43 protein-coding genes and 1 tRNA gene are annotated in these 54,604 nt (G+C 61.3%); 31 read left to right on the forward strand and 13 right to left on the reverse strand.

Features of this window, described 5'->3' with window-relative positions; translation table 11 throughout:
• Positions 1-384: 384 nt before the first annotated feature.
• Positions 385-954 carry a fasciclin domain-containing protein gene (locus I7X13_RS20490; RefSeq protein ID WP_198076918.1) on the forward strand — a complete coding sequence of 190 codons (570 nt, stop codon included), beginning with the start codon at positions 385-387 and terminating at the stop codon, positions 952-954.
• A gap of 84 nt (positions 955-1,038) precedes the next feature.
• Here the strand turns inward: I7X13_RS20490 and I7X13_RS20495 are convergent, their stop codons facing one another.
• Positions 1,039-2,178, reverse strand: coding sequence for a DnaJ domain-containing protein (locus I7X13_RS20495; RefSeq protein WP_198076919.1), 1,140 nt, complete (start codon positions 2,176-2,178; stop codon positions 1,039-1,041).
• Between the two features lie 144 nt (positions 2,179-2,322).
• Here I7X13_RS20495 and I7X13_RS20500 point away from each other — a divergent pair, with 144 nt between their 5' ends.
• Genes I7X13_RS20500 through I7X13_RS20510 form a run of 3 tightly spaced genes read left to right on the forward strand, consistent with a single transcriptional unit; the run spans position 2,323 to position 4,318 of the window.
• Positions 2,323-2,700: a phage holin family protein gene (locus I7X13_RS20500; protein WP_198070586.1), complete on the forward strand. Its 378-nt coding sequence runs from the start codon at positions 2,323-2,325 to the stop codon at positions 2,698-2,700.
• Positions 2,701-2,712: 12 nt separating this feature from the next.
• On the forward strand, positions 2,713-3,561 hold the full coding sequence (locus I7X13_RS20505) for a hypothetical protein (RefSeq protein WP_198076920.1): 849 nt from the start codon (positions 2,713-2,715) through the stop codon (positions 3,559-3,561).
• Complete coding sequence (locus I7X13_RS20510) at positions 3,533-4,318, forward strand: geranylgeranylglyceryl/heptaprenylglyceryl phosphate synthase (protein WP_198076921.1); 786 nt, start codon at positions 3,533-3,535, stop codon at positions 4,316-4,318. The genes I7X13_RS20505 and I7X13_RS20510 overlap by 29 nt, the downstream gene beginning before the upstream one ends.
• Before the next feature lie 70 nt (positions 4,319-4,388).
• Here the strand turns inward: I7X13_RS20510 and I7X13_RS20515 are convergent.
• Positions 4,389-4,464: transfer RNA gene (locus I7X13_RS20515), tRNA-Thr, on the reverse strand.
• A gap of 136 nt (positions 4,465-4,600) precedes the next feature.
• Between I7X13_RS20515 and I7X13_RS20520 the strand changes: the two genes are divergently transcribed.
• From I7X13_RS20520 to I7X13_RS20535, 4 genes are all read left to right on the forward strand, one after another.
• Positions 4,601-5,038 (forward strand): hypothetical protein, encoded by a 438-nt coding sequence (locus tag I7X13_RS20520; RefSeq protein WP_198076922.1) that lies wholly within the window; start codon positions 4,601-4,603, stop codon positions 5,036-5,038.
• Between the two features lie 93 nt (positions 5,039-5,131).
• Positions 5,132-5,398 carry a DUF4834 family protein gene (locus I7X13_RS20525; protein WP_198070590.1) on the forward strand — a complete coding sequence of 89 codons (267 nt, stop codon included), beginning with the start codon at positions 5,132-5,134 and terminating at the stop codon, positions 5,396-5,398.
• A gap of 159 nt (positions 5,399-5,557) precedes the next feature.
• The gene (locus I7X13_RS20530; RefSeq protein WP_198076923.1) at positions 5,558-8,095 is read left to right on the forward strand and encodes a YfhO family protein; all 2,538 of its coding nucleotides are present in this window, start codon (positions 5,558-5,560) and stop codon (positions 8,093-8,095) included.
• An 83-nt stretch (positions 8,096-8,178) separates the two neighbouring features.
• Positions 8,179-9,099: a 1-aminocyclopropane-1-carboxylate deaminase/D-cysteine desulfhydrase gene (locus tag I7X13_RS20535; protein WP_198076924.1), complete on the forward strand. Its 921-nt coding sequence runs from the start codon at positions 8,179-8,181 to the stop codon at positions 9,097-9,099.
• Here I7X13_RS20535 and I7X13_RS20540 read toward each other — a convergent pair.
• Entirely contained in the window at positions 9,096-10,265 is a 1,170-nt protein-coding gene (locus I7X13_RS20540; RefSeq protein ID WP_198076925.1) for a glycosyltransferase family 39 protein, read from the reverse strand. The two genes, I7X13_RS20535 and I7X13_RS20540, sit on opposite strands and share 4 nt — an antisense overlap.
• Before the next feature lie 65 nt (positions 10,266-10,330).
• Between I7X13_RS20540 and I7X13_RS20545 the strand changes: the two genes are divergently transcribed.
• Complete coding sequence (locus I7X13_RS20545) at positions 10,331-10,966, forward strand: DUF4230 domain-containing protein (RefSeq protein WP_198076926.1); 636 nt, start codon at positions 10,331-10,333, stop codon at positions 10,964-10,966.
• Positions 10,967-11,055: 89 nt separating this feature from the next.
• On the opposite strand, the gene I7X13_RS20550 is transcribed toward I7X13_RS20545, so the two are convergent.
• Entirely contained in the window at positions 11,056-11,562 is a 507-nt protein-coding gene (locus tag I7X13_RS20550) for a regulatory protein RecX (RefSeq protein ID WP_198070595.1), read from the reverse strand.
• 370 nt (positions 11,563-11,932) lie between these two features.
• Between I7X13_RS20550 and I7X13_RS20555 the strand changes: the two genes are divergently transcribed.
• From I7X13_RS20555 to I7X13_RS20565, 3 genes are all read left to right on the forward strand, one after another.
• Positions 11,933-12,718, forward strand: coding sequence for a ferritin-like domain-containing protein (locus tag I7X13_RS20555; RefSeq protein ID WP_198076927.1), 786 nt, complete (start codon positions 11,933-11,935; stop codon positions 12,716-12,718).
• Between the two features lie 41 nt (positions 12,719-12,759).
• Positions 12,760-13,719: a ferritin-like domain-containing protein gene (locus tag I7X13_RS20560; protein ID WP_198076928.1), complete on the forward strand. Its 960-nt coding sequence runs from the start codon at positions 12,760-12,762 to the stop codon at positions 13,717-13,719.
• A 163-nt stretch (positions 13,720-13,882) separates the two neighbouring features.
• Positions 13,883-16,528 carry a DUF5686 and carboxypeptidase regulatory-like domain-containing protein gene (locus I7X13_RS20565; protein ID WP_198076929.1) on the forward strand — a complete coding sequence of 882 codons (2,646 nt, stop codon included), beginning with the start codon at positions 13,883-13,885 and terminating at the stop codon, positions 16,526-16,528.
• A 75-nt stretch (positions 16,529-16,603) separates the two neighbouring features.
• Here I7X13_RS20565 and I7X13_RS20570 read toward each other — a convergent pair whose 3' ends face one another.
• The 4 genes from I7X13_RS20570 to I7X13_RS20585 all read right to left on the reverse strand — a co-directional run bounded on the left by I7X13_RS20570 (position 16,604) and on the right by I7X13_RS20585 (position 23,372).
• Positions 16,604-18,043, reverse strand: a complete 1,440-nt coding sequence (locus tag I7X13_RS20570) for an amidohydrolase family protein (RefSeq protein WP_198076930.1) — start codon at positions 18,041-18,043, stop codon at positions 16,604-16,606.
• Positions 18,044-18,072: 29 nt separating this feature from the next.
• Positions 18,073-20,070, reverse strand: a complete 1,998-nt coding sequence (locus I7X13_RS20575; protein ID WP_198076931.1) for a tetratricopeptide repeat-containing sensor histidine kinase — start codon at positions 20,068-20,070, stop codon at positions 18,073-18,075.
• A gap of 336 nt (positions 20,071-20,406) precedes the next feature.
• Positions 20,407-21,903: a M16 family metallopeptidase gene (locus I7X13_RS20580; RefSeq protein ID WP_198070601.1), complete on the reverse strand. Its 1,497-nt coding sequence runs from the start codon at positions 21,901-21,903 to the stop codon at positions 20,407-20,409.
• A gap of 17 nt (positions 21,904-21,920) precedes the next feature.
• Positions 21,921-23,372 (reverse strand): M16 family metallopeptidase, encoded by a 1,452-nt coding sequence (locus tag I7X13_RS20585; protein WP_233454876.1) that lies wholly within the window; start codon positions 23,370-23,372, stop codon positions 21,921-21,923.
• A 190-nt stretch (positions 23,373-23,562) separates the two neighbouring features.
• On the opposite strand from I7X13_RS20585, the gene alr reads away from it, so the two are divergent.
• From alr to I7X13_RS20600, 3 genes are all read left to right on the forward strand, one after another.
• A complete protein-coding gene (alr, locus tag I7X13_RS20590; protein WP_198076932.1) occupies positions 23,563-26,178 on the forward strand; it encodes an alanine racemase in 2,616 nt (871 codons plus the stop codon).
• Positions 26,179-26,401: 223 nt separating this feature from the next.
• A complete protein-coding gene (locus I7X13_RS20595) occupies positions 26,402-29,218 on the forward strand; it encodes a TonB-dependent receptor (protein ID WP_198076933.1) in 2,817 nt (938 codons plus the stop codon).
• Positions 29,219-29,393: 175 nt separating this feature from the next.
• Positions 29,394-30,824 (forward strand): alpha/beta hydrolase family protein, encoded by a 1,431-nt coding sequence (locus I7X13_RS20600; RefSeq protein ID WP_198076934.1) that lies wholly within the window; start codon positions 29,394-29,396, stop codon positions 30,822-30,824.
• 210 nt (positions 30,825-31,034) lie between these two features.
• Here I7X13_RS20600 and I7X13_RS20605 read toward each other — a convergent pair whose 3' ends face one another.
• Positions 31,035-31,931 carry a carboxypeptidase-like regulatory domain-containing protein gene (locus I7X13_RS20605; protein ID WP_198070605.1) on the reverse strand — a complete coding sequence of 299 codons (897 nt, stop codon included), beginning with the start codon at positions 31,929-31,931 and terminating at the stop codon, positions 31,035-31,037.
• A gap of 302 nt (positions 31,932-32,233) precedes the next feature.
• Here I7X13_RS20605 and I7X13_RS20610 point away from each other — a divergent pair, with 302 nt between their 5' ends.
• Together I7X13_RS20610 and I7X13_RS20615 are read left to right on the forward strand one after the other, a co-directional pair.
• Complete coding sequence (locus I7X13_RS20610; RefSeq protein ID WP_198076935.1) at positions 32,234-32,851, forward strand: OmpA family protein; 618 nt, start codon at positions 32,234-32,236, stop codon at positions 32,849-32,851.
• 474 nt (positions 32,852-33,325) lie between these two features.
• Entirely contained in the window at positions 33,326-34,576 is a 1,251-nt protein-coding gene (locus I7X13_RS20615; protein ID WP_198076936.1) for an alpha/beta hydrolase family protein, read from the forward strand.
• A gap of 202 nt (positions 34,577-34,778) precedes the next feature.
• Here the strand turns inward: I7X13_RS20615 and I7X13_RS20620 are convergent, their stop codons facing one another.
• The gene (locus tag I7X13_RS20620) at positions 34,779-35,678 is read right to left on the reverse strand and encodes a carboxypeptidase-like regulatory domain-containing protein (RefSeq protein ID WP_198070608.1); all 900 of its coding nucleotides are present in this window, start codon (positions 35,676-35,678) and stop codon (positions 34,779-34,781) included.
• A 223-nt stretch (positions 35,679-35,901) separates the two neighbouring features.
• Between I7X13_RS20620 and I7X13_RS20625 the strand changes: the two genes are divergently transcribed.
• The 11 genes from I7X13_RS20625 to I7X13_RS20675 all read left to right on the forward strand — a co-directional run bounded on the left by I7X13_RS20625 (position 35,902) and on the right by I7X13_RS20675 (position 50,050).
• Positions 35,902-36,180, forward strand: coding sequence for a FeoA family protein (locus I7X13_RS20625; protein WP_211532150.1), 279 nt, complete (start codon positions 35,902-35,904; stop codon positions 36,178-36,180).
• A gap of 10 nt (positions 36,181-36,190) precedes the next feature.
• Positions 36,191-38,359: a ferrous iron transport protein B gene (feoB, locus tag I7X13_RS20630; protein ID WP_198076937.1), complete on the forward strand. Its 2,169-nt coding sequence runs from the start codon at positions 36,191-36,193 to the stop codon at positions 38,357-38,359.
• A gap of 268 nt (positions 38,360-38,627) precedes the next feature.
• Complete coding sequence (locus I7X13_RS20635; protein WP_198076938.1) at positions 38,628-39,878, forward strand: efflux RND transporter periplasmic adaptor subunit; 1,251 nt, start codon at positions 38,628-38,630, stop codon at positions 39,876-39,878.
• Between the two features lie 12 nt (positions 39,879-39,890).
• Positions 39,891-41,378 carry a TolC family protein gene (locus I7X13_RS20640; protein ID WP_198076939.1) on the forward strand — a complete coding sequence of 496 codons (1,488 nt, stop codon included), beginning with the start codon at positions 39,891-39,893 and terminating at the stop codon, positions 41,376-41,378.
• Positions 41,375-42,103 (forward strand): ABC transporter ATP-binding protein, encoded by a 729-nt coding sequence (locus I7X13_RS20645; RefSeq protein WP_198076940.1) that lies wholly within the window; start codon positions 41,375-41,377, stop codon positions 42,101-42,103. The genes I7X13_RS20640 and I7X13_RS20645 overlap by 4 nt, the downstream gene beginning before the upstream one ends.
• A gap of 90 nt (positions 42,104-42,193) precedes the next feature.
• A complete protein-coding gene (locus tag I7X13_RS20650; protein ID WP_198076941.1) occupies positions 42,194-43,453 on the forward strand; it encodes an ABC transporter permease in 1,260 nt (419 codons plus the stop codon).
• Positions 43,454-43,542: 89 nt separating this feature from the next.
• Complete coding sequence (locus I7X13_RS20655) at positions 43,543-44,742, forward strand: ABC transporter permease (protein ID WP_198076942.1); 1,200 nt, start codon at positions 43,543-43,545, stop codon at positions 44,740-44,742.
• A gap of 119 nt (positions 44,743-44,861) precedes the next feature.
• Positions 44,862-45,560 carry a head GIN domain-containing protein gene (locus I7X13_RS20660; RefSeq protein WP_198070615.1) on the forward strand — a complete coding sequence of 233 codons (699 nt, stop codon included), beginning with the start codon at positions 44,862-44,864 and terminating at the stop codon, positions 45,558-45,560.
• A gap of 125 nt (positions 45,561-45,685) precedes the next feature.
• Positions 45,686-47,080, forward strand: coding sequence for a sigma-54-dependent transcriptional regulator (locus tag I7X13_RS20665; RefSeq protein WP_198076943.1), 1,395 nt, complete (start codon positions 45,686-45,688; stop codon positions 47,078-47,080).
• Between the two features lie 174 nt (positions 47,081-47,254).
• Positions 47,255-48,553: a sensor histidine kinase gene (locus I7X13_RS20670; RefSeq protein ID WP_198076944.1), complete on the forward strand. Its 1,299-nt coding sequence runs from the start codon at positions 47,255-47,257 to the stop codon at positions 48,551-48,553.
• A 129-nt stretch (positions 48,554-48,682) separates the two neighbouring features.
• On the forward strand, positions 48,683-50,050 hold the full coding sequence (locus tag I7X13_RS20675; protein WP_198076945.1) for an ammonium transporter: 1,368 nt from the start codon (positions 48,683-48,685) through the stop codon (positions 50,048-50,050).
• Positions 50,051-50,167: 117 nt separating this feature from the next.
• Here I7X13_RS20675 and I7X13_RS20680 read toward each other — a convergent pair whose 3' ends face one another.
• From I7X13_RS20680 to I7X13_RS20690, 3 genes are all read right to left on the reverse strand, one after another.
• Positions 50,168-50,878, reverse strand: coding sequence for an SAM-dependent methyltransferase (locus I7X13_RS20680; RefSeq protein ID WP_198076946.1), 711 nt, complete (start codon positions 50,876-50,878; stop codon positions 50,168-50,170).
• Positions 50,879-51,060: 182 nt separating this feature from the next.
• On the reverse strand, positions 51,061-52,581 hold the full coding sequence (locus I7X13_RS20685) for a T9SS type A sorting domain-containing protein (protein WP_198076947.1): 1,521 nt from the start codon (positions 52,579-52,581) through the stop codon (positions 51,061-51,063).
• A gap of 13 nt (positions 52,582-52,594) precedes the next feature.
• The gene (locus tag I7X13_RS20690; protein WP_198076949.1) at positions 52,595-52,882 is read right to left on the reverse strand and encodes a hypothetical protein; all 288 of its coding nucleotides are present in this window, start codon (positions 52,880-52,882) and stop codon (positions 52,595-52,597) included.
• A gap of 408 nt (positions 52,883-53,290) precedes the next feature.
• Here I7X13_RS20690 and I7X13_RS21640 point away from each other — a divergent pair, with 408 nt between their 5' ends.
• The 3 genes from I7X13_RS21640 to I7X13_RS21645 form a co-directional block, all read left to right on the forward strand.
• Complete coding sequence (locus I7X13_RS21640; RefSeq protein ID WP_233454877.1) at positions 53,291-53,839, forward strand: hypothetical protein; 549 nt, start codon at positions 53,291-53,293, stop codon at positions 53,837-53,839.
• Between the two features lie 3 nt (positions 53,840-53,842).
• On the forward strand, positions 53,843-54,019 hold the full coding sequence (locus tag I7X13_RS20700; RefSeq protein WP_198076950.1) for a hypothetical protein: 177 nt from the start codon (positions 53,843-53,845) through the stop codon (positions 54,017-54,019).
• 48 nt (positions 54,020-54,067) lie between these two features.
• Positions 54,068-54,604: hypothetical protein (locus I7X13_RS21645; RefSeq protein ID WP_233454878.1), on the forward strand; the 537-nt coding region annotated here is incomplete at its 3' end.

The following is a 54,604-nucleotide window of genomic DNA, read 5'->3' on the forward strand; positions in this document are numbered from 1 at the left end:
GGTCGCCGCCAACCTTATCAAGGAAATCCCCTCTTGGATGCTTTCGCCAGCAACCAAGCGGGGATTTTGCTGTTAAAGCCTTTTCATTCAGGCAAGGGTTCTAATCCTCTCTGACGTGAGTAGGCAATGCACCTTTAATAAGGTTTGGGCTGCAGTAAAACTAGGCTTAACTGTAATGCTGTAAGAATTTATTGATTTCAGGATTATGGCAAGTTATATCGTGGTGTTATTGTGTAAATTGTTTGATTATAAGTGTTTTGTATTTGGTGAATGCTCTGGCAATTTTCGTTTTGGAATAAAACTTTACTGTTGAGGCAATCCGCTATGTGAAGGCGTGGCGTAGGTGGGACATCATCCAAAACATCCAAGCATTCCTTCATAACCATGAAAAAGACATTGTTTTCACTCGCTGTCGTTGCTTTGTTCAGCGTTGCTACCACTACTACTGTTTCGGCTCAATCAAAGACTAAGACCGTGATGGTAGGTGGTGCGGCCATGTACCCCACGAAAAACATTATTGAAAACGCGGTTAATTCGAAAGACCATACTACGCTGGTAGCAGCGGTGAAAGCTGCTGGTCTGGTTGAGACGCTGCAAGGTGCTGGTCCTTTCACGGTATTTGCGCCGACTAATGAGGCTTTTAATAAGCTTCCCGCTGGCACGGTAGAAACGCTGGTGAAGCCAGAAAACAAGGCTACTCTTACCAAAATATTGACTTACCACGTGGTGGCCGGCCGTATGACTTCGGCTGACTTGATGAAAGCAATCAAGGCTGGTGGTGGTAAGGCTACCCTTAAGACGGTGAGTGGCGGCACTCTGACGGCCATGATGAAGGGGCCCAAGACTCTTGAGCTGAAAGACGAAAAAGGCGGCGTGTCTACCGTCACCATCGCCGATGTGCTGCAGAGTAATGGTGTTATTCACGTAGTGAACACCGTGCTGATGCCTATGTAAGGCTTTGCAAGCTTCTGAATGCAACTTCGGCAACCGCTGCTGGCTTTGGCCAGCGGCGGTTGTTTGCGTTATGAGAGATGCTATTTAATGGCAGGCGGCTTGGGCCGTGCGGGCGTATTCATATCCTAGGCTTAGGGCGCGGCGGTAGAACTCGCAGGCAGCGGTGGAATCGCCGGCGTGAGACGCCAGCTTTCCGAGCAGGAAGTAGCTGCGGCCATCGTTGGGGTTGGCTTGGATTACGCGTAAATAATCGGCGCGGGCTTCGGAGTAGCGAGAGAGGGCCGCGAAGGCCACACCGCGCAGTTGCACGTAGTGCCAAGGAGCCTTGCGGCCGGCACGCTGGTATTGGCTTAGACCAGTGGTAAAATCGGCCACGGCCAGAGCGGGCTGGTGCAGGTCAAGCAAGCGGGTTTCGCCTCGAGCTAAGTAAGCTATGCTGCGGGTGCTGTCTAATGCTAAGGAACGAGTGTAGTTGAATTCGGCAGTGCTAGCGCGGCCGAGGGCGGCCTCGCAGCGGCCTAATTGGTACAGTAGGTCGGCGGTGAGGCGGCGGGATTGGGGCTGTTGGAGTGCGTCCTGAAAATCGAGGCGGGCCGCATGGGCATCTTGAAGGCTAAAACGCGCCAATTCGCCGCGACGGCGTAGGGCTGGAGCGTAGCCGGGGCGGAAGTGAAGGGTTTCATCCATGAAGCTGTACGCAGCCGACCAATCGCCGCGTGCGTAAGCCCGCAGGCCATCGGCGTAGTTGCTATTGGCTGAGACGCGGTCCATGGTTGCCTTTACTGCCATGGCAAAGAGTACGATGCCTGCAATGAAGAGGAGGGTGAATAGCCAGTCGCGCCGGTTGAAGGTGGGGCGCTGGCGGGGAATGCGCTGGTAGTGGCGCTCGCGGCTGCCGGCGGGTGGGCGGGTACGGAGTGGGGCCGGCGGTGGCATGGGCACGCCGTAGACATGCTGTGAGACGGGGCGCTGCTGCTGTTGGCGCTGGGCTTCGGCGGCGCGGCGCGCGGCCTGGGCTAGCTGGAAGTCATAGGTGGCGCGCCGACCAGGGTCGCCGAGGATGCCGTAGGCGACAGCGACGGCTTTAAACTGCTCCTCGTAGCGTATGTCGCCGCCGTGCTTGTCGGGGTGGTAGCGCACGACCAACTGCCGGTAGGCACGCTTGATATCGGCGGCCGGGGCGGTGGGGGCAACTCCAAGAACTTGGTAATGATTCTGACTCACGCTAGCGACAAACACAAAGGTGAGTGCAAAAGTCAGCCACGCGCCGAAATTTTCCGTAGAACCGGCGCGGTCCATTGCTTTTTTCTGCGAAATCAAAGAAACTGCCGGGCTTTTTTTTCTTGTCTCACTCCATTTTCGCGCCGCATGTTCAACGACGACGATACCTCCAAAACTCCCCGCAATGACAGCCTGATTGGAAACCTCACCGGGTACCTTGATACCCGCATCGACTTGGTTCGGCTGGAAATTCAGCAAAAAGTGTCCACCATTTTCGTGGGTACCATTCACGGCGCAACCTTGGCTATTCTGGGGCTGCTGTTCGTCATCTTCGTGAGCATCTTTGCCGGGCTGGCACTGAATGCTGCTTTGGATAGCCCATATTGGGGCTTTGGCATTGTGGCCGGCTTCTACCTGGTGCTGCTGGTGCTGGTGCTGGTAGGAGTTGATAAAACCGCCTTCCAGGGCCTTGCCAATAAGGTGCTCAAGGATACTATTTACAAATCTGACAAACGCCAAGCTTAAGCCAACCCTAGCATGAGTGAGTTGCAAAACCCCCTGTTCGAAGAGGAAAAGGAATTTCTCGAGCGCAAAAAACTGGAATACGAGCGCGCCCTGCGGGGTGACGTAGACCACATCAAGGACCAGTCGGTAGTAGTAGGTAAGGTGGCGCTGGTGGGCGCAGGCCTGGCTGGTGGCGTGTGGCTTATCACCAAGCTGATTGGCGGCAAAAAGCGCAAGCGCAAGACGCACGCAGCTGAATACGCTGAGGCCGACCACGACTACGAGTTTGGAGCCGACTACTATTCCAGTAACAAAGGAAAAAAGGATAAAAAAGCCAAAAAAGGCGACGACTTGGCGCACAAATCGGCCGAGGAGTCGGCCCGCGCTTTTGTGGAGCACCACGAGCACGCGCACGAAGCCGATGATTTGGGTTTTGGCTCCACGGGTTCGCACTCACAGGATTATTCTTCGGAAAAGGCTTCTACGGTTCCTTTTGCAGCCGGCGCAGCCTTTGCCGATGAGGAATTTGAGGAAGACCCTTTTCAGGATTTGCCTTACGACGACAGCCGTCGTCTGCCCGCCTCGCACGCTTTCGATGAGCCCGCGCCGGCTGCCAGCGCCGCCAATTCGCGCTCGCGCATGGTAGGTTCGGTGTTGCAGGCTTTTCTGCAGTCCGATACGGGCAAGGTGCTGGTAGCTCAGGCAGCTGCCGTGGCGCTGGCCATGGTGACGAAAAAAGTAGGCGAGTTTTTCCCGGCGGACAAAAATGCCGACCTTGCGACTTCTCCCGGCTACGCCAAGGCCGAAACCGGAGCTTCTCCCGTCGCCTCGTCTGCTCCTTCTGACTCCTCGGATGCGTCCAACCCCCCTAAGTCTTTATGATGCGCTGCGCGCCCGGCAGCAGCACGGCCGCAAAGCGCTGGCCGTATTGCTCGACCCGGACAACCTAGATGAAACCAGCCTGCTGCACCTGCTCAGCCTGAGCGAGGCGCATCCGGTCGATTACTTTTTTGTGGGAGGCAGTCTGGTGCTTAGTGAGCATCAGGCTGCCCTCATCACGTTAATTAAGGCCCATTCGAATGTACCAGTGCTGTTGTTTCCAAGCCACAGCATGCACCTCGATGGGCCTGCTGACGGCTTGCTATTGCTCTCACTCATCTCGGGGCGCAACCCGGATTTTCTGATTGGGCAGCACGTGGTGGCCGCGCCGCGCCTCAAGGCCAGCGGGCTGCAGCTGCTATCGACGGGCTACATGCTGGTCGATTCGGGCCGGCAAACGACGGCATCCTACATGAGCGGCACCACGCCCATGCCGCACAATAAGCCGGGCATTGCGGCCTGTACCGCGCTGGCTGGCGAGCAGCTAGGATTGAAGCTGATGTACCTCGACGGCGGTAGCGGAGCCCAAAATCCGGTTTCGGGCGCCATGATTGCCGCCGTACGCGAAGCCGTGAGTGCGCCGCTTATCGTGGGCGGCGGGCTGAATTCGGGCGAGAAAGTATATGCCGCTCTTGCCGCTGGAGCAGACGTGGTGGTGGTGGGCAACCACATTGAGGCCAAGCCAGCGTTTCTGGCCGAAGTGTCAGACGTAGTTGCCTCATTTAATCAAGTGGCAGCTTCGCGGCGGGTTTTTCAATAGCCATGGGGCTGGCAGCTTAGCCAAATAAAAAGGCCCTGAAACCGCAAGGTGGTTTCAGGGCCTTTTTATTTGGAGCCGATTATTGGACTCGAACCAACGACCTGCTCATTACGAATGAGCTGCTCTACCAACTGAGCTAAATCGGCTTGTGCCCGACCAACGGTTTTGGAAGGGGCTGCAAAGATAGGCAATAGGCCGGAAGCTACGCAACCACTGGCAGAGAAAAATTTAGCAACCGAACGCCGCGCCGTGCGTTTGCAATGAGAACAAAACGGTCGACCTATGAAATTACTACCCTCCCTGACTGCTGGCCTGGCCGGTGCTGTGGCCCTGACGCTGTTGCACGAAACGGTCCGCCGACTTCGCCCCGAAGATGCGCCCCGCATGGATGTGCTGGGCATGCGCGGCCTGCGCAAGCTGCTCGGCAAAGCGGATGCTCCGCAGCCCGATAACGACACGTTATTTAATGTGACGATGGCCGGCGATATGCTGAGCAATGGACTGTATTACAGCATGGTGGGAAGTAGCCGCCATGCCCTGGAGCGTGGCCTGGCCCTGGGGGCGCTGGCTGGGGTGGGCGGCGTGCTGCTGCCCGGGCCAATGGGCCTGGGCACGGCCCCAACCAACCGCACGCCGCAAACCCAGGCCATGACGGTGGCGTGGTATACCATGGGCGGCTTGGTGGCTGGAGCCGTGGCGCGGGCCTTGCGGAACCGATAAGAACAAGCGGGGCGTTGGCACAAAGCAAAAGCGCCGTTCGCACGTCAGCAGGCGCTGACCGTACTTTGCGGTGGCGTTTACGTTTTTGACTACATGAAATTCTGGCTCATTTTCATTCTGATTTTTTTCGCCGTTCGCTACCTGCTGCCCATTGTGCTGCGGCTGGCGCTGAGCGGCTTTGTGCGCAAGCAGATGCGCAATGGGGGCTTTGTGGTGCCGCCCCAGGCGCGGCCTGCGAGCGGGCCCACTTCCCGCCCCGGCGAAGTACGAGTGGACTACGTGCCGCCTACGGCCAGTCACGCCAACCATTCACATGGCTTCAAAGGCGGGGAGTACGTTGATTTTGAGGAGGTAAAATAGCGGCGCAAAGCTTTTTGAAGCAATACGGAGGTTTCGTCGGGTTGACATTCGTGTCGCTTGGCGGAACCTCTTTTTGCGTTGTAAAACCTCGCGTTGGAAGCTATAGCGTGGTTCTACTGTACCTTCGGGCACGTTTTCATTTTCCCCAAAATTGCCCTGATGGCTGCTGTTGTTTCTGCTCCTTCTGTTTCGTCCGCGCCGTGGTGGCAGCGGGCTTTGCCGCACGTGCTGGCGGTGCTATTTTTCGTGGTGCTGGCCTGCGCGTATTTCGCGCCCATCATGTTTGATGGCAAGACGCTGGCCCAGCACGACATAACCCAGTTCCAAGGCGGGGCGCACGAGGCGCAGGAATACGCCAAGGTGATGGGCAAGGAGGCGCTGTGGACAAATTCCATGTTCTCGGGCATGCCGACCTACCTCATCAGCCTGCACTTCCCAGGCGACTGGTCGGGCTACTTGCAGAAGGCCATGACGCTGGGCCTGCCCGCCGTGGTAGCCAATCTGTTTCTGGCACTGCTGTGTGGCTACATTCTGCTGGTGGCGCTGGGCGTGCGGCCGCTCATTGCGGTGGCGGGCGCGGTGGCGCTGGGCTTTTCGAGCTACAATCTCGCCATTCTGGCCGCCGGTCACAACACCAAGAGCCTGGCCCTGGCCTATGCGCCGCTGGTGCTGGGCGGATTGCTCGTGACGTACCGCCGCGATAAGTGGCTGGGAGCGGCCCTGTTCGCGGTGGGCCTTACGCTGAACGTGCACGTCAACCACCTGCAGATTACCTATTATCTGCTGCTGTTGGTGGCTATTTTCGGGATTATCGAGCTGGTGGCAGCGGCACGGGCGAGCCGCCTGCCCGAGTTTGCCAAGCGCACGGCGCTGCTGGCACTGGGCGCGGCGCTGGCCGTGGGCGTGAGCTTTGGCCGCCTTTATACCACCGCCGAATACAGCAAGTACAGCAACCGCGGCCCGAGCGAACTGAAAACGCCGGCCCCGACCCCGCCCGGCGAGGCACCGGCCCCCAAAACGGAGGACGAAGGCACGGGCGTGGACCGCGACTACGCTTTCCAATACAGCTACGGCGTGGGCGAAACCATCACGCTGCTGATTCCCAACTTCTACGGCGGGGCCAGCTCCATGCCGCTCAGCACCGACTCTAACCTTGCCAAAGCCGGTTTGCCCCAGGAATATCTGGGCTCGATGCCGACTTATTGGGGCCAGCAGAGCTACACGGCCGGGCCGGTGTACATGGGCGCGGTGGTGTGCTTCCTGTTTATTCTGGGGCTGTTTGTGGTGGAGAAGCGCACGCGCTACTGGCTGCTGGCGGGCACTATTCTTTCCATTCTGCTGGCTTGGGGCAAGAATTTTGAGACGTTCAATTACCTGATTTTCGACCTGCTGCCGGGCTACAACAAATTCCGCGCCGTGAGCATGGCGCTGGTGATTGCACAGCTGGCCATGCCCATTCTAGGCGCGTTAGCCCTGAGCCGCATCCTGCGGCCTCGCCCGGCTACGGCCCCTGCATTGCCAGGTACCAAGGCCCCGATTTCGGCTGATGCGGCGGCTTTACTGCCCAAGGTTCTGTATGCCGGTGCTATTGCGGCCGGGCTGTGCGTGCTAGCGTATCTGGCCAGCTTCAGCTTTGATTTTGCGGCCCCTGTGGATGGCGAGCTGACCAAGCAGGGCTTCACTCCGCAACTGCTGGGCGCATTGCGGGCTGACCGGGCCGACTTGCTCCGCAACGACGTGTGGCGTGGGCTGCTGTTCATCGGCGCGGCGTTGGGCGTGCTGTACTTCCACTTGAAGGGGCAATTGAAACTGGTGCCGGCGGCGGCCATTATGGTGGTGCTGATGCTGGTGGACCTGTGGGGCGTGGACAAGCGCTACCTCGGCGACAATAAATTCCAGCGCGAAACCATTGCCGAGGAATTCCAACCTACTGCGGCCGACCAGATGATTTTGCAGGATAAGGACCTGAGCTACCGCGTGCTCAACGTGCAAAATCCCTTCAACGAAGCCCAGACCTCGTATTTCCACAAGAGCATCGGCGGCTACCACGGCGCCAAGCTGCGCCGCTATCAGGACCTGATTGAGCGCCAGATTGCGAACAACAACCAGCAGGTGCTGAACATGCTGAACATGCGCTACCTCATAACTGGCGATGCCAAGCAGCCGGTGCAACGCAACCCCGGCGCGCTGGGCAACGCCTGGTTTGTGAGCACGGTGAAGCCCGTGGCCAACCCCGACGCCGAAATGGCCGCCCTCAGCACCCTGAGCCCTGCCACGGAGGCCGTGGTGGACGCCAGCAAATTCCCGCAGCAAAAGGCCGCGACCTACGACATCGCCGGCTCCAGCATCGCCCTCACCAACTACAGTCCCGACGAGCTGAAATACCGCTACAACGCCACGCACGACGGCCTGGTGGTGTTCTCGGAAATCTATTACGCCGACGGCTGGCAGGCTTTTATCGATGGCAAACCGGTGCCGCACATTCGGGCCGACTACGTACTGCGGGCGCTGCAGGTGCCAGCCGGCGCGCACACCATCGAATTCAAGTTTGAGCCGAAGGCCTACGCCGTGGGCAATGGCGTGTCGTTGGCGGCCAGCATCGCGCTGCTGCTGGTGCTGGTGGGCGCGGGTGTGTACGTGGCCCGTCGCCGCGAGCGCAGCGGCGACGAGCTGGCCGATACGCCGGTGCTGGCGTAGCGCTTCGCTTTTCAGGAACAAGGGAAAGGGGATAGGGGAAACGGTGGTTTCTTCGGTCCCCTTTCTCATTTACCGCCGCTCCGATGCCTGTTTTATCCCTGCTCCAGCTTCTTGATGAGCCTGTAGCCGCTGCCCATGGCGTGCGCCTGCTGCTGTGGCGCGATGACTTGGTGAACCTGGACCTGCCCGGCAACAAGGCCCGTAAGCTCAAGTACAACCTGCTGGCGGCACGGCAGCAAGGGCACCAAACGCTGCTCACGTTTGGTGGGGCGTATTCCAACCATATTGCAGCCGTGGCGGCGGCCGGCCGGCTACAGGGCTTCCGCACCATTGGTTTGATTCGGGGCGATGAACCGGCGGCTTGGGCCTCACTGAATCCCACCCTCGCTCAAGCTGCCACCGATGGCATGGCCCTGCACTACCTCGACCGCACCGCCTACCGCCGCCGGGCCGAGCCGGAATTTATTGCGGAACAGCTGGCCCGTTTTGGCCCGGCCTACGTGCTGCCCGAGGGTGGTACGAATGAGCTGGCCCTGCCCGGCTGCGCCGAACTTGTGGCTGAGATTCGGCAGCAGGTTGACTTTGATGCGCTGGCCGTGGCTGTGGGCACGGGCGGCACACTGGCTGGCCTACTCAGCGGCTTGGCCGGCCAGCAGCACGCCGTGGGCGTGGTGGCGCTGAAAAACGGCGGCTTCCTGCGCGCTGAAGTCGACGCGCTGACGCAGTCAACGACGGGGCTAACCTTCGATAATTATTCGCTCCAGACCGATTATCACTTCGGTGGGTACGCTAAATACTCGGTCGAATTATTGACGTTTATCCAGCAGTTTCAGGCGCGGCATGGGGTGTTGCTCGACCCGATTTATACCGGTAAGCTGCTGTTCGGCGTGCTGAACTCGATTGGGAAAGGCTATTTCCGGCGGGGCAGCACGGTGGTAGCTATCCACACCGGCGGGCAGCAGGCGTGGGCCGGATGGCAGGAGCGGTTCGGAAGCAGGCGCTAAACCGTAGCCGGCTTCGGGTCAGCCCACCAGCCGGTTATTTCCAGCGAAGCCAGCACGAATATCACCGTCAGTACCGGAGCCAGAAACCGCACGTCCCAGTCATCCACAGTCAGCATGATGATGGCCGTTTGCAGCAGGAAAATGGCTGCCAGAAATACCCGCGCCGGCCGCCAAACTTCCGTCCGCCCGGCGCCGCGCGCAGCCAGCCAGTAGGCCGGCCACAATACCACCACGCCAATAATCCGGTGCGCCAGCGAGTAGTGCGGCTTGAGGTAGCTGACGAATACAAACAACTTGCCCAGCATCAATCGGCCCAGATACAGCGGATTATGCGCCCCAAAATACACAACCCGCGCCACCGGGCCGGTGCCGGGCGGCGGCATATTGAGCGGTGCAGCTTGGTGCACAGCCCAGAGCTGGTAGCGGAAAATCAGCTCGCCGCGCTGGTAGGTATCCATCAGGTAGTAAGTGGCGAGCTGATGGTTGAGGGCCACCCACAGCAGGGGAGAGAGCAGCACCAGGGCAAGCAGCGCCGCCCGCCACGGCCGGCGGTCGGGCCGGCGGCGCAGGGCATCGAGCCCGGCTAGGGCGGCAGCCAGCGCTACCAGGAAGCCGTTGGGGCGGGCCAGAGCGGTGAGGATTAACACGGCAATGAGCCCCAGCCAGTCTTTTCGCCGGCCGCTTTGCAACTGCGTGAAGGCTCCGAACGACAGCGCGACTAAGCTGATAAACAGCGACTCAGTAAGCAGGAAAACATTCAAGGGCTGAATATCAGGCCAGGCGATGAAGAGGAGCGTGGCCAGCGCCGCCGCGCCGCGTTGGCCGTGGCTTAGCCGGCGCGTGCCCTGGTAAACGGCCCGCGTGGCCAGCGCCGAAATAGCCATCTGGCCCGCCACGATTCCCCACCACCCCAAGCCCAGCCGCAGCCACAGGCTCTGGAACAGCGGGTAGAGCACGTAGCGCAGGTTGTGGCCGGGCTCGAAATAGCCGCGCTCAGCAATGTTGGCGGCGTAGGCCAGGTAGCGGGCGCTGTCGTTGGCGAAGTACGGCCCGTGAAATTTGCGGAGGTACAGCAGCTGCACCAGCACCCACAGCCCCACCAGCAGCGCCGGGTGGTGCCGCCACAAGCGTTGGGCCAGCAAGCAGAAAGAAGTGGGAGCGCGCATCAGGCCGCAAAGCTAGGCTACTGCCCGGCCCAACGCCGCGCCGCGCCCTGCGTACTTTACGCTATATGAATCTAGTCCGCCTCGTTCGCCGCCTCTTGCCACTGTTATTTTTAGTTGGGCTGGGGTGGTTTCTCTGGAAGAAAATCGGCCCTACGCTCGCCGACCTCAACCCGCTGAATACGGAGCCCAAAGTCACCGTCACGCACAACACCGTGCTCACCCAGGTTGAAGCCCTGGGCAAGTTGGAGCTGGTGCGCTACAAGTTCAAGGACATCGTGGAGTACCGCCGGGCCAGCCGCTACCCGCTGCTGCCCGATGCCAAAGTGGCCCTCGTGGTGGGCGGCGAAGCCGTGGGCTGCCTCGACCTGCGCAAAATCCGCCCACAGGATGTCGTGTTTGAGGGCGACTCCATTGTGCGCGTAGTGCTGCCCGCGCCGGAGCTGTGCTCCTTCCAGGTAAACCACAACCAAAGCCGCGTCTTCAGCACCGAAAACGGCTTTTTTCAGGATGCCGACCTCGTAGACCAGGGCTATAAATACGCCGAAAAGCAGGTGCGCAATGCCGCCCTGCAATCCGGCATCCTGGCCCAGACGCAGCGTAACGCCGAGCAGATTCTCGTGCCCATGCTGCGCACCCTCACCGGGCGCCGCGTGATAGTGGGCCAGCAATTGGTGATGCCGGCGGCGGGGCCGAAACAGTAGTATTTGTCATGAGGAGCGCCGTGAGGCATCTGGGAAAAGCCGCTGGGTCATTTTCCTCAAATGCTTTACTGCATCAGCATGGCAAACAATTATTCGTCATCTTCCGGTGCTTTACCCAACTCATCAAGTGCCATTTTGATTAAATCCTGCTCGTAGCCTTTTCCCGTTAGGTACTGCGAGATTTTCATGCGGCGTATACGCGGGTTTTTCTCCTTTTCCTGGCGGTCCTTCTTCTCCATCACCTCAACCAGGTTCTGGTAATACTCCTCGCCGTCAATTTCTTTCATGCCCACTTTGATGCAGTATTCGCTGATGCCTTTCTGCTTCAATTCCTGCATGATGCGGCGGCGCCCCCACTTTTTCTGGCGGTAGTGGCCGCGCACAAAAGCCTTGGCAAACCGTTCCTCATCCAGTAGCTTTTCGCGGCTTAGGCGGATGATGATTTCACCGGCTTCGTCCTCGTCGAGGCCGTAGGATTTTAGCTTTTGCTCCACTTCCTTCTGGGTGCGCTCTTGGTAGGCGCAGAAGGCGGCAATTTTTTGTAGGGCCTCGCCGGGCGTGTACTGCTTGGGGGCTTTGTCGGGGTTTTTGAACATGGAGACGGGGTGAGGGGCGGGTAAACCGCAAAGTAGCGCTACCCTTCGATGGTGGCAGCGCCTGAGGGGACGCTGCTGATAGGGTGCGCCAGTTTCCGGGAATGCCTGGGCCATAGCGCACTGCCGGACTGCCAGCGGCACTGTCTGCTGTGCTAACCATTATGGCTGTCAGTTCGTTGCCAACGGGAGTGGGAATGTGCTGTAACCTGAACAGTAATCGGCTTAAGTACAGTTTGTTAAGCCTGCCTTTCTTCTACGACTTATTACTGATATTCAGTGAATTTATACGGGTTTTGAGGGGCATGATGGGGCATGAAAAAAGCAGGGGCGTACAACAGACAGTCCCTCATTCACTCAACATTTTCCTTTTATGCATAACTCAACCAATTCCTCGGTGGACCTGGCCGCTGGTCTGGGCACGCCGGTAGCGCGGCGCTCTTTTTTGCGCTACTCGGGCGCGGGCCTGGCCGTGGGCGGCCTCTGGCTGGCCGGCTGCTCTAAAGACGATGACAACAATCCCACGGCCGGCTTCATCGACGTGGGCACGGGCGATACGGGCATCCTGAACTATGCCTACGCGCTGGAGCAGCTCGAAGCCGCTTTCTATGCCCAGGTGGTGGCCGGCGACTACTTCAAAAACGCCAACACGTCGGCGGCCGAAAAAGCCCTGTTCACGGACCTGAAGGACCACGAGGCCATTCACGCGGCTTTCTTCAAGGGAGCCATCACCAGCGGCCGCATCACCGACAGCCTGCAGCCTGATTTCAGCGGCATCGATTTCTCGCAGCGGACCACCGCCGCCGGCTCCGCCAAGATGGGGGTGCTCAACGCCGCCATGGCATTCGAAGACCTGGGCGTGGCCGCCTACAATGGGGCGGCCCGCTTCATCAGCAGCGTGGATTACCTCACGCTGGCCGGCAAAATCGTGTCGGTCGAAGCCCGGCACGCCGCCGCTATCCGGGAGCTGCTGACGCAGAACACCTTCGTGGCGAATGACGTGGTGGACCTGACCACCAGCACGCCGAACAACTCCGGCGGCACCGGCAACCTCACCGGCACCGGCATGGAACGCTCGAAGCGCCCGCCGGTGGTGCTGGAAACGGCCAACAAGTTCCTGGCGGCCAACTCCAAGCTCAGCGCCAACAGTTTTGCTTAAGCGCCTCCGGTGCCTCCCCCATCCCCTAATCAAGCCTTCTCATGGACTTATTTCAAATCATCAACGACATAGCCAAAGTTGACCCCGAGGTGTACGACCGGTTCGATTCGCGCCGCGCCGTGTTCCGCAATTTTCTGGGGTACGGCAAAAAGGCCTCGGCCGCTGCGCTGCCCCTGGCCGTGAGCACTCTGTTCAGCAAAGCCTACGGCCAAACCACCGGCACGGGCAGCGGCCTCGACCCACTCATCGTTGGGACACTCAACCTGGCGCTGCAGCTGGAGTACCTCGAAAAATACTTTTACCAGACGGCCCTGGCCTCCAACATTCTGAACCCGGAGCAGACAGGCGCTGTGACCATCATCCTCAACGATGAGAACCTGCACATCAACACCCTGCGCGGGGTGTTGAAGGGCGACGCCGTAGCCGACCCCACCCGGGCGGCTTTCGACTACACGGGCTCGCAGGGCGGCAAGCGGCCGGCGCTGTTTGCCACGCTGGGCACCACGTTCACCAGCGCCGCCGATTTCCTGATGGTGGGCCAGCAGTTTGTGGACACCGGCGTGCGCGCCTACAAAGGCGGCGCGGCCAACCTCATCACCCAGAAGGATATTCTGGAGGCGGCCATCAACATTCACTCGGTGGAGGCCCGGCATTCCTCGCGCATTCGCTCGCTGCGGCGCGGCGGCATTCAGAGTGCCACCGCTCCCAAAAGCTGGATTACGCCCGACGAGACACCCACCACCCCGCCGCTGCCCAATAACTACAACGTGGCCGGTGCCCCCGCGCTGGTCGGCCCTTACAAACGCGGTGCCGATGCCGCCAAGTTCCCGGACGAAAGCAATGTGAGCCAAGGCACTAATCCTGTTCTCAACGCGCAAACGTTGGTGGCCGGGGTAGGCGCCGGAGCCGGGGCCGAAGCTTTCGACGAGCCCCTCGACGCGGCCACTGTAAAGGCCATTGCCAAGAACTTCGCCACCGACCCCACGGCGCTGTTCAAATAAGGTTCTTTCGCTTTAATCAAGGTAAAAAGGCGGCCCGGCGGGCTGCCTTTTTTATTGGGTGGCCCCGGCGGGCAGGACGAGCCGCAGGCAACCTATTCCGGCCGGCAGGAATCAGTGGAATTGGGGCCGTACCTTGACGGGGCCTTTTCTGCCGCTGTATTCTATGCTGCCACTTTCGCTGCGCTGGTTTTTTCTGATTTTGCTGCTGAGCAGCACGCCAATCCTTAGCCGTGCCGGCGTAATTCGGGGCACGGTGAGCGGGGCTGATAAGGCCGGCCTGGCCTTCGCCAACGTGGCCGTGCGCGGCGCGGCCACCAGCACGGGTGCCAACGAGCAGGGGCAGTTTCAGCTGCGGCTGCCGGCCGGGCAGTATGATTTGGTCTTTCAATACGTGGGCTACAAGCAGCACATCGAGCCGGTGCGCGTGCCGGGCGGCGACTCCACGCTCACCGTCAACGTTATGCTCCAGCCCGAGGCGTACAACCTAGGCGAGGTGCTGGTGAAATCATCCGACCGCGACCCAGCCTATGCCATCATCCAGGAAGCGCAGCAGTGGCGGGCCTACCACAAGCGCGAGGTGGCGGCCTACCGCGCCCGCATCTACATCAAGGCCCTGGGCCGCATCACCGACACGCCTGCCAAAATCATGGGCCTGTTCAAGCTGGGGCCAGACATCAAAAAGGGAATTTTTTACCTCTCCGAAACCGTGTCGGATTTCAGCTTCACACAGCCTAATATTGTGAAGGAAAAGATGTTGTCGAGTCGCATCAGCGGCGACTCGCGGGGCATCAGCTTCAACCGGGCCAGCGCGGGGCGCAACCTGAGCTTCTACGAGAACCTGATAAACCCGGGATTCTCGGAGCGTGGCTTTGTGTCGCCCATCGCGGGCAATGCCATGCTGTTCTACAAGTACGAGCTGGTGGGCAGCACCCCGCAGGGGGGCGTGCTGGTGCACAAAATTAGGGTGGTGCCGCGCCGCCGGACGGACCCCGTTTTCGCGGGCTTCATCTACATCGTGGACGGCTCGTGGCGCATCCATTCCGTCGATTTGCACCTGGATAAAGATGCTCAGCTCGACTACGTGGACGAGCTGCACCTGGCCCAACAGTACGCGCCCGCGCCGGGTAATCCCAATGTCTGGCTCATTCAGTCGCAGCAGGTGACGGCAAATCTTTCGGGGTTGGGCTTCAAAGGGTCAGGCTACATCACGGCCGTGCTTTCCAACTATGCCAACGTGGTACCTACCTACCCCACACCGCCCGAACCCAAGGCCGCGCCGCCCGTGGTGGCCGAGGGCAAAAATGCCCCTGTGGGCCAGGAAACCGCCGCCCAAATCCGCAAGCGCAAGCCCGACCTGCGCGGCCTCAACGCCCAGGTGCGCAAAAAAGTGAAGCAAGCCCAGCGCGACTCGCTCAAAAACGACATCTTCGCCCAGATGCCGCGCGGCGAGGTGCAGCTGGTGGAAAAAGGCGTGAATGAGCGCGACTCGGCTTACTGGGACGCTGTGCGCCCAGTGCCCCTCACGGCCGAGGAACAGAAGGATTACCGCGTGAAGGACAGCACTGAGGTCATCCGCCGCTCGCGTCCTTACCAGGATTCGATGGACCGCAAGCGCAACGAGTTCGAGCCCATCAGCCTGCTGCTGGGCGGCTACACGCACGTTAATAGCTTCAAAAAGACGTCGTTCTACGTGCTGCCGGTGTCGCAGATTTTCCAGTACAACACCGTGGAAGGGGCTGTGCTCAACGCCCAGGCCACCTTCCGCAAGCGCACCGATGACCGGCGGAATTTTAGCATCACGCCGGTGCTGCGCTACGGGTTCAGCAGCAAGGAGCTGAACCCCAGCCTGGAAGCGAGCTGGCAACTGCACCCGGCCCGCCGCCAGCAAATCGGCCTGAAAGCCGGCCGCACCATCGAGAACTTCGACAAGAACTCGCAGGTGACGCCGCTCATCAACACGCTCTACACGCTGTTTGACAACCGCAACTACGCCAAGCTTTACCGTCGCGACGGGGCCGAGCTCAGCTACCTCACCGAGCCGCTGACGGGCCTCACGCTCCTGACCACTGCCGCTTATTTCGACCGCCACGAACTTTACAACACCACCGACTGCTTGCTACACGACGTGCCAGGCCGCGCCTTCACCCCAAACCGGCCCGTGAGCGACGAGCTGCCCGATACCGGCTTCGGCCGCAGCCGCATTCTCACCCTGGCGCTGTCGGCCGATTTCAAGCCCGGCCAGCGCTACATCAGCCGGCCCGATGGCCGATTTAACCTCGGCTCGAAATGGCCCACCTTCAACGTGCAGGGCCGGCTGGCCGTGCCGCACGCGCTGGGGGCCGATGTGCGCTACCTGCTGCTGCAAGCCGGCGTGCGCGATGCCGTGCCGCTGGGACTATTGGGCACCAGTAACTTCCGGGTGAACGTGGGCGGCTTCGTGGGTAAACAGGAAGGGATGACCTTCATCGATTACCGCCACTTCTCCGGCAACCAAACCATCCTGGCCGGCAATTTCAGCAACTACCAGCTGCTGGACTACTACCGCTTCAGCACCAACAATACCTACCTCGAAGCGCACTACGACCACCACTTCAACGGCTTCATCTTCAACAAAGTCCCGCTATTTCGCAAGCTGAAGTGGCAGGAAGTTGTGTCTCTCAATTACCTCACCACCGCTCAGGCCGGCCACTACGTGGAGCTGGGCGCGGGCGTGGAGCACATCCTGAAAGTGCTGCGGGTGGATTTCTACACCGCCCTGCAAAGCGGCCAGCGGTTGGGCACGGGCCTGCGGATAGGCGTGGGATTTTAGGGTAGGAGGGCAAGAGGGTGTGAGGGTATGAATTAACAGAAGTAATAACTCCTACCCTCATGCCCTCACACCCTTCTATTTATTACGGATGGCGCGCATCATGTTGGCCAGCGCGGCGGCCGGGTAGGCTTTGCCGCGCGAAATCACGGCGTCGATTTTTTTGATGTTGGCGATGTCTTCCAGCGGGTTGGCGGTCAGCAGCACCAGGTCGGCGTCTTTTCCGGGGGCGATGGCTACGGTTTGCTCGGCCACGCCCATGAAGCGGGCGCCATTGAGCGTGGCGGCTTGCAGCGCCTGCAGTGGCGTGAGGCCGGCTTTCACCAGCAAAATCACCTCTTCCTGGAGCGAGGCCCCGGGGTAGACGAATGAGTTGAACGGGCCGCTATCCGAGCCGGCCAGCAGCGTGACGCTGGCCGCCTGCATGGTGGGAATCATGCTCATGAATTTGGCTTCCAGTTTCTTGCTGAAATTCTGGCTGGCCAGTGGCTGCACGCGGGCGCTGGTGAGCCGGCGCTGGTAAGTGGCCTGAATCCTGGGGTCGATATAGGCCAGAAGGGTGTCGCGGGCGTGGTCGTTTTCGGGCAGCTCCGTCAGCGTTTTGCCGATGTAGAGCGTGGGCACGGCGGCCGTGTGGCGCTTGGCCATGAGGGCAAAGATGCGGCTGGCGGCGGCCGGGCTGTAAGTATCATATACCGCCGGTAGCGTGGCAAACAGGCCCATCGGCTTGCTTGTGCCCAGGCTGTTGCGCACCAGCGAGGTGAGGCTGTCTTCCTTGCCGGAGCAGGCTTTAAACACGTAGTAGAGGTGCTCGGTAGCGTCGAGCCCGCGCTTCACGGCGTCGCTCAGCTTCACGGAGTAAGGCATATGGCCGGTGGTTTTCAGGCCGCGTCGCTGGGCCTGCCGGATGGTTTCGAGGTAGGCCGCGCCCGAAATCTTGCTGTCGTAAATCTTCACGTAGTCCACCTTAAGCCGCTGCAACGAGTCGAGCGCCTTATTGATTTGGGCCTTGGTTTCGACTTCCAGCGAGCCTGGCCAGTAGGCGCCCGGCCCATCAATCTTGGGGCCGGAGGTGAAGATGCGCGGCCCGGCCAGCCGGCCCGCGTCCATGTCGCGCCGCCACTGGAAAATGCTGGGCGTGAGGTCGCCACCCGCGTCGCGCACCGTGGTGACGCCGTGGGCCAGGAACAGGGTCAGGCTTTTTTTATTGGCCGCGGCCAGGCTGTCGCCGCCCCGGAAGTGCACGTGCATGTCCCACAGGCCGGGGATGAGGTAACGGCCGTTGCCGTTCACGTACTGCCGGGCGGCGTAGCTGTCCTTGTCGGCCAGCTGCACGCTCACGATTTTGCCCTTCGCAATGGCCACCACCTGGTTGGGCGTGAGCTGGCCCGTGCGCACGTCCACGATGGTGACGTGGTTGATAACCACGTCGTAAATCTCCAGCTTGGTGGGGCGGCGGGCGCACGCGGTGAGCAGCGCGGCGGCCAGCAAACCAAAAACAACTCGGGACAATCTCATGCGGGCGGTGACAAGCAGGTCCGGCAAAGTTAGCCCGGCAAGCGCACCGTGAACCGGGTGAACTTTCCTTCCTGCGTTTCGACGGTCAGCGTGCCCGCGTGGCCCTTCGTAATAATGTCATACGCCAGCGACAGCCCCAGGCCGGTGCCATCACTGGCCGGCTTGGTGGTGAAGAAGGGCTGGAACACCCGCTCTACCATGCTGGCCGGAATGCCAAAGCCGTTGTCATGCACCTCAACCTCAATCCATTCGCTGGCGCGGCGTGTTCGCACACATACTTGCGGTTGAAAACCGGGGCCGTTGGCCTGCTGATGCTGCCGCACCGCATAAAAGGCGTTTGTGAACAGGTTCAGCAGCGCCCGGCCCAGTTCCTGCGGCACAGTTGCTACGGTACCCACGGCCGCATCGAAATGGGTTTCCAGCTCCACGGCGGGCGTGAGGTGCTGGTCTGGTGCGCTCTGATAAGCCAAGCGCAGGTTTTGAGCCACTAGGGCGTTGAGGTCGGTGGGCACGGGCAGCCGGGGGCCGGGGCGGGCGTGCGCCAGCATATCGGCGATGATGGCCGAAGCGCGCTGCCCGTGCGCACTGATTTCGTGCAGGTTCTGTTTTAAGCCATCCAGTATTTGCTGCTCCAGGCCGTCCGGCGGGGTGGTACCGTCGTGGTCGAGCAGGCCCACGCTCACGTCGGCAAACTTGCGCATGAAAGCCAACGGATTCTGCAGTTCATTGGCAATGCCAGCCGAAAGCTCGCCCACGAAGGCCCATTTTTCGGCCGCCACCAGCTGGGCCTGAATAGCCCGTACCTCTGTCAGAGCCTCGTCCAAGGCATTGCGCTGGGCTTCAATCTGGGCGTTGCGCTCGTTAAGAAGGCGGTTGGCGCGGCGCTGACGGCGGTTGGCCCAGCCGAGTAGCAGCGCCACCGTGAGCAAAACGCCCAACAGGGCCAGCAGGCCGGCCCGTTGGTAATCAGCCGTTTGCTGCTCTTGCGCCGCCCGCTGCCGGAGCTGTTGCTGCTGCTCAGTAAAGGCCAGCAATTCCAGCTGCCGGAATTTCTCGGGGCCAAAAAGGCTGTCGCGGGCCACTCCGGCCAGACTCTGGTAATGAAAGGCACTGTCGGGGCGGTGGCGGGCCTGGTACAGCCGCGCCAGCAGCGTCCCGGCGTCCATCACCGTGAGGCGATACGACACGGCCTGGGCCTGGCGTAAGGCGTTGCGGGCGTGCTGCAGGCTCGAATCGGGCTGGTGCAGTTGCTCAAATAGCAGGGCCATGTGGTAGTGCGCCATGGCGCGGTTGCGCAAGTCGTTGGTCGCCTGCGTTTCGTGCAGAGCCCGGCGGTAATAGGCGAATGCTTCCGGATAATGACCCAGACGGGCCTGCACTACGCCCATGTTGCGCAGCGCCAGCGCCACGGCCAGCCGGGGCCGCCGGTTTTGGGCAATAAGCGCTTCGGCCCGCTGCTGCAGGGCCAGCGCCGAATCGAGCTGGTTGAGCTTCTCGTAGCAGCTGCCCAGGTTAGTGAGGGCACCTGCCACCCACGGCAGCCGGTGCAGGCGGCGGTATAGCCCCTCCGAAGCCCGATAGTAGCCGATGGCTTGCGGGTACTGGCGCAGGTCGAGGCTAATATTGCCCAGGCAGTTCAGGTTGTAGGCTTCGCCTTCGGGGTCGTGGGTTTGGCGGCTGAGCTGAATGGCAATTAACTGGTTGGCGTAAGCCTTGGGCAGGTCGCCGCGCTCGCGCAGCACCATGCCAATCATGCCCTGGGCCCGGCCGCGGCCTTTGTCGAAATTTAGCCGTCGCGCCAGCTGCCACGCTTCCTGGGCCAGGTACATCGTCGAATCGGGCCGCGAGGCCCGGTAGGTGCGGCCCAGTTCCAGCAGCAGCAGCACCCGGGTCGAGTCGGCCGGAGTATGCGCCAGCATGCGCCGCAGGCTGGCGGTGGCCGGGGTTTGGGCACGGGCACACGGCCCCCAGCCAGTGAAGGATAGCCACAGGAATAGCAGCAGCAGGCGCGCGGCTGGGGCAGGCATTACAGGAATTGCGGAAAGGAATGGAAAGGAAGGACGGCTTGCAAGAACCGGGCTAGGACGGGCTAGGAGAGGAACGTCACCACGGGCTTACGAATTGCAAGCAGTTACGTAAAACAGACTTATTCGGCTTGCCGACTAAATTGATAACAAACAATTTCCAGCAGTAGTTGATAAAAACATATTGATAATCAGGCCGCCAATAGCGCGCATTCTATTCCCAAGAATAAGAAAGGCCGCTTCGAACAATCGAAGCGGCCTTTCTTATATCCTCTTATTAATGCCTGCGTGCGGATAACCACCTGATTGTGAGGCGTTATTCGACTTGTGTTCACCGCTCTACAGCGGCTTTTTACGCTCGGCCTGAAATTTCTTTAACTGCGGGTCAACCTGCTTTTTATCGCCCACTACCACTACGGTCATGGCTTCGGGGCGGATGTATTTGCGAGCGGTGGCACTCACCTGCTGGGGCGTCACGGCGTTGATGTTCTGTACCTGCTCGGTCAGGAAGCTGTCGGGCAGGCCCTGCAGGTCGAGGTTGTTGAGCTGGCCGATGATGCCGCCGGGGCTGGAATTGCGGAGTACGAACATGCCACTCTCATAATTCTGAATGCCCTTGAGCTCGGCTTCGGTGGGCGGCGTTTTCTGCAGGCGCTCCACTTCGTTCATGATTTCACGCAGCGAATTGTAGGTGTCGGCGGTGGTCACGTCGGCATTTTCGCTCCAGTTGCCGGTGTGGTAGTGGGTTTCGAGGTAGCTGTAGGGCGAGTAGGTGTAGCCCTTGTCCTCCCGGATGTTGCGCGTGATGCGCGAGCCAAATGAGCCGCCTAGCAGTGAGTTCGTCACCCGCAGGCGGATGTAGTCGGGGCTAGTGGGGTCGGCGGCGGGCAGGCCCACCACAATGGTTGACTGCGGTGCGCTGGGCCGGTCCTGGGTGAGAATATCGCCTCTGGTCAGCGGCTTGGCCACTTCGATGAGCGGGGCCGGCCCCTTCGTAAAATCCTTCCAGGCGCTGCTGATGGCTTGGCGCAGCGCCGGCGCATCAAACAGCCCGGCCGCGTACACGCTGGTGCGCTGGGCGCCGTACTGGCTCCGATAAAAATTTTGCACCTGTTCCAGGGTCAGGGCATCGAGCTGAGCATCAGTAGGCAGGGGCCGGCCGTAGGGGTGGCTGCCGTAGATGGCGGCCGAATATTTCTGGCGGGCCTGGGTGCCGGGCTGGGCGCGGGCCAGGTTCATCTGCCGCTTCAGGTCGGTTTTGAGGCGGGACAGCTCCGAGGCCGGCAACGCGGGGTTCATTACCACCTCGGCCAGGAGCGTGGCCAGCTGCGGGGCGTATTCGCTCAGGCAGGAAGCCTGCAGCGTGGTTTGGTCGGCGCCCGCCGAGATGTAGAGCGAGCCGCCCATGCGGGCCATTTTCTCGGCCAACTGGGTAGCTGTCATGGTGGGCGTGCCTTCCTGCAACAGCTTGGCCAGCAGGTCGGCCACAGCCACTTCGTTGGCCCCCTCGTGCACATTGCCTGCCTGAATGGCCACCATCATGGTCACTTTGGGTACCTGGCCGTAGGGCACCAGCCGGCCTTTCAGGCCGTTATCCAGAGTGAAGTCTTCCTTGGCGGGCAGGGCAAAATCGCGGGGGGCGCTGCCTTCGGGCGGGGTTTCTTTGGGGGCGGCCGGGGCGTTGGCCGCGGCTACGGCCTTGTTCACGCTAGCAGCGCGTGAGGTGGTGGGCTTAGCCGCGGCTTTGGGTTTGGCGGGGGCTTGCTGGGCCTGCGCTCCTGGCGCACCGCTGGCAACGAGGGCCGCACCGAGCAGCCCGATAAATAGCTTGTTCATGGCGATGAGAGGGACGGCTAGCTCTTGGCCAGCGGGTTGACGGTGAGAATGGTGCGGTTGCCGGGGCGCAGGTATTCGCGGATGGTTTTCTGCATCAGCTCGGGCGTTACCTTGCGGAATTCGGCTTCAAGGCGGTTGATGCGTGCCGGGTCGTTGTCGAACAGTGCAAACACCGCCAGCAAGTCGGCCCGCCCGAAGTTGGTCGAGCCGCTCATCTGGTCATAGAACGCGGAGCGGATTTTCACCATTGCAAGGTCCAGCGTAGGCTGGTCGATGCCATTCTTCGCCAGCTTGCCGACTTCCTGGTCGAGCACGCGCACCACCGAGTCGGCTTGCACGGTGGGGTCGTAAATGAGGCTGCCCATCCACAGCATCGGGCCGTTGTAGTTGAACTGGTTGCCGAGGTCGGAATTGATGCCGCCGCTCACGGCATCGGAGTAGCCGCGCTTCTGCACCAGCGCCTGGTAAAGGCGGCTGTCGTTGCCCTGTAGCAGAATCTGGTCCAGCATTATCATGGCGTAATACTCGGGCGTGTTGCGGTCAGGCATGTGGTAGGCGAAGGCCAGGGCGGGCTTGGTGGCCAGCTTATCATCTTGCGCGAAGCGCTGCTCCTGCTCTTGGCGCGGCTCCGTGAGGTCGGGCTTGGGCGGCTGCGGGGCGCTGGGAATGTTGCCATAGTATTTCGCCACCCAGGCCTTGGCTTCGGCGGGCTCAAAGTCGCCCACCACGGCCAGCACGGCGTTGTTGGGGGCGTAGTAAGTCTTGAAGAATGTCTTGGTATCGGCCAGGTTAGCGGCGTCCAGGTCCTTCAGGTCGCCGTAGAAATTGTGGGCGTTGTTCCAGTTTTTGTTGGCCTTCATGGGCATGTCAATCCACGGGAAGCTGCCGTAGGGCTGGTTGAGCACGTTCACGCGCACCTCGCTTTTCACCACGCCCTGTTGGTTGGTGAGGTTGCTTTGGTTGATGGCCAGGCCGCGCATCCGGTCAGCCTCGGCCCACAGAATGGTTTCGAGCTTGTTGCTGGGCACCACCTCATAATAGTTGGTAAAATCGAACCGCGTCGAGCCGTTCAGCGCCCCGCCGTTCTTCTGAATGAGCTGAATAAACTCGGCCTTGCCCAGGTTCTGTGAACCCTGAAACATCAGGTGCTCAAACAAATGCGCAAAGCCCGTGCGGTTGCGTGGCTCGGTGCGGAAGCCCACCGCGTAGTAGTCCGCCACGGTGGCCGTGGGCGCGGTATGGTCGGGCGAGAGCACCACCCGCAGCCCGTTCGGCAAGGTGTAGTATTCCACCGGAATCTGGAAGGCCGGGCTGGCCGCGGCCGCGGGCGGTGGGGTAGCCACGCTGGTGGCGGGGCCGGCCGCCGGGGCCGTGACCACCGACGTAGCCTGGTGGCTGCACGCGCTCAGGGCCAGCGCCATGGCCGGAACCCATTGCCAGCCAAAGCGGCGGTTATTTAACTGTCTCATAGGTGAAAAGGTATGAATGTGAAGAAAGTGTGTTCGATTTACACATTATTGCCGAAACCTCGCCAATCCTGGCTGTAGAATGTTGCTCAGGCAGCAGATGCAGTGCCCACTTGCGGGGTTGCTCCACGGCCGGCCAAAACTCCCGGGCGTTGAAACGCAACGCCGTTTTTTGCCGGACCTTTGCGCCATCATGCTCTTCCCTCGCTTCCTCGACCTGCCCGCCCTCGTACCCGGCCGCCTGCTGCAAGCCCCTGCCGATGCCACGGCCGAAGTGCGCCACCTGCTGCTCGATAGCCGCCGCGTGGGCTTGCCCGCCGGGGCCGTGTTCTTCGCCCTGCGCGGCCCCAGCCACGACGGCCACCGCTACCTACCCGACCTCTACACCCAAGGCGTGCGCCTGTTTGTGGTGGAAGAAAGCGCAGCGCTGCCCGGCGGACTGGCCACGTATGCCGGGGCTGGCATTCTGGCCGTAGGCAGCCCGCTGGCGGCCCTGCAGTCGCTGGCCGCCGCGCACCGTGCCGGGTTTGCCGGTCCGGTCATCGGCATCACAGGTTCCAATGGAAAAACCATTGTGAAAGAGTGGTTGGCCCAATTGCTGAGCCCCGACGAAGATATCTGCCGCTCGCCTCGCTCCTACAACTCGCAGGTGGGTGTGCCGCTCAGCGTGTGGGAGTTGAACCCCGAACGCCACACCCTGGGAATTTTTGAAGCCGGCATTTCGGAAGTAGGGGAGATGGCGCATCTGGCGAAAATCATCCAGCCCACCGAAGGCATTTTCACCAACCTCGGCACGGCCCACGATGCCGGTTTTGCCTCCGAGGAACAGAAGCTGCACGAGAAGCTGCAATTGTTTCAAGGCCAGAGATTTCAGTGCCTGTTCTACTGCGCCGACCAGCCCCAGGTACGCGCCGCCGTAGCAGCTCTGCACCTGCCCGGTTTCTGCTGGACTCGCCTGCCCCAGCAGCCCGCCGACCTGCGCTTCACCACCGAAGCCAGCCCCGCCCACGCCACCCGCCTGCACGCCGACTACCTCGCCACCGGCCTCAGTGCCGCGTTCACGCTGCCCTTCGCCGACGAGCCCTCCATCGAAAATGCGCTGCACTGCCTGGCCGTGCTGCTGCACCGGCAGGTCGAGCCAGCTGAGATTCAGCGCCGCTTGCTGCGCCTGCACCCGGTAGCCATGCGCTTGGAAATGAAGCTGGGCCGCCACGATTCCTACCTGCTCGACGACACCTACAACAACGACCTAGCCGGCCTGGCCTTGGCCCTCAACGCCCTGGCCCGCCAGAGCCGCCCCGGCCGCCGTACCCTCATTCTCAGCGATGTGCTAGAATCCGGCCTGAGCAGCCCGGAGCTATATGCCCGCGTGGCCGCCCTGCTGCCTGCGGCAGGCGTGAGCCGACTGGTGGGCATCGGGGAGGAAATATCATCTCAGTTAAGAGTTAAGAGTTATGAGTTAGGAGTTGAGAGCGAAAAGTTGGGCGTTGGAGCGGCAGAAGCCGAGCCCAACGCCTCCCCTAATCAATTCTTAACTCTTAACTCTCAACTCTTAACTCAATTCTACCCCACCACCGAAGCCTTCCTGGCCCAGCTAAACCCCACGGATTTCGCCCACGAAACCATCCTCATCAAAGGGGCGCGGCGCTTTGGATTCGAGCGCATTGTGGCTGCCTTGCAGGCCCAGCAGCACGGTACGTTGCTCGAAGTTAACCTCGACGCCCTCAGCCACAACCTGCAGCATTACCGCCGTCAGCTCCGGCCGGGCACCAAGCTCATGGTGATGGTGAAGGCCTTCGCCTACGGCGCGGGCTCCTACGAAGTAGCCAGCCTGCTCGAATTCCAGCGCGCCGACTACCTCGCCGTGGCCTATGCCGACGAAGGCGTGGCCCTGCGCGAAGCCGGAATCAGCCTGCCCATCATGGTAATGAACGCCGCGCCCGATGCCTTCGAAGCCCTGCGCCGCTACCGCCTAGAGCCCGAAATCTATTCCTTTGAGATGCTGGATGAGTACCTGGCTACGTTCTCCGAACCCGCCGATAACAGCCTGCCCGCTCCCAAAATCCACCTCAAGCTCGATACTGGCATGCGCCGCCTCGGTTTCGACGAAGCCGACCTGCCGGCCCTGGCCGCCCGCCTGCGCCAGCACGCCGCCCGCCTGCCCGTGGCCAGCATGATGACCCACCTCGCCGCCGCCGACGACCCCGGCCACGACGACTTCACCCACGAGCAACTGGCCGCCTTCCGCCGCATGACGGCCACGCTCGAAGCGGCCCTGGGACATTCCGTGCTCAAGCACGCGCTGAACTCGGCCGGCATTCTGCGCTTCCCGGAAGCACAGTTCGACATGGTGCGTCTCGGCATCGGCCTCTACGGCGTGGACGCCAGCAACACCGCCGACCCCACCGCTCTGCGCCCCGTGAGCCAGTTACGCACCACCATTTCCCAAATCAAAACCCTGCCCGCCGGTTTCACTGTGGGCTACGGCCGTCGGGGCACCGCCGCCGCCACCGAGCGCCGCATTGCCACTCTGGCCATTGGCTACGCCGATGGGTATGACCGCCGCTTTGGCAACGGCACGGGCACGGTGCTCATCCACGGCCAACCGGCCCCGCTGATAGGCTCGGTGTGCATGGATATGTGCATGGTCGACGTAACCGCCATCCCGGCCGCCCGGGCCGGCGATGTCGCCCTGATTTTCGGCGAGGGGCTACCGCTGCCGGAGCTGGCCAGTCGCATCGGCACCATTGCCTACGAATTGCTCACCAACGTGAGTGAGCGCGTGAAACGGGTATTCGTGAGCGAATAGGTAGTACTGTGGGTGTTAATTTTCAAAGACCTGGTTGGCTGCCAACTGTGGCAGCAACATTTACTGATGAATAACATCTTATTCGTTTAGACAGGTCAGGAATGTCTTACGTGGGGAGAAAATGGCTATTCGGCGAAAAAAATTGAAGAATAAGTAGGGGGGAATGAGTTTTGTAGCTGGTGCCTTCCGGTATCGTTATATACTCCACCTTTTTCCGCTCTAAGTGAAATCAACTTTACTCACAGCTTCTCTTGCTTTTTTTCTTTGCTGCACGGCCCTGCCACAGGCCTGGGCCCAATCCGATGCGACAGCCGAAATTGTCGGTACCATCCGCACCGACAAGGGCACTTTGCTTACGGGAGCTACTCTCTCGGCCCTGCACCTGCCCACGGGAATTCGCCGGGTCACTACCACCGATTTGCAAGGGCATTTCGACCTGAATACCCTGCTGTCCGGCGGCCCCTACGCCTTGCAGATTATCCAGCCGGGTTTCCGCTCGCAGGTTATCAACAATGTGTTTTTGAAAAGCGGACAGCCCGCCGAATTTCAGTTCAACCTCGTGCCCGACCTGGTGGGCGTGGGCACGCGCCGCGCCGACCGCAGCGAGCAGGACGCCGTGGCACCCGTGGATGTGATTGACATGCACGACCTGGCCACTACTGGCGCCTATGTCGACAATACCCGGCTGCTGAATTACGTGGTGCCCTCGTTCAATTCCAACCGCGAAACGTCGGCCGATGGGGCCGACCACGTCGACGGCTTCAACCTGCGCGGCCTCGGGGTCGACCAGGTGCTGGTGCTGGTGAACGGCCACCGCCGCCACTCGTCGGCCCTGATTAATCTGTTGGGAAGCCGCGGCCTGGGCAGCTCGCCCACCGACCTCAACACCATCTCATCCAACGCCCTCGACCGGGTCGAGATTCTGCGCGACGGCGCCGCGGCCCAGTACGGGTCCGATGCCATTGCCGGGGTAATGAACCTGACCCTGAAAAGCGACAACCACGGCGGTAATGTATTGGTCAACAACGGAATTCATAGCTCCGGCTTTGGCTATAATACCACGCTTAGTGTAAACAAAGGGCTGAAACTAGGCCGGCAAGGTTTCCTGAACGTGACCGGCGAAGCCGACTACCGCAACTACACCACCAGCCCCGGCTACAGCCGCGACCTGAATTCATGGCCCATCTTTTCGCCCGTGGCGGCCCGCGAAGATTCCTTCCTGCTGGCCAACGGCAAGACCAGCCGCGACTACCGCCAGCGCAACGGCGATGCCCGGATGATGAACTACCGCGCCGTGTACAACGCCGCTATTCGCCTCTCCGAAAGAGCCCGGCTCTATTCCTTTGGCACGTATAACTACCGGCGCGGCCAGGCGGTGGCGCCGTGGGTGCTGCCCAGTGCCAACCCGCTCGACCTGGTGGACCGCGACGGTTTCCGCCTGGGCTACCAGCCCGACATCAATACCCGCATCAACGACGGAGCCGCCGTGCTGGGCCTCGACCTGCAGCTCGGCCGCTGGGCGCTTGACCTGAGCCAGAGCGCCGCCGCCAACCGCATGCTGTACGACCTGAGCAACACGCTGAACCCTTCGCTGGGCGTGGCTTCGCCCACCACCTTCGAGGCCGGCGGCCTGCAGCTCAACCAGTACGTGACCAACGCCACCATGAGCCGCCTGTTTGGCAACGTGCTGGCCGGCACCAACGTCGCCTTCGGTACCGAATTCCGGACCGATGCCTACAAAATCATCGAGGGCGATGAAAACTCCTGGAAAGACTACGGCCAGGGCGCGGCCGGCGCCTCGGGTGGCTCGCAGGGCTTCATCGGCTTCAACCCCACTTCGGCCGCCTCGGGCAAAGGCAGCCGTCAGAACGTGGCGGGTTTCCTCGACGTGGAGGCCGACGTAGTGAAGCGCTGGACCGTGGGCGGGGCCGTGCGCTTCGAAAATTACTCGGACTTTGGCTCGAAGCTGATTTACAAAGCCAACACCCGCGTGCAGCTCACCAACTGGCTGGCCCTGCGGGCGGGCTACAACACCGGGTTCCGGGCCCCGTCGCAGGCCCAGCAGGTGTATAGCCAGCTCACGCTGCTGCCCACGGCCACTGGCACCACGTATTCCGGCATTTTCAACAACCAGAGCGCCATTGCCCAGGTGGCGGGCATTGGCCGCCTGGCCCCCGAAACCTCGCGCAACCTCAGCGCCGGCCTGGTGCTGAAGCCTGCCAAGAACCTGTCGCTTTCCGTCGATTTGTACAACATCGACATCGACAACCGCATCAGCCTCACCAACGTGTTCAGCGACACCACGGCCAGCTCATTGGGCAAGGCCCTGAAAGCGGCTAATACCGAGAGCGTGCAGTTTTTTGCCAATGCCGTCAATACCCGCACCCAGGGCCTCGACGTGGTGGCGCGCTACAATGCGGCGGTAAGCCGCGGGACCCTGTACGCGTCGCTGGCTGCCAACTTCAACGCCACCAGCCTGCGCAGCCTCCAGGTGCCCGAATCCTTTCAGGGCATTCAGAATGACAACATCGCCGGCAATAACTTCATTGGCCAGCGTGAACTGTCGCTTCTTACCACCGGCAGCCCCAAGAGCAAGCTCATTGGCACGCTGGGCTACGATGGCAACAAGCTTGGCGGCCAGGTACGCGTCACCCGTTTCGGGCAGGTGTCGTTTTATGATTTCAACTTCGACGGCTTTGAGGAAGGCGCTTTCTTCCTGGTCTTCAAGCCCAAAACGACTACCGACCTGCTGCTCACCTACCACGCCTCGAAGGGCCTGCTGCTGGCGGCCGGTGCGCGCAACGTATTCAGCGTGCGCCCCGATAATATCGAAACTGCCGCCGACAACGGCCACGTACCCGACGGCGTGCCCGCGCCCTACAACCACGACCGGGCCTCGGCCAACGCCTACCTCACCGCCAAGCATCAGCAAAACGTGAGCCTGCCCTACGACCACGACATCCTGCCCTACCAGATGGTGCAGATGGGGGCCAACGGAGCCTTCTTCTACCTCAAGGCCTCTTACAGCTTCGGCTTGTAGCCAGCCGGTTTCACCTCGTAAAGCCTTCGTTTCGACGCCGAAACGAAGGCTTTTTTTGTGTCCGGGCCCGTGCGCGTAATGTTGGCAAGGTATTTATTTTGCTACTTTACATCTGGTGTAATGCGCCCGAAATATCTTTGGGGTAGCCCAGAGCTTTGTGATGCTCTTTAGTAATATGAAAACCAATACGTTCTTTCCTTTCCGCTTCGTCAGCTGCGCCTTTTTCTGCTTGGCCCTGGCAGTTTCTGCGCACGCTGATTCTCAGGCTCAAACGGCCGCCCCTGTAGCCGCCGCCGCCGATATGCCGCCCCTTGATGGCCTTTGGAAGGGCCCGCTGAAAGTTCCCGGCGGCCAGCTCGAAGTAATTTTTCGCTTCGTGAAACTCACCGGCGGCGAATATTTCTGTACCCTCGATGTGCCGCTCCAGAAGGTGAGTCGCATGAATGTGAAAACCGAAATCAAAGGCGACACCGTGCGCCTGTACGCCGAAGAAGCCGCCACCCGCTTCGTGGGCCGTGTCTCGGCCGATGGCAAGCAGATGGCCGGCACCTGGCAGTCGCCCGGCTTCAAAGTGCCGATGACGCTCACCTTCAGCGCCCTGCCCGCCATGAACGCCAAGAACGTGCGCCTCACTCCGCCCTACCGTGAGGAGGAAGCCACGTTCAGCAACCTCGCCGTCAATGCCCGCCTCAGCGGCATGCTCACCATTCCGGCTGGCCCGGGTCCGTTTCCGGCCGTGGTGCTGCTCAGCGACAGTGGCCCGCACGACCGCGACGGCACCGTGGGCGACTTTGCCCCGCTGGGCCAGCTAGCCGACTATCTCACCCGCCGCGGCGTGGCCGTGCTGCGCTTCGACGACCGCGGCGTAGGCAAATCCGGCGGCACCCCCGCCGTCACTACCGACGACCTAGTGACCGATGCCCAGGCCGGCCTCAATTACCTGCGCACCCGCCCCGAAATCGACCTTTCGCACCTTGGCCTGGTGGGCCACGGCGAAGGTGGCAACGTGGCCCTGCTGGCCGCTGCTCAGCCCCTGCCGCCCGCCTTCGTAGTAACGCTGGCTGCTTACGGCCTGCCCGGCCGCGACATTGTGGTGCAGCAGCAGGCCACCACCCTGCGCACCCTAGGCACCGAGACGGCCCAGATTGAAGCCGCGACCAAGCGCCAGCAGGCCATGCTCGAAATCATCCGCCAAACCACCGACAATGCTCAGGCACAAGCCATTGTGGCCAACATGCTGAAGCAGAACAACGCGGCCATCGACAACGCTACGGCCCAGGCCAGCGCCGCCGAAATGACTTCGGCGCGCTACCGCTACTTTCTGGCTTTCAACCCGGTGGAGAAGCTGCCGGCCGTCAACTGCCCCGTGCTGTTGCTCAACGGTACTTCCGACCTCACCATCAACGCCGACGCCAATATGACGGCCCTTACCAAAGGCCTGAAAAACAACAAGAGCGTGACGGCCAAGAAACTGGTTGGCGTGAATCACCTCTTCCAGCCCGACCCCACCAAGTGGCCGGTTATCAATGGCCAGCCCCAGCCCAATTTCTCGCCCGAAGCCGAGGATACCATCCGGGAATGGATTGTGGCGCAGTCCAAGAAATAAGGCCGCAGATTGTAACGGATTTGACGGATGACGCAGATTCGAACGGCCTTTGACAATGCCATTTGCCATGCCGGCTTACCACTTACCAACAAAAAAGGTCCGGCTCACAAGCCGGACCTTTTTTGTTGGTAATGAACAATCACATTTAGAACTGCAAACAACTGCCGTCCGAATCTGCGTCATCCGTCAAATCCGTTACAATCTGCGGCCTTACTTAATCATGTCGACCTCGGCCTTAATCATGGCGTTGTAGCGACGGCCCTGGCCGTTGGCCAGCGTCAGCAGGTTCCAACCCTTGCCGATGGTGTAGCTCCAAGTGCGGCTTTCCTTGTATTCGAAGGTGGGACGCATAATCTGACCGTAGGGCGTATAGTTGTCCATGAAGTTAGTGGTGTAGAACTTATCACCGCCCACAATCCACTCCATGGCTACGAAAAAGCCTTCCTCGGGAGCCGGGATGTTGTAGGTGCTCAGGTCGATGGTGTACCATTCGCCACCGCGCGCGGCCGAAACCACCACGTTTTCGGTAAGCAGGTCGGTGTTGGGGGCGTTGTAGTTGCCGTCGGCCTTGTAGATGCGGACGCGGAACGGCTCGCGCGGGAAGCCGTTTTCGCCGATATAAAAGGACACGGTGCGCACGTTGCCGAGCTTCTTCTGCTTGTCATTTTTCACGAAGAAGGCGTACTGCGAGCCCGGTAGGCCCTGAATCATGCCTTCGCCGGGGTTGTTCGACTTCGAGCCCAACTCCAGATTCTTAAGTTTACCGCCCTTCACGGTCACGTTCGACAACTCAATCACACGCTTTTTCAGCTCGATAATGAGGTCTTCGGTGCTGCCACGCTTGATAAATACGGCGCTGCGCTCGTAGCCGAGCGTCATCACGATAAGGGAATCCTGGCTGGTTTTTTCAAGGCCGGCCAACTGGAAATAACCGTATTCGTTCGTGAGCGCCCCGGTGCCTTCCTCGCGCAAACCGATGGAGGCGAACGGAACCGGGTCTTTGGTTTTGGCATCCACGACGCGGCCCGTAATGCGGTTTTCCTGCGCCCAGCTCAGCGCCGGCAACAGCAACAGAAAGGCCAGAGCGAGAAAAGGTATGCGTTTCATCATCGCCAAAAATAATTTATAATGGGTTGTAGTCTGGCAAATTTACAAATTTTGAGTCACTCTGCTAGCATCCTTTATTCCCTGAAGCACGTATTGGCGCGCTATATGCAGATTTTTTTTTGCTGCGTAACAACGGCAGCCTGATTTTATTGCTGTACAAGCCCATCGGGCTGCGCCAACTGGTTTTAAAGCCGGTTGGTAATAATACGATTGAGCAATGGAAAAATAAAAAAATCAACATTACTGAATCCTTTCCCGTACTGGGACCGGAATCATTTTCCAGAACCTACCTACTTCATTTCATGAAAAAGTCCTTCTTCTCGCTGCTAGCCGCTGCCACGCTGCTGGCCAGCTGTGAAACCAAACATTCGGAAACCAAAGACCAGCTTAGCGAAGCCGGCCAGGACACTGCCGTGATGGCCCGCGATGGGAAAACGGTAGCCGACGTGGCCAGCGATGCCGGTGCCGCCGTCGACAATGCCTGGGACATGGGCAAAGCCAAACTGGCCGACGTAAAATTCAAGGAAATCACCCTGCCCGGCGTATCAGTGCGCGGCGATAGCACTTACAACGTGTACAGTGTCGACGAAAAAGTGCTGTTCGATACCGACAAAGCTGATATCAAGCCCAGCGCCGCCGAAGCTCTGAAACAAATCACCGGCTCCATCGGCCAGCGCTACAACACCAGCCAGGTACGGGTAATGGGTTTTGCTGACTCGCGCGGCGACAAGAACTACAACAAAGACCTGAGCGAGAAGCGCGCCGAAGCCGTGAAAAACTACTTGGTGGCCAACGGCAACATTGCCGCCACCCGCGTAAGCGTGGAGCCGATGGGCGAAACCATGCCCGCCGCCTCGAACGCTACGGCAGCCGGCCGCCAGGAAAACCGCCGGGTAGAAATTGCCGTCCGCACCAAATAATCTACTGCGTAGCCACCAGCCACGGTTGCTGACGGCCGCCAATTGCAAACCGAAAAGCCCCTGCGTTATTCCGCAGGGGCTTTTTCTTTGAATTAAAGAATATGGCTCTGAGTAAGAGGGGGTAATAGTAAAGCTGAACAGTAACGAAGCGTTTTACGACGACATTCCCTTTGCTCTGGATTGGAGCTATAATATTACAGTGCAAATATTTATCTGTTATTTTGTATTGCTGTTCTCAGAATTTTGGCTCCAATAATGAGCAAATGAGTTTACTATATACTGTATGCTACTGCTTATCTTTCGGGGCCGTAAGTCAAGTTTGGTCTTTAATTAAATAGAATGAGGAGAAGTTTACTATGCGTTCTTCTACTGTTTGGAATAACGAGTACCGTTTTGGGCCGGGGTCCCCAGGGCCGTCTGCCCTTGGGAGGATTATGGAAGGGTAAGCTCCCGGTGCTGGGGGGGAATCTGGATTTGACCATCAGTGTGATTCCGTTGGCGGGGGGCAAGTATTTTGCGGCCCTTGACGTGCCCGCTCAGAAGGTAAGCCGTATGGTAACGGAAGTGACCGTGCGCGGCGACTCGGTACTGCTGTGGATGCCGGCGGCTGGCAGCCGCTACGCTGCCCGCTTCGATTCGGTGCGGCGCGAGCTAAATGGGGTCTGGACGCAGGCGGGGGTGAAGTCGGCGGTGCGGCTGTTGCATTCGCCCATGCCTTCGGTCACGGGGCAGGGCACACGCCTGGCCCCGCCCTACCGCGAGGAAGAAGTGGTGTTTAACAATCCTTCGGCCCGCCTCAATTTTGCCGGGATGCTGACCGTGCCCGCCGGCCCGGGGCCTTTCCCGGCCGTGGTGATGGTGAGCGACATCGGTGCGCAGGACCGCGACGGTACCGTGGGTAACTACCACCTAATGGGCTCATTGGCCGACTACCTCACCCGGCGCGGCATTGCCGTGCTGCGCTACGACGACCGGGGCGTGGGCCAGAGCGGCGGCAGCACCAGCACCGCCACCACGGCCATGCTGGTGAGCGACGTGCAGGCGGCCGTGAATTTTCTGCGGGCGCGTCTGGAAATCAACATCAACCGCATTGGCGTGCTGGGCCACGGCGAAGGAGCCAACGTGGCCCTGCTGGCGGCCGGACAGCCGCTGCCGCCCGCCTTTGTGGTGGCGCTGGCGGGCTACGGCCTGCCCGGCGAGCAAACCCTGCTGCAACAGCTGGTGGACGAGCAGAAGGCCAAAAAAGTAGCTCCGCTGGAAATCCAGGCGGCTTATGAGCGCAAGCGGACGATGTACGACATCATCCGTCAAACCAACCCGCCGCAGGCGCAGGCCATTGTGAGCAACATGCTGCGGCAGGACCAGCCCACGCTGGAACCCCAGGCAGCCCAGGCGGCTGCAAATCAACTGCTTACGCCCTGGCGGCGGTATTTTCTGTCCTTCGACCCCATTGCCGACCTCGACCAGGTGCATTGTCCCGTGCTGCTGCTCAGCGGTACCGACGATGCCGAAGCACCCGCCGACCTGCACCTGACGGCCCTGGAAAAAGAGCTGAAAAGTGTGAACCACAACGTCACCGTGAAGCGTCTGCCGGGCGTCAACCACCTGTTTCAGCCCGCCAAAACTGAGTGGACGCTGATGAATGGCGAGATGAAGCCGCTGTTTTCGCCCGTGGCCGAGGAAACCATCCGGGAATGGCTGGTGAGCCTGGATGCGAAAAAATAGACCGCAGATTGTAACGGATTTGACGGATTACGCAGATTCGGACGGTGTTTGATTATGGCTTCAAATCTAATTTTCGTCAGAAATAAAAAGGTCCGGCTTGCAAGCCGGACCTTTTTTGTTAGCAGGTAATACGCCGACGGAGCACTCTACCGAAGGCTGACCGAATCTGCGTCATCCGTCAAATCCGTTACAATCTGCGGTCTTACTTAATCATATCGACCTCGGCCTTAATCATGGCGTTGTAGCGCAGGCCCTGGCTGTTGGCGGCCGTGATGAGGCTCCAGCCCTTGCCAATGGAGTAGTTCCAGGTGCGGCTTTCCTTGAATTCGAAGGTGGGGCGCATAATCTGACCGTAGGGCGTGTAGTCGTCCATGAAGTTGGTGGCGAAGAACTTATCGCCGCTCACCACCCATTCCATGGCCACGAAGAAGCCTTCCTCGGGGGCCATAATATTGTAGGGCGTGAGGTCGACGGTGTACCACTGGCCACCTTGCGGGGCCGAAACCACCACGTTTTCGGTAAGCAGGTCGGTGTTGGGGGCGTTGTAATTGCCGTCGGCCTTGTAGAGACGCACACGGAACGGCTCGCGCGGGAAGCCGTTTTCGCCGATGTAAAACGACACGGTACGCACGTTGCCGAGGCGTTTTTGCTTGTCGTTTTTCACGAAGAAAGCGTACTGGCTGCCCGGTAGGCCCTGAATCATCCCCTCGCCGGGGTCGTTGGAGCGGGCGCCAAGGCCGAGGTTCTTCACTTTGCCGGCCTTCACCACCACGTTGCTGAGCTCGACGGCCCGCTTGGGCACTTCGATGGTGAGGTTGGACAAGGCGGCGCCTCGCTTCACGAGCACGGCCCGCCGGGCATAGCCCAGCGCCACCACGATGAGGGAGTCGTCGGGATTCTTGGTGGGAGCGGGCACAATGAACTGGCCGTGCTCGTTGCTAAGGGCACCGATTTGCTCGCTTTTCAGGCCGATGGACGTGAACGGCAGCGGCTCTTTTGTGTCTTTATCAACAATTACCCCCTTTATCTGAATTTGCTGCGCCCATCCGGAGGTTGCAGCAAAGGCTAGAAATAGTGCTATAAGTGGTAGGCGTGTAGACATAGTAGGCGGTATAATCCGAACAAAATTACAAAATCTTGCGCCGAAAGTTATCAGAAATTATTAGCAGATGCAACCGAATAATCCAAACCGCTGGCCGGAAAGGGCGTGAGGCAGACGCAAAGGGACTGTTGGTCGTCAAAAAAAAGCCAGGGAGCCAAAAAGCTTTTAGTGGCGTACCTTTGTTTGTATTCTTTCTAAATAAGGTTTAGCCCGTTCAACGCCCGTGTCATTATTTCGTCGTTCTCCGCAAAAGGCCGTCATTAGTACCGCTACCCGGCGCACTGCCAAAGACTTGCGAGTGGGCGAGACCGGCACTATCTGCTGCCTGGAAGACCCCGAAATGGCCTTGAAGCTGCTGGAAATGGGCTGTGTGCCCGGCGTGCAGGTGCGTCTGAGCGGCCGTGCCCCCCTCGGCGACCCGCTGATGCTGGTGCTGGGCGACCAGGAATACACGCTGTCGGTGCGGGCCAGCGAGGCGGCGACCATTTTGCTGAAGGAGTAGCAGATGCGCGATGGCTGTAACAGTAAGTAGTTCAACAACAGCGACAATTGCCGCGCCGCAGGCCGGCCCCGAGGCCGGCCCCCGACCGTTGCGCATTGCCCTCATCGGCAACCCGAACAGTGGTAAAACCTCGCTGTTCAACCAGCTTACGGGTCTCAACCAGAAGGTGGGCAACTTCCCCGGCGTGACGGTGGACCGCAAAACCGGCGTAGCCCAGCTCACCGCCACCCAGCGGGCCGAGATTATTGACCTGCCGGGTACCTACTCGCTCTATCCCAAGAGCCTGGACGAAAAGGTAATAACCGACCTGCTCTACGATAAAGCCGCCGATAACTACCCCGATTTTGTGGTGGTAACGGTGGATGCCAACAACCTGCGACGCAGTCTGCTACTGTTCACGCAGCTCGGCGACTTGGGGCTGCCGGCAGTGCTGGCGCTCAATATGATGGACGTGGCCGAGCGCCACGGCGTGAACATCGATTTGCCGGCGCTGGAGCGGGAGTTGGGCGTGCCCATTATTCCGATGAATGCCCGGAAGGGCATCGGCGTGGCGGCCCTCAAGATTGTGATGGCCCAGCGGCTGGATGCGCCGCCGGTGCGTTTTTGGCAGCCCGATGAACGACTGCTACCGCTGGTGCGCCAGATTCGCTACTACTTTAACCTGCACAACGACTACCTGGCGCTGCATTATGCCCAGCAATATCGCCAAATTGGATTTCTGAGCGCCGAGGATAAGACGCATATTCAGGAGCTTACGCAGCAGGCCGGGTTTGATGCCACCGCTGCACAAGCGGCCGAAACCATTGGGCGTTACGGGCGCATCAACGAGATTCTGCTCGAAACCGTGACGGTGGTGCGCACCGAAAAGCGCGAGCCGATAAGCAACCGCATCGATAAAGTGCTGACGCACCGGGTGGGCGGCTACCTCATTTTTCTGAGCATTCTGTTCCTGCTGTTTCAGGCCATTTTTGCCTGGGCGCAGTACCCGATGGACTGGATTGACCAGGGGATTTCGGGGCTGAGCGCGGCCATTCAGGCCAACTTCTCGGGGCCGCTGGTGCGGCTGCTCACGGAGGGCGTGCTGGCGGGCTTGGGCGGCGTGCTGGTGTTCATTCCGCAGATTGCGCTGCTGTTTGGCTTTCTGGCGGTGCTGGAGGAAACGGGCTACATGGCCCGCGTTACCTTTTTGATGGACAAGCTGATGCGGCCCTTTGGGCTGAGCGGCAAGAGCGTGGTGCCACTGATTTCGGGACTGGCCTGCGCGGTGCCGGCCATCATGGGCGCGCGGGTGATTGAGAGCTGGAAGGACCGGATGATTACGATTTTCGTGACGCCGCTGATGTCGTGCTCGGCGCGCATTCCGGTGTACACAGTGCTGGTGGCGCTGGTGGTGCCGGACCGGGCCGCGTGGGGCATTTTCAACCTGCGCGGCGTAGCGCTAATGTCGCTGTATTTGCTTGGGCTGTTCTCGGCGCTGGGCTCGGCCTGGGCGATGAAGAAGCTGCTGAAGGCGCGGGAGCGGAGCTACTTTATCATGGAATTCCCTGTGTATCAGTGGCCGCGCTGGAAGAACGTGGGCCTCACCATCTATCAGAAAGTGAGTGCGTTTGTGCTGCAGGCGGGCCGGGTGATTGTGGCCATTTCGGTGCTGCTGTGGGTGCTGGCCAGCTACGGCCCGGGCCGGCAGCAGGCAAATGCTGAAGCGCAGGTGCGGCAGCAAGCCGCGGCCCGCGGCTGGGATGCGTCCGAGACCAGCCGGCAGGTAGCTTCGGCACGACTGGAAACCTCCTACGCCGGCAAGTTTGGGCACGTGCTGGAGCCGGCTATTCGGCCGTTGGGCTACGATTGGAAAATCGGTATTGCGCTGCTCACGTCGTTTGCGGCGCGGGAAGTGTTTGTAGGCACTATTTCCACCATTTACAGCGTGGGGCAGGATGCCGACATGGGCACTCTGCAGCAGAAGCTTAGCGCTGAAAAAGACGCGGCCGGGCAGCCGTTTTTCACGCCGGCGCGAGCGTTTTCGCTGCTTGTATTTTACGTGTTTGCCATGCAATGCATGAGCACGCTGGCCGTGACGTACCGCGAAACCAAGAACTGGCGCTGGCCGGTGGCGCAACTCGTGTATATGACCGGGCTGGCCTACGTAGCGGCGTTTGTGGTGTATCAGGTGCTGGCGTAGAGACGCAATATTTTGCGTCTCATCGTTGAACGAGTTTTTAGGGCCGGCAATAGGATGGCGCGTTTCGGGCCGTCCAACGACGAGACGCGAAGCGTCGCGTCTCTACATCGGTCGACTGTCCAGTTTGCGCGCGGGTGTTCAGAAATGGACACCTTTTTCGTTATGAATTAATTTTGTTTTCGGGGTAAAATGCATAAAATCAAGTAAATAAATAAATGGCACGGGCATTGGCGACAGATAGAGGAAACACGCTTCTTTCTGCACAAAAATGGACAGAGCCATTGCCGATTCTATTCAAGCCCAACGCAAGCGCCACCGCTGGCTCGTGGTAGCAGCGGGCGTATTAGTGCTGCTGGGCGCAGTGCTGGCCTTCCGCACGGTGCTGAAACCCAGCCTGCGCCGCGGCGATATCCTGACGGCTACCGTGGAAACGGGTGAGGTGGAAGCCTCTCTCACGGCCGCCGGCACCGTGATTCCGGGCCGGGAGGCGGTGCTGACCAGCCCGATTCAGAGCACCATCCGGCGGGTGGCGGTGGCGGTGGGCGCGCGGGTGAAACCGGGCGAAACCATTCTGGAACTGGACAAGGAACTAGCCAATTCGAGCCTGGCGAAGTTGGATGACGAGCAGCTGCGCAACCAGAACAAGAACTCGCAGCTGCAACTAACACTGGAGCGCAGCCTGACCGATTTGCGCGCCCAGGCCCAGGTGCAGGCCGTGAAAGTGCGCAGCCTGCAATCGGCTCTGCGCGATGAGCAGCAACTGCTGAAAATAGGCGGCGGTACCGCCGAAAACGTGCGCCAAGCCGAGTTAAACCTGACCGTGGCCCAACTGGAAGCCGACCGCCTGACGCGCCAGATTCAGACCCAGCAGCGCTCCAATGCGGCCGACGTGCGGGAGCTGGGCTACACCGTGTCGATGCAGCAGCGCAGCATTGCGGAATTGGCCACCAAGCTGCGGCAAGCCAACATCAGCAGCCAGCAGGCGGGCGTGCTGACTTGGGTGAACGACAACCTCGGCACCACCGTGCAGGCCGGCGACGCGCTGGCCCGGGTGGCCGATTTGAGCAGCTTCCGGGTGCGGGCCACAATTTCGGACAGCTACGCCGATGCCCTGCACCAGGGCGACCCGGTGAAGGTGCGCATCAACGACCTCGACCTACGGGGCACGGTGGCCAGCATCAGCCCGAGCGTGGACAAGGGCGTGGTAACGTTTTATGCCCAACTCGACAACCCCCACCACCCGGCGCTTCGCCCCAATCTGCGCGCCGACGTATTTGTGATAACCCGCGCCCACCACGGCGTGCTGCGCGTGAAAAACGGCCCGTTTTACCAGGGTGGCAAGGAGCAGCCAGTGTTTGTGCTGACTAACGGCGGGCGCGTGCAGCGCCGCACGGTGCGCTTCGGTGACAGCAATTTCGACTTTGTGCAGATTATCGGCGGCCTGCGGGCGGGCGAAGAAATCGTGGTGTCGGACATGAAAGAGCATCTGGACACGCCGGAGCTGAACCTTCACGACTAAGGCGGCGCGACGATGAAACCCCGAATCATTAAGCTTCTTTTGTTGCTCGCGCCGCTGGGTGCGCTACAGCAGCCGGTGGCGGCTCAGGCAGTGCAAACCGCCGCGCCCGCCCTCACACTGGCCGAGGTGATTGCCCAAGCGCTCGACCATTCGGCCGCCGGGCAGCAAACTATCACCAACCGCGAAACCAGCTACTGGACCTGGCGTGGATACGAAGCCAATTACCGGCCGCAATTGGGCCTTAAGGGCACGCTGCCCTACTACGTGCATGGGATTCAGGCTGTAGGTCAGCCCGATGGCACCACGCTCTTCCAGACGGTGCACAACAATTTCTCGGAAACCAGCCTGAGCCTGACCCAGAATATCGGGCCGACCGGTGGGCAGGTAATTGTGGGTGCAACGGTGCAGCGGACGGATGTTTTCAACGATGCGGCGGGCAATTTTCACAGCTATAACACCCAGCCGTTTACGCTGGGCATCGTGCAGCCGCTGGGCCAGTTCAACGCGCTGAAATGGGCGCGGGCCATCGAGCCGCTGCGCTATCAGGAAAGTCAGCGGGCCTACGTGGAAGAGCGCGAAACCGTGGCGCAGCGCGTGACGGAGCTGTATTTCGATGTGCTGCTGCAACAGGTGAACGCCGCCGTGGCCGGCCAGAATGCCCAGGCTACGGCTGAGCTGCTGCGCATCGGCCGCGAGCGGTTTGCGCTGGGGCGGCTGTCGCAGAGCGACTTATTACAGCTGGAATTGAACCTGCTCGATGCCCGCCAAGCCCAAAATCAGGCCCGGCTTGATGCCGAAAGTGCGGCCGTGCAGCTACAAGCTTACACCGGCCAGCCGGCAGCCGCGGGCACCCTGGCGCTGGCCGTGCCCGCGCCGGCCCCGCAACCGACCGTGGCTCCGGCACAAGCGCTGGCCGAGGCCCGGCAGTACCGCAGTACTACGCTGGCCCTGCGCCGCCGGCTGCTGCAGGCCGAGCGCGACGTGGCCCAGGCGCACGGCACCACCGGCTTTCAGGCCAGCCTCACGGCCAATCTGGGCTATGTGAACCAGGCCCGAAATTTCACGGATACTTACGTGAACCTGCGCGACCAGCAGCAGGTGCGACTGGCTTTTTCACTGCCGCTCATGGACTGGGGCCGCCGCCAGGCCATCGTGAAAGCCGCCGAGCTCACTCGCGACCAGACCCGGCACGACGTGGCCCAAGAGGAGCGCAGCTTCGAGCAAACGGTGCTGACGCAGGCCGGGCAGCAGCCCGCGCTGGCCGAGCAGATTGCGCTGGCCGGCCGGGCCGACTCGCTGGCCCAGCGCCGCTACGACATTGCCCGCGCCACCTACCTGCTGGGCCGCATCAGCCTCACGGATTTGACCCTGGCCTCGGTGGCCAAGGACGGGGCGCGGCGCGGCTACATTTTCGCCCTGCGCGCCGGCTGGGTGGCCTATTATCGCCTGCGGGCCCTCACTTTATTCGATTTCGAAACCCAAACTCCCCTTCTCAAATGAGCCCGGAAACCGACCTCCGCCAACCCGATGCCGCCGCGCCCGACCGTGCCGTGCCCGTTCTGCGCCTCCGCGACATCGAGAAAGTTTACCAGACTAAAACCATCGAAACGGTGGCCCTGAACCAAGTGAACCTGACCGTGAACCGTGGCGAGTTTGTCTCTATCATGGGGCCGAGCGGCTGCGGAAAGTCGACCTTGCTCAGCCTGATGGGCCTGCTCGACGAGCCCACCGGCGGCGTGATTGAGGTGGACGGCCGCGCCGTGACCTCCTACTCCGACAAAGAGCTGGCGGGGCTACGCAACCTGAAAATCGGCTTCGTGTTTCAGAGCTACCACCTGATAAACGACCTCTCGGTGGTCGACAATGTGGAGTTGCCGTTGCTCTACCGGCCCGGCATGGGCGGCAAGGAGCGCCGCCAGCGCGCCCTTGCCGCGCTGGATAAAGTGGGCTTGAATGCGCGTACCGGTCACTTCCCAGCCCAGCTTTCGGGCGGGCAGCGGCAGCGGGTGGCCATTGCGCGGGCGCTGGCCGGTGGGCCGGAAATCATCCTGGCCGACGAGCCGACCGGCAACCTCGACTCGGTGATGGGGGAGGAGATTATCGACCTGTTGCTGGAGCTGAACCGCGAGCAGGGCGTGACCATCGTGATGGTGACCCACGACCTGCAGCAAGCTATGAAGACGCAGCGCGTGATTCGGTTTTTCGACGGCAGCCAGGTTGGATAATCAGTAAACAGTTATCAGTTCACAGTGAGCAATCAGCATGCTCGCACAACTGCCAACTGTTCATTCCTCACCGTTAACTGATAACTGAAAATGCTTCTCTCTTACTTAAAAATCGCCTGGAAGGTGCTGATGCGCCGCAAGTTCTTCACCTTCATCAGCCTGTTTGGCGTGAGCTTCACGCTGATGATATTGCTGGTGGTGATGGCCATGTTCGACCACGCTGTGGGGCCCAACGCGCCGATGAAGCGCGTGGACCGCATGCTGTTCGTGAACACCATCCGGCACCAGATGGCCGATGGGCACGGTTGGATGAGCAACCTGGCGAGCATCCACTTTGTGGACGACTACGTGCGCAAGATGAAGACGCCCGAAAAGGTGGGCATTACCACCGCCTCGGCCAATGCCACGGCTTTTACCCAGAGCAAATTGCTGCCGCTGGACATGGCTTATACCGACGGCAGCTTCTGGCAAATCATGGACTATGATTTCCTGGGCGGGCGGGCCTTCACGGCCGACGAGGTGGCGCAGGCCCAGCACGTGTGCATCATCAACGAGGCTACGGCCCGGGCCTACTTCGGCCGCCCCGACGTGGTGGGGCAGACAATCGAAATCGACCTGAAACGCTACCGCGTGGCCGGGGTGGTGCGCAACGTATCGGCCGCCCAGGTGTATGCTTACGCCGACGTATGGGTGCCCTACACGCTGAGTCCGCAGTACTTCAAGGACGACCGGCTGGAAGGCGATTTCCTGTTGGTGCTGCTGGCTCCCTCGGCAGCGGCCGTGCCGGCCGTGAGCGAAGAGTACCAGCAGATGATGAAGCGGATACCCATTCCGCGGCCCAAAGAGGTGAAAGCCATTTACTCCTACGCCGACCCCATCGTGCCAGGCGTCACCCGGGGCATTCTGGGCAACGAGCCCAGCCTGCAAAACGACCAGATTACCAAATTCTACGTGCTGGTGGGCGGGCTGGCGTTGCTATTCATGCTGCTGCCCGTGCTGAACCTGGTAAATCTGAACGTGACGCGCATTCTGGAGCGCTCGGGCGAGATAGGGGTGCGCAAGGCGTTTGGGGCGGCCAGCATCGATTTGGTGGGGCAGTTTCTGGTGGAAAACCTGGTGCTGGCGCTGGTGGGCGGGCTGCTGGGCCTGGGCCTGGCCGCCGGCGCGCTGGCCCTCGTGAACGAGGCGCACCCCGTTGCTTACGCCCACTTTGCGCTCAGCTGGAGCGTGTTTGGCTGGGGCATGGTGCTCACCCTGCTCTTCGGCCTGATGAGCGGTGTCTACCCGGCCTGGAAAATGTCGCGCCTCAACCCCGTGGCTGCCCTGCGCGGCGGGGGCGAACAGAAATAGTTAATGGTGAAACTAGTGTCATCCTGAGCGCAGCGAAGGACCTTCGCTGCGCTCAGGATGACAGACAAAATCTAAACTCGTCAAACTCCATGCTCCGCCATCTTTTCACCCTCATCTGGAACCGCAAGCGGGCCAACCTGCTGCTGATTTCCGAAATCTTTTTTTCGTTCGTGGTGCTGTTTGGATTGGGCACGGTGCTCATCACCGCAGGCAAAAACTTCCTGACGCCGCGCGGCTTCGAGTCGGCGCAGGTGTGGCGGCTGCTGGTGCGTGCCGGGCAGGGCCAGAAGATGCCCCGCGCCGAGCTCGACGACGTGCTGCGCCAGGTGAAGGCCCTGCCCGGCGTGCAAACTGTGGCCCTGACCAGCAACAACCTGCCCTTCACCTTCAATACCAACAACTCGGACTTCGTGTATAAGGGCCGCAAAACGCCCTTCGCCAACACCTACGACGCCGACGACCACTACGCCGAAGTCCTGCGCCTGCACCTGCGCGAGGGCCGCTGGTTTGCGCCGGCCGACGACGGCACCCACCACCGCCCCGTGGTCATCACCGAAAATATGCGCCAGTACCTATTCGGCGATGAGCCGGCGCTGGGCAAAATTTTCCGCTACCCCATGGTGGTCAAAAACACCAAGCCCGAGCACGAGTTCCAAGTGGTGGGCGTGGTAGATAATGTGCGGATGACGACCGAATTCGATGAGGCCATCCCCTCGGTGTGGATGCGCCTGCTGCCCTACGACACCACCCACTGGGAAACGGCCGCCGTACTGGTGCGCGTGGCCCCCGGCCAGGGCGGCGCCTTGCAGGAAAAAATAGCCCGCACCGTGGCCGGCGTCACGCGCCAATGGAGCACCGAAGTGCGCGTGATGGAAGACGACCGCCTGCACCGCCGCCGCTATACGCTGGTACCGGTGGTGGGGCTGGGCCTCATGGGCCTGTTCCTCATCATTAATGTAGCGCTGGGCTTGTTCGGGGTGCTGTGGTACAACATCAGCCAGCGCCGGGCCGAGATTGGGCTGCGCCGGGCCATGGGGGCCACGGGCGCGGGCATCGGCTGGCAGTTTTTGGGTGAAATGATGGTAGTCACCACCTTCGGGGTACTGCTGGGCGGGCTGCTGGCGGCCCAGTTCCCGCTGCTCAATGCCTTCGACCTGCCCACCCAGCCCTATCTGCTGGCCATCGCGGCGGCGGCCTGCGCGGTGTACGCCATCACGGCGCTGTGCGCGTGGCAGCCCAGCCGGCTGGCGGCGCGCATTCACCCGGCGGTGGCCCTGCGCGAGGAGTAGGGAGGCGGCCAATTATCTTGCCGCAGCTAGCTGGTAGCGCAGGCAACTTCCGGGCCGCCCGCTGCATCTGTCGCTTCAGCAACGCTGCTTTTCATCCTCACCTTTTTTCTGTAGTAGTTATGAAAAACCTCACCGCCACCGCCTTTTTCTGCCTCCTGAGCACGGCTGCCTTTGCCCAGGCCGGGCCCCAGGTGCGCAACGTGGCCAGCTTCCACGCCGTGGAGGTGGGCAACGGCATTGAGCTGCGCCTGACTTCCGGCACCACCCAGCGCGTGGTGGCCAGCGCCGAAGAAGCCGACCAGCTCGACCGCATCCTGACGGAAGTGCGCGACGGCGTGCTCAAAATCAGCTTCGACCGCGAGTGGGCCGAGACGCTGGGCCTGAAAAACGTGCGCCACATGCGCGTCGACGTCACGGCCACCAGCCTCACGGCCCTGCACGCCAGCAGCGGCGCGCACGCCGAAGTGGTGGGCGCCTTCACCACCCAGGGCTTGGACGTGGCCGCGTCGTCGGGCGGCAGCGTCAAGGCCACTTTCATCAGCACCGATGTCAACGCGCACGTGAGCAGCGGCGGCGTGGCCACCCTGGCCGGCACCGCCCAGCGCCTCGACGTAGGGGCTAGCAGCGGCGGCGTGTTCAAAGGCGATGGCCTGGTGGCCCGCGTCTGCGATGCCTCGGCCAGCAGCGGCGGCAACCTGAGCGTGACCGTGCAGGAAACCCTGACCGCCGACGCCAGCAGCGGCGGCGGCGTGCGCTATTCCGGCTCGCCCCGCGTGAGCAAGCGCACCAGCAGCGGCGGCAGCGTGAAGCAGCGGTAGGCTGCTTAGTGCTTGGTAATTAAGTATTCGCCTTGCAATTCGGCTGAACTTTTCCGAGTGCCCTGAACACCAGGTGCCAAGCACTTGGCAACAAGCACTCTGGGCAATAAGCCCCAAAAAACATCATGTTTCTCATTGTCGACGATGACCTGGCAATCCGTACCTCGCTGAAGCTGCTGCTGAAGCAGGCCGGCTACCCCGCGCAGGCCGTGGCCACGCCCGCCGAGGCCCTGGCTGTGGTGCGCAAAGCCCCGCCCCGGCTGGTGCTCATGGACATGAACTTCTCGCTCGATACCAGCGGGCACGATGGCCTGGCCCTGCTGGCCCAGGTGAAAGCCGTTGCCCCGCAGGTGCCTGTCATCCTCATCACCGGCTGGGGCAGCATCGCGCTGGCCGTGGAGGGCATGAAGGCCGGCGCGGCCGAGTTCGTGACCAAGCCCTGGCACAACGACTCGCTGCTCCAGACCATTCGCACGGTGCTGGCCGTGCACGAACACCCCGCCGAGCCCGCCGCGGAGCCCACCGAAGCCCCTGCCCGCCAGCGCCGCCAGCTCGACCAGCAGTTTGCCTTTCGGGATATTATCGGGCACGATGCCCAGCTGCTGCACGTATTGCGCCAGGTGGGCCAGGTGGCCGCCACCGATGCCGCCGTGCTCATCGAGGGCGAAAGCGGCACCGGCAAGGAACTCATCGCCGAAGCCATTCACCGCAACAGCCCGCGCCGAAACCAGGCCTTCGTGAAGGTGAACCTGGGCGGCATTTCGAGCAGCTTGTTTGAAAGCGAGATGTTCGGCCACCGCCGGGGCGCGTTCACCGATGCCAAAACCGACCGCGTGGGCCGCTTCGAGCTGGCCAACGGCGGCACCATTTTCCTCGATGAAATCGGCGAGCTGGAGCTGGCCTCGCAGGTGAAGTTGCTGCGCGTGCTGCAAGACCGCACCTACGAAGTCCTGGGCGACTCCAAACCCCGCCGGCTCGACATCCGCGTCATCGCCGCCACCAACCGCAACCTGGCCGAGATGGTGCAGCAGGGCCGTTTCCGCGAAGACTTGTTCTACCGCATTAACCTGATTTCGGTGCGCCTGCCCGCCCTGCGCGAACGGGCGGCCGACATTCCCTTATTGGCCCAACACTTCCTCGACCAGCTGCGGGCTACCTACCAGCGCCCGGCCCTGCGCGTGAGCACCCGCGCCCTGCACTGGCTGCGCGAGCAAGCCCTGCCCGGCAACATCCGCGAGCTCAAAAACCTGGTAGAGCGCGCTGTCCTCGTCAGCGGCAAGGAGGAATTAGGCCCCGAGGATTTCCAGGCCAACGCCATGAAATCACTCAGCCACTCCGTCACGCAGTCGCCGTTGCCCGCTCCCGGCACCATGACCCTCGATGAGCTAGAGGCCCAGATGATTCGGCAGAGTCTGGCACACTACGACGGCAACATCAGCCGCGTGGCGAAGGCGTTGGGGCTGAGCCGGGGCGCATTGTATCGCAGGTTCGAGAAGCATGGCATCCCGTATGATGCGTAGGAGCAATCGGGGGTAGAGACACAATACTTTGCGTCTCGTCGTTGAACAGCCGGGACTGCGCGGAATCGCCCATAACCGTGCGGACTAAACAACATCAGCAACGACGAGGCGCAAAATATTGCGTCTCTACCCATTCAGCGTGGCGTTCCGCCTGATGTTCTTTTGCCCCAATCCATGTCCCTCCGTCTCCAGTTTCTCCTCTTCACTACCCTCATTCACGTCGTGCTCATTGCGCTGGCGGTCCAGCTGCGCACCACCAACGTGCCGCTGTTCTTTGGGAGCGAGGTGTTGCTGCTCATCAGCATCGCCGTCACCGCGCAGCTTTATCGGGGCTTTGTGCGTCCGTTTCAGCTTATTGCGGCGGGCACGGCGGCCATTCAGGCCCAGGATTTTAGCATGAAGTTCGTGCCCGTGGGCCAGCGCGACATGGACCAGCTCATCCTCGTGTATAACCAGATGATTGACGCCCTGCGGCACGAGCGCGTGAGCCAGCACGAAAAAAGCTTCCTGCTCGAACGCCTCATTCAGGCCTCGCCCGCCGGCATCCTCATTCTCGATTTCGAAGGCCGAATTGAAAGTGCCAACGCCGCTGCCGCACGCTTCATCGGCCAGCCGGCCGCCGCGCTGGCCGGCCAGGTTCTGGCCGAACTAGCCGCGCCCTGGGGCCCGGCCCTGGCCACCCTGGCCGAAGACCAGCCGCAGGCCCTGCGCCTCTCCGGCCTGGCCACCTACCGCGCCCACGCCGCCCATTTCCTGGACCGGGGCTTCACGCGCCGCTTCATTGTGTTGGAAGAGCTGACTCAGGAGCTCATCAAGCAGGAAAAGCAGGCCTACGGGCAGCTCATCCGCATGATGTCGCACGAAATCAATAATTCCATCGGGGCCATCAACTCCATCCTGCACAGCTTCCAGCACTACGCCCCCCAGCTCGACCCCGCCGACCAGCCCGACTTCACCCAGGCCCTCGACGTAAGCATCGCCCGCAACACCCAGCTGGCCAACTTTATTGCCAACTTCGCCCACCTCGTACGCCTGCCCCCGCCCGTGCCGCATCCCACCGATGTGCACGCCCTGCTGCGCGGCATCGGCCGTCTGCTTCAGCCCCTGAGCGAGGAGCGCAACATTGCCTGGCACCTGGAGCTGCCCGCCGGCCCGCTCATGTTGCCCCTCGACGCCCAGCAAATAGAGCAGGCCCTGCTCAATGTGGCCAAAAACGCCCTCGAAGCCATTGGCCGCGACGGCAACGTGTGGGTGCGCACCACGCTCAGCCCACCCGCCCTCACCATCGAAAACGACGGCCCCGGCCTCACCCCCGAGGTCAGCCAGCGGCTCTTCACGCCCTTCTTCAGCACCAAGCGCGACGGCCAGGGCATCGGCCTCACGCTGGTGCGCGACGTGCTGCTGGCCCACGGCTTCCGCTTCCGCCTCGAAACGAATGAGGCCGGCCGCACGGCATTTAGTATTGATTTCTAAATGGGGGTTATTTTTAATGGGGTTTTCGGTGAATTGAATAATTAATGATGTTTTTGGGTGTTGTTATGAAAGGGGGTAAGTGAAAATTATTTAATATCTTCGGTCAGGTGTCTCTAAATTTACCCCACTATGACTCGGAAAAGATATTTAGCTACTGCCTGCCTCGGGGCCATCCTGTTATTAGCCGGCTTTGCCGCCTTCCTCCCCCAAAGCCACCCCGACGCCCTTCCCAACGCCTTCAATCCCGCCGATTTGGCCTGGATGCTCTCTGCCTCCGGCCTCGTGCTGCTGATGACGCCCGGCCTGGCCTTCTTCTACGGCGGCATGGTGAGCAAGCGCAACGTGATTTCGACAATGCTCCAGAGCTTTATCGCGCTGGGCGTCATTTCGGTGCTGTGGTACGTGGTGGGCTTTTCGCTGGCTTTTGGCGACAGCATTGGCGGCGTGATTGGCAATCCGCTCACGTTCTTCATGTTCAACAACGTGGGCACCGCCCCGCACCCGCGCCTGGCCCCCAACCTGCCGCTGGTGCTCTACGCCGCCTTCCAGCTGAAATTCGCCATCATCACGCCCGCCCTTATCAGCGGCGCGTTTGCCGAGCGCATCCGGTTCTGGGGCTATCTGCTGTTCATGTGCCTGTTTAGCCTGCTCATCTACTGCCCGCTGGCCCACTGGACCTGGCACCCCGACGGCTTCCTATTCAAGTGGGGCGTGCTCGATTTTGCCGGCGGCACGGTGGTGCACATCTCGGCCGGTTTCGCGGCGCTGGCGGGCGCCCTGGCCCTGGGCCGCCGCCACAGCCACCTCGAAGGCCACACCCACGTGCCGCCCAACGTGCCGTTCATTCTCATTGGCACGGGCTTGCTGTGGTTTGGCTGGTTTGGGTTCAATGCCGGCTCGGCGCTGGCGGCCAATGCCACGGCGGTGCAGGCCTTCTTCACCACGCACATGGCTTCGGCCGCCGCTATGCTCACCTGGATGATGATTGAGGCCGTGCGCGGGCAGCGGCCCTCGGCGGCGGGCGCGGCCATTGGCGCGGTGGTGGGCCTGGTAGCCATCACCCCAGCGGCGGGCTACGTGAGCTACGGCCCGGCGCTGTTCATCGGCGTAGTGTCGGCCGCCATTAGCGCCGGCGCAGTCGATTTGAAAAACCGCACCACGCTGGATGATACGCTTGACGTGTTTCCCTGCCACGGCGTGGGCGGCATCGCGGGCATGATTCTCACCGCCGTTTTTGCCAAGGATGGCGGCCTGGTTCCCACCGGTTCCTGGACGCTGCTGCTGCACCACCTCGGCGCGCTGGCCTTTATTTCGGTCTACACTTTCGGTGGCTCCTACCTACTCTATAAAGTAACCAACGTCCTCATTCCCATTCGGGTAAACGCTACGCACGAAGCCGATGGCCTCGACCTCAGCCAGCACGGCGAAACAGTATTGCCCGCGCCCCAGGAGCTGGAATCCGCCAAAGAGTTACGTTTCGTGGTGCGGGCATCGTAGTAGCTACTAAAAGCGCCTGTCATCCTGAGCGCAGCGAAGGACCTAATCACGCATGAACAAGTAGTTCTTATATGATTAGGTCCTTCGCTGCGCTCAGGATGACAGGCACTTTTAGTATTACGTCCCAATCACAAACACCGTCGGAATCTTGTGCAGCTCCGGGGCTGGCAGGCGCTTCCAGTCGCTCACGGTCAGCGTCTTAATAAACTCTCCTGCCCCGGTCACATCGGCCGCCACGCACAGGCGGGTGCCGGGCTGCAGATGCGCCAGCAAGTCGCTGAACAGCGCCCCGTTGCGGTAAGGCGTTTCGATAAACAGCTGCGACTGCTGCCGCAGCTGCGCCTCCTTCTCCAGTGCCTTGATGGCCGCCACCCGGGGCGCTTTTTCAATGGGCAAATACCCGTGAAATGCAAACTGCTGCCCATTCAGCCCCGAGGCCATGAGCGCCAGCAGCAGCGACGACGGCCCCACCAGCGGCCGCACCCGCAGGCCCTGCCGGTGCGCCTCCCGCGCCAGTGCCGCGCCGGGGTCCGCAATGCCGGGGCAGCCGGCTTCGCTGAGAATGCCGGCATCAATGCCCTCTTTCGCCAGTAGCGCGAGTGCGGCTTTTACTTCCGCGTCGGTGCTGTCCTTGTCGATGACTACGAAGCGGATATCCTCAATCACGCGGTGCGGGGCCACGCTTTTCACGAAGCGGCGGGCGGTGCGGGCATTCTCCACCAGAAAATAGGGGAGGGACGCCACGGCGGCCACTACCTGCGGCGGCAGCACCTGCGGGGCCGTGTCGTCGGCCAGCGGCGTTGGGATGAGGAAAAGGGTTCCGGACATTGGGCATAAATAATATGCTGCAAAGGAACGGCGCTACCGCTTGACAACCCTCGTGGCCGCATTCATCGAATGAGCTTTCGGACGCTCGAATGCGCCTCGGCCTGCATATCAGTCAAACAAAAATCGCCCCGCTTTCATAAAGAAAGCGGGGCGATTGGACTGACGGTCAGCAGCTGTAGGCGCTAGTCGCGCTTCAGCAGGCGGGTAACGCGCTGGTCGCCCTGGCGGGCTTGCAGCGTGTATACACCGCTAGCCAACGCCCGAACATCAAGCTGGAAGCGGCTTGCACCGGCCTCCGCCGTTTCTTCGCGGTGGATGAGCACGCGCCCGGCTATGTCGTAGAGGTCAAGCTGGACCGGGCCTGTGCCCGAGCTCATCAAGTCCAGAGTAAGGTATTCCTGCAGCGGCACCGGGTAGGCTTCGAGCTTGAAGACCATGGAGCTGGCAAAACGCACGGCCAGCACCTTGCTCAACTGGCTTTTGCCCTCGGTGTCGAGCTGTCGCAGGCGGTAGAACAGCGTGGCCCCCAACTGGCTCGCGTCTTTGTCGATGGCCGTGGAGGCGGCCGGCGACCACCGCTGGCTGGCTACCACCTGCCGGCTGATTTCCTGCCACTTCTGCTGGTCCGTGGAGCGTTCAATGACGTACCAGCCATTGCTCGGCTTCGTGGTTGTCGACCAGGTCAGCACGGCATCGGCGCTGCGGGCGGTGCCCGAAAACAGTGTCTGAGCCAGCGGAGCCACGGCGGGCAGGCTGTTCAGGCTCACAGTGTACCAGGCGTTTAGCTCGGTGGTGGCCACTGCTACGGTGCGAGCCAGGGCGGGCTGTGGCTCGCCGGCTTTCACCCAGGTTTGGCCCCGGTCGATGGAGTACCACACCTGGGCCAGGGCTCCGCCAAAGTCCAGGCCGTGGTCGTTGTCGGCCAGCCAGCTCAGCGACAGCTTGACGGCTTTGGTTGGGTTGCGTTCATCGGCCGTGCTGACTCGCCAGATGCGGTCGATGCCCTGCTTGCCCGCAAACGCCGGGCTTTGGGCGTAGGAGTAGTTCAGCTGGTTCAGGCCGGTGCGGCGGTCCACGGCCAGCGTCAGGGCCTGGCCGTTGGGGTTCAGCACAAAGCCCATGTTGCCGAAGTTGACGGGCTCGGTGCCGCGCACGGCTTGCTGCTGCGTCAGGCTGCCCCGCACGTAGTGGCTATCGTCTTCGGTGCCGGCCGGGCCGGGGCCCATCAGGGTGCCGCCCGATGCCAGGCGCAGGCTGTAAGCCGCCGTGGTGAGCAGGTTGCCCGTGGCCAGCCGCAAGCCGTTGGCTACCGTGGCATCGGAGCCAAGCGTGGTGCCGGCTGGGTTGTCGAGGCGCAGGTTGTAGAGCGTGGCACCGTTCATGCTGAGTACGTGGGGCGTCATGCCCATCAGTACCACTGTACTTTTGCTGGCTACCCAAGTGCCAGCGGCGGTGTTCAGCAGGTTGCCTTCATCAATGAAGAGCCGGTTGGAATAGTTACCAGCTGCGGAGGTCAGGTCGAACTCGCCGGCATTCTCTACATCGCCGCGCACGTAGCGCACCGAATCGGTGAGGGCGACGAGGCCGCCCGCTCCGTTGTAGAGGCCCTGTGCCTGGCTGGTGTGCAGGGCCGTAGCACCACACACCAGCAGCAGCGCAAGCGCGACTTTGGGAGGTTCGAAACGTTTGAGGTATCGGTTCATGGTCTCGTACTGATTAATTCCAGTTTGTTCCATCAGAAACAAAAGTGCCCATGGTGTTAGCAGGAATGATAACACTCGATACGGTAGCATTGCCGTTCACAATATATACGGTCAGAGAACTGCTGCCAGAGGCTTTTATGTATACAACGCGCCCGGCAACCGAAGCACCATCAGCAATAGACAAGGAGGCATTATCAGTGGTGCTGCTGGTGGTTACTTTGATGTAGTTTGCGCTGGCGCTGCCGCTAAAGCTAGGAGTAATTCTAGCTGCGTTGCTACCACTGCTATTGTTGCCAGGCATCGAAGCCAGAACGCCAACAGTAGCTGCCGGCCCAGCCGGAACCGTGAAGTTCAGAACCGCCGCTGTGCTGCTTCCGCTATTGGTTACAGAGGCACTCGAACCAGCAGGCCCCGTTGTTGTAGTACCTATCGTTACAGTGGCAGCGCCATTAGCACCGGTGGCACCGGTAGGCCCAGCCGGGCCCTGTGGACCAGTGGGGCCAGCGGGGCCTTGCGGACCAGTGGCACCAGTGGCACCGGTCGCACCAGTGGCACCTTGAGCGCCAGTGTCGCCTCTTGGAATGGTAAAGCGGAATACAGCTGCCGAAGTAGTCCCGGTATTGGTAACGGATGCGCTCGAGCCCGCCGCGCCGGTCGTGGTGGCACCTAAAGTCACAGTAGCCGCAGCACCTGTGGCACCCGTTGCGCCTTGAGGGCCCGTTACGCCCTGAGGGCCAGTAGCACCGGTAGCACCAGTGGCCCCAGTAGCACCTTGAGCCCCGGTATTTCCAGTATCACCTTTCAATCCCTGCGGGCCAATGGGGCCAGCAACGCCCTGCGGACCTGCAGCGCCGGTGGCACCCGTCGCGCCGGTAGCACCCGTCGCGCCGGTAGCACCGGCCACACCCTGAGCGCCGGTGTCGCCAGTATCGCCTTTGTCACCTTTCAGGCCTTGAGGACCGGCTACCGTACTGGCTGGGCCGGTAGCACCTTGTGGACCCGCCGGTCCGACTTCGCCTTGGGGACCAGCTGCGCCTTGGGCACCGGTGGCACCCATCGCGCCCGTATCACCTTTCAATCCCTGCGGACCAACGGGGCCAGCAACGCCTTGGGGGCCTGTGGCACCAGTTTCGCCAGTAGCACCCTGGGGGCCAACAGCACCGGCCACACCCTGAGCACCCGTTGCCCCGGTGTCGCCTTTAGGGCCAGCAACGCCTTGGGGGCCAGTGGCACCCGTCTCGCCTGTATCACCTTTTAGCCCTTGGGGACCAATTGGACCTTGGTCACCCTGGTCGCCTTTGGCACCATTGGTGCCGGCCATGCCCGTGTCGCCTTTGGGGCCAACGGGGCCCGCAACGCCTTGGTCGCCCTGGTCACCTTTGGCGCCGTTGGCTCCAGTTGCGCCAGTATCACCTTTTTCCCCTTTGGCACCATCTAACCCAGCATCACCTTTCGGACCGATGGGACCGGCCACACCTTGGTCGCCTTGGTCGCCTTTCGGGCCAGCCGCGCCGTCAAAGCCACGGTCGCCTTTCGGACCAACGGGGCCGGCAATGCCCTGCTCACCTTGGTCGCCTTTCGGGCCGGCCGCGCCGTCAAAACCCGTGTCGCCTTTGGGCCCTACCGGGCCGGCCACGCCCTGCGGGCCCGTGTCCCCTTTCGGGCCGGCTGCACCATCAAAGCCAGCGTCGCCTTTGGGGCCCATGGGACCGGCCACGCCTTGAATCCCTTGGTCGCCTTTGGCGCCATCCGCTCCGGTAGCGCCAGTATCACCTTTCGGGCCAATAGGACCAGCCGGGCCTTGCGGGCCTGTGTCGCCTTTCGGGCCGGCCGCGCCGTCAAAGCCGGCGTCGCCTTTCGGACCGATTGGGCCTGTTGGGCCTGCTGGGCCTTGGTCGCCCTTCGGGCCGGCCGCGCCGTCAAAACCCGTGTCGCCTTTGGGGCCCATGGGACCGGCTACACCTTGCACGCCCTGGTCACCTTTCGGACCAGCCGCGCCGTCAAAGCCGGTGTCACCTTTCGG

The sequence above is a fragment of the Hymenobacter negativus genome, assembly GCF_016056375.1.
GTDB classification, from domain to species: Bacteria; Bacteroidota; Bacteroidia; order Cytophagales; family Hymenobacteraceae; genus Hymenobacter; species Hymenobacter negativus_A.

What these genes read in the sequence shown, in the direction of transcription:
- I7X13_RS20670 (WP_198076944.1), top strand. Translation starts at nt 47,255, where the DNA reads ATGTCCCTCCGTCTCCAGTTTCTCCTCTTCACTACCCTCATTCACGTC.
- I7X13_RS20570 (WP_198076930.1), bottom strand. Translation starts at nt 18,043, where the DNA reads ATGAGATTGTCCCGAGTTGTTTTTGGTTTGCTGGCCGCCGCGCTGCTC.
- I7X13_RS20525 (WP_198070590.1), top strand. Translation starts at nt 5,132, where the DNA reads ATGAAATTCTGGCTCATTTTCATTCTGATTTTTTTCGCCGTTCGCTAC.
- I7X13_RS20555 (WP_198076927.1), top strand. Translation starts at nt 11,933, where the DNA reads ATGCATAACTCAACCAATTCCTCGGTGGACCTGGCCGCTGGTCTGGGC.
- I7X13_RS20530 (WP_198076923.1), top strand. Translation starts at nt 5,558, where the DNA reads ATGGCTGCTGTTGTTTCTGCTCCTTCTGTTTCGTCCGCGCCGTGGTGG.
- I7X13_RS20655 (WP_198076942.1), top strand. Translation starts at nt 43,543, where the DNA reads ATGCTCCGCCATCTTTTCACCCTCATCTGGAACCGCAAGCGGGCCAAC.
- I7X13_RS20680 (WP_198076946.1), bottom strand. Translation starts at nt 50,878, where the DNA reads ATGTCCGGAACCCTTTTCCTCATCCCAACGCCGCTGGCCGACGACACG.
- feoB (WP_198076937.1), top strand. Translation starts at nt 36,191, where the DNA reads ATGGCTGTAACAGTAAGTAGTTCAACAACAGCGACAATTGCCGCGCCG.
- I7X13_RS20575 (WP_198076931.1), bottom strand. Translation starts at nt 20,070, where the DNA reads ATGCCTGCCCCAGCCGCGCGCCTGCTGCTGCTATTCCTGTGGCTATCC.
- I7X13_RS20610 (WP_198076935.1), top strand. Translation starts at nt 32,234, where the DNA reads ATGAAAAAGTCCTTCTTCTCGCTGCTAGCCGCTGCCACGCTGCTGGCC.
- I7X13_RS20675 (WP_198076945.1), top strand. Translation starts at nt 48,683, where the DNA reads ATGACTCGGAAAAGATATTTAGCTACTGCCTGCCTCGGGGCCATCCTG.
- I7X13_RS20660 (WP_198070615.1), top strand. Translation starts at nt 44,862, where the DNA reads ATGAAAAACCTCACCGCCACCGCCTTTTTCTGCCTCCTGAGCACGGCT.
- I7X13_RS20560 (WP_198076928.1), top strand. Translation starts at nt 12,760, where the DNA reads ATGGACTTATTTCAAATCATCAACGACATAGCCAAAGTTGACCCCGAG.
- I7X13_RS20635 (WP_198076938.1), top strand. Translation starts at nt 38,628, where the DNA reads ATGGACAGAGCCATTGCCGATTCTATTCAAGCCCAACGCAAGCGCCAC.
- I7X13_RS20690 (WP_198076949.1), bottom strand. Translation starts at nt 52,882, where the DNA reads ATGCCTGGCAACAATAGCAGTGGTAGCAACGCAGCTAGAATTACTCCT.
- I7X13_RS20585 (WP_233454876.1), bottom strand. Translation starts at nt 23,372, where the DNA reads ATGAGACAGTTAAATAACCGCCGCTTTGGCTGGCAATGGGTTCCGGCC.
- I7X13_RS20665 (WP_198076943.1), top strand. Translation starts at nt 45,686, where the DNA reads ATGTTTCTCATTGTCGACGATGACCTGGCAATCCGTACCTCGCTGAAG.
- I7X13_RS20550 (WP_198070595.1), bottom strand. Translation starts at nt 11,562, where the DNA reads ATGTTCAAAAACCCCGACAAAGCCCCCAAGCAGTACACGCCCGGCGAG.
- I7X13_RS20600 (WP_198076934.1), top strand. Translation starts at nt 29,394, where the DNA reads ATGAAAACCAATACGTTCTTTCCTTTCCGCTTCGTCAGCTGCGCCTTT.
- I7X13_RS20520 (WP_198076922.1), top strand. Translation starts at nt 4,601, where the DNA reads ATGAAATTACTACCCTCCCTGACTGCTGGCCTGGCCGGTGCTGTGGCC.
- I7X13_RS20510 (WP_198076921.1), top strand. Translation starts at nt 3,533, where the DNA reads ATGCGTCCAACCCCCCTAAGTCTTTATGATGCGCTGCGCGCCCGGCAG.
- I7X13_RS20640 (WP_198076939.1), top strand. Translation starts at nt 39,891, where the DNA reads ATGAAACCCCGAATCATTAAGCTTCTTTTGTTGCTCGCGCCGCTGGGT.
- I7X13_RS20490 (WP_198076918.1), top strand. Translation starts at nt 385, where the DNA reads ATGAAAAAGACATTGTTTTCACTCGCTGTCGTTGCTTTGTTCAGCGTT.
- I7X13_RS20565 (WP_198076929.1), top strand. Translation starts at nt 13,883, where the DNA reads ATGCTGCCACTTTCGCTGCGCTGGTTTTTTCTGATTTTGCTGCTGAGC.
- I7X13_RS20645 (WP_198076940.1), top strand. Translation starts at nt 41,375, where the DNA reads ATGAGCCCGGAAACCGACCTCCGCCAACCCGATGCCGCCGCGCCCGAC.
- I7X13_RS20605 (WP_198070605.1), bottom strand. Translation starts at nt 31,931, where the DNA reads ATGAAACGCATACCTTTTCTCGCTCTGGCCTTTCTGTTGCTGTTGCCG.
- I7X13_RS20620 (WP_198070608.1), bottom strand. Translation starts at nt 35,678, where the DNA reads ATGTCTACACGCCTACCACTTATAGCACTATTTCTAGCCTTTGCTGCA.
- alr (WP_198076932.1), top strand. Translation starts at nt 23,563, where the DNA reads ATGCTCTTCCCTCGCTTCCTCGACCTGCCCGCCCTCGTACCCGGCCGC.
- I7X13_RS20580 (WP_198070601.1), bottom strand. Translation starts at nt 21,903, where the DNA reads ATGAACAAGCTATTTATCGGGCTGCTCGGTGCGGCCCTCGTTGCCAGC.
- I7X13_RS20505 (WP_198076920.1), top strand. Translation starts at nt 2,713, where the DNA reads ATGAGTGAGTTGCAAAACCCCCTGTTCGAAGAGGAAAAGGAATTTCTC.
- I7X13_RS20535 (WP_198076924.1), top strand. Translation starts at nt 8,179, where the DNA reads ATGCCTGTTTTATCCCTGCTCCAGCTTCTTGATGAGCCTGTAGCCGCT.
- I7X13_RS20650 (WP_198076941.1), top strand. Translation starts at nt 42,194, where the DNA reads ATGCTTCTCTCTTACTTAAAAATCGCCTGGAAGGTGCTGATGCGCCGC.
- I7X13_RS20685 (WP_198076947.1), bottom strand. Translation starts at nt 52,581, where the DNA reads ATGAACCGATACCTCAAACGTTTCGAACCTCCCAAAGTCGCGCTTGCG.
- I7X13_RS20545 (WP_198076926.1), top strand. Translation starts at nt 10,331, where the DNA reads ATGAATCTAGTCCGCCTCGTTCGCCGCCTCTTGCCACTGTTATTTTTA.
- I7X13_RS20500 (WP_198070586.1), top strand. Translation starts at nt 2,323, where the DNA reads ATGTTCAACGACGACGATACCTCCAAAACTCCCCGCAATGACAGCCTG.
- I7X13_RS20540 (WP_198076925.1), bottom strand. Translation starts at nt 10,265, where the DNA reads ATGCGCGCTCCCACTTCTTTCTGCTTGCTGGCCCAACGCTTGTGGCGG.